Origin of the sequence: Paenibacillus sp. GCM10027626 (assembly GCF_042676285.1) — a bacterium.
GTDB lineage: Bacteria > Bacillota > Bacilli > Paenibacillales > Paenibacillaceae > Paenibacillus_Z.
This window is the reverse complement of sequence record NZ_JBHTHC010000035.1, coordinates 1-57,671: the sequence shown is the minus strand read 5'-3', so window position 1 is coordinate 57,671 and position 57,671 is coordinate 1. Positions and strand designations below refer to the sequence as shown.

At 50.3% G+C, this 57,671-nt stretch carries 47 protein-coding genes (1 of these 47 running past the window's edge); 8 read left to right on the top strand and 39 right to left on the bottom strand.

Annotated features, from left to right (window positions below):
- The 22 genes from ACFQ0N_RS36040 to ACFQ0N_RS35935 form a co-directional block, all read right to left on the bottom strand.
- A protein-coding gene (locus tag ACFQ0N_RS36040) for a hypothetical protein (RefSeq protein ID WP_379334961.1) crosses the window boundary here: on the bottom strand, positions 1-183 show its start. 1,710 nt of this gene lie to the left of the window's left edge; 183 of the gene's 1,893 nt are visible here — the first part of the coding sequence; it begins with the start codon at positions 181-183; its stop codon lies beyond the left edge, outside the window.
- Positions 184-216: 33 nt separating this feature from the next.
- Positions 217-357, bottom strand: a complete 141-nt coding sequence (locus tag ACFQ0N_RS36035; protein WP_379334960.1) for an S-layer homology domain-containing protein — start codon at positions 355-357, stop codon at positions 217-219.
- A gap of 287 nt (positions 358-644) precedes the next feature.
- The gene (locus ACFQ0N_RS36030; RefSeq protein ID WP_379334959.1) at positions 645-2,021 is read right to left on the bottom strand and encodes an ABC transporter substrate-binding protein; all 1,377 of its coding nucleotides are present in this window, start codon (positions 2,019-2,021) and stop codon (positions 645-647) included.
- A gap of 125 nt (positions 2,022-2,146) precedes the next feature.
- Positions 2,147-3,142 carry a carbohydrate ABC transporter permease gene (locus ACFQ0N_RS36025; RefSeq protein WP_379334958.1) on the bottom strand — a complete coding sequence of 332 codons (996 nt, stop codon included), beginning with the start codon at positions 3,140-3,142 and terminating at the stop codon, positions 2,147-2,149.
- Positions 3,139-4,143, bottom strand: a complete 1,005-nt coding sequence (locus tag ACFQ0N_RS36020) for a carbohydrate ABC transporter permease (RefSeq protein ID WP_379334957.1) — start codon at positions 4,141-4,143, stop codon at positions 3,139-3,141. Before ACFQ0N_RS36020 ends, ACFQ0N_RS36025 begins: the two co-directional genes overlap by 4 nt.
- Positions 4,140-6,431, bottom strand: a complete 2,292-nt coding sequence (locus ACFQ0N_RS36015; RefSeq protein WP_379334956.1) for a DUF5696 domain-containing protein — start codon at positions 6,429-6,431, stop codon at positions 4,140-4,142. The genes ACFQ0N_RS36020 and ACFQ0N_RS36015 overlap by 4 nt, the downstream gene beginning before the upstream one ends.
- Entirely contained in the window at positions 6,424-8,472 is a 2,049-nt protein-coding gene (locus ACFQ0N_RS36010; protein WP_379334955.1) for a YIP1 family protein, read from the bottom strand. The genes ACFQ0N_RS36015 and ACFQ0N_RS36010 overlap by 8 nt, the downstream gene beginning before the upstream one ends.
- Positions 8,473-8,487: 15 nt before the next feature.
- A complete protein-coding gene (locus ACFQ0N_RS36005; RefSeq protein WP_379334954.1) occupies positions 8,488-9,423 on the bottom strand; it encodes a carbohydrate ABC transporter permease in 936 nt (311 codons plus the stop codon).
- A 3-nt stretch (positions 9,424-9,426) separates the two neighbouring features.
- Positions 9,427-10,443, bottom strand: coding sequence for a carbohydrate ABC transporter permease (locus ACFQ0N_RS36000; protein WP_379334953.1), 1,017 nt, complete (start codon positions 10,441-10,443; stop codon positions 9,427-9,429).
- On the bottom strand, positions 10,443-13,424 hold the full coding sequence (locus ACFQ0N_RS35995; RefSeq protein WP_379334952.1) for an extracellular solute-binding protein: 2,982 nt from the start codon (positions 13,422-13,424) through the stop codon (positions 10,443-10,445). Before ACFQ0N_RS35995 ends, ACFQ0N_RS36000 begins: the two co-directional genes overlap by 1 nt.
- On the bottom strand, positions 13,421-14,557 hold the full coding sequence (locus tag ACFQ0N_RS35990; RefSeq protein WP_379334951.1) for an ABC transporter ATP-binding protein: 1,137 nt from the start codon (positions 14,555-14,557) through the stop codon (positions 13,421-13,423). Before ACFQ0N_RS35990 ends, ACFQ0N_RS35995 begins: the two co-directional genes overlap by 4 nt.
- A gap of 40 nt (positions 14,558-14,597) precedes the next feature.
- Positions 14,598-15,614 (bottom strand): N-acetylglucosamine kinase, encoded by a 1,017-nt coding sequence (locus ACFQ0N_RS35985; RefSeq protein ID WP_379334950.1) that lies wholly within the window; start codon positions 15,612-15,614, stop codon positions 14,598-14,600.
- A 15-nt stretch (positions 15,615-15,629) separates the two neighbouring features.
- On the bottom strand, positions 15,630-16,331 hold the full coding sequence (locus tag ACFQ0N_RS35980; protein ID WP_379334949.1) for a sugar isomerase domain-containing protein: 702 nt from the start codon (positions 16,329-16,331) through the stop codon (positions 15,630-15,632).
- Between the two features lie 49 nt (positions 16,332-16,380).
- A complete protein-coding gene (locus tag ACFQ0N_RS35975) occupies positions 16,381-17,112 on the bottom strand; it encodes a sugar isomerase domain-containing protein (protein WP_379334966.1) in 732 nt (243 codons plus the stop codon).
- 732 nt (positions 17,113-17,844) lie between these two features.
- On the bottom strand, positions 17,845-19,398 hold the full coding sequence (locus ACFQ0N_RS35970) for a response regulator transcription factor (RefSeq protein ID WP_379334965.1): 1,554 nt from the start codon (positions 19,396-19,398) through the stop codon (positions 17,845-17,847).
- Positions 19,382-21,130 carry a sensor histidine kinase gene (locus ACFQ0N_RS35965; protein ID WP_379334948.1) on the bottom strand — a complete coding sequence of 583 codons (1,749 nt, stop codon included), beginning with the start codon at positions 21,128-21,130 and terminating at the stop codon, positions 19,382-19,384. The genes ACFQ0N_RS35970 and ACFQ0N_RS35965 overlap by 17 nt, the downstream gene beginning before the upstream one ends.
- Positions 21,131-21,252: 122 nt before the next feature.
- Positions 21,253-22,479: a M24 family metallopeptidase gene (locus ACFQ0N_RS35960; RefSeq protein ID WP_379334947.1), complete on the bottom strand. Its 1,227-nt coding sequence runs from the start codon at positions 22,477-22,479 to the stop codon at positions 21,253-21,255.
- Between the two features lie 27 nt (positions 22,480-22,506).
- On the bottom strand, positions 22,507-23,187 hold the full coding sequence (locus tag ACFQ0N_RS35955; RefSeq protein ID WP_379334946.1) for a PIG-L deacetylase family protein: 681 nt from the start codon (positions 23,185-23,187) through the stop codon (positions 22,507-22,509).
- Positions 23,188-23,206: 19 nt separating this feature from the next.
- Positions 23,207-25,186, bottom strand: coding sequence for a hypothetical protein (locus ACFQ0N_RS35950; RefSeq protein ID WP_379334945.1), 1,980 nt, complete (start codon positions 25,184-25,186; stop codon positions 23,207-23,209).
- A gap of 14 nt (positions 25,187-25,200) precedes the next feature.
- Complete coding sequence (locus ACFQ0N_RS35945; protein ID WP_379334944.1) at positions 25,201-26,019, bottom strand: carbohydrate ABC transporter permease; 819 nt, start codon at positions 26,017-26,019, stop codon at positions 25,201-25,203.
- A 13-nt stretch (positions 26,020-26,032) separates the two neighbouring features.
- Positions 26,033-26,908: a carbohydrate ABC transporter permease gene (locus tag ACFQ0N_RS35940; RefSeq protein WP_379334943.1), complete on the bottom strand. Its 876-nt coding sequence runs from the start codon at positions 26,906-26,908 to the stop codon at positions 26,033-26,035.
- A gap of 74 nt (positions 26,909-26,982) precedes the next feature.
- Positions 26,983-28,308: an ABC transporter substrate-binding protein gene (locus ACFQ0N_RS35935; protein WP_379334942.1), complete on the bottom strand. Its 1,326-nt coding sequence runs from the start codon at positions 28,306-28,308 to the stop codon at positions 26,983-26,985.
- 293 nt (positions 28,309-28,601) lie between these two features.
- Between ACFQ0N_RS35935 and ACFQ0N_RS35930 the strand changes: the two genes are divergently transcribed.
- Positions 28,602-29,390, top strand: a complete 789-nt coding sequence (locus tag ACFQ0N_RS35930) for a DeoR/GlpR family DNA-binding transcription regulator (protein WP_379334941.1) — start codon at positions 28,602-28,604, stop codon at positions 29,388-29,390.
- A 306-nt stretch (positions 29,391-29,696) separates the two neighbouring features.
- On the opposite strand, the gene ACFQ0N_RS35925 is transcribed toward ACFQ0N_RS35930, so the two are convergent.
- The 4 genes from ACFQ0N_RS35925 to ACFQ0N_RS35910 form a co-directional block, all read right to left on the bottom strand.
- A complete protein-coding gene (locus ACFQ0N_RS35925; protein ID WP_379334940.1) occupies positions 29,697-30,491 on the bottom strand; it encodes a DUF817 domain-containing protein in 795 nt (264 codons plus the stop codon).
- A gap of 224 nt (positions 30,492-30,715) precedes the next feature.
- Entirely contained in the window at positions 30,716-32,413 is a 1,698-nt protein-coding gene (locus tag ACFQ0N_RS35920; protein WP_379334939.1) for an S-layer homology domain-containing protein, read from the bottom strand.
- Between the two features lie 105 nt (positions 32,414-32,518).
- A complete protein-coding gene (locus ACFQ0N_RS35915; protein WP_379334938.1) occupies positions 32,519-34,495 on the bottom strand; it encodes a fibronectin type III domain-containing protein in 1,977 nt (658 codons plus the stop codon).
- A gap of 139 nt (positions 34,496-34,634) precedes the next feature.
- Positions 34,635-35,717: a HupE/UreJ family protein gene (locus ACFQ0N_RS35910; protein ID WP_379334937.1), complete on the bottom strand. Its 1,083-nt coding sequence runs from the start codon at positions 35,715-35,717 to the stop codon at positions 34,635-34,637.
- A 144-nt stretch (positions 35,718-35,861) separates the two neighbouring features.
- Between ACFQ0N_RS35910 and ACFQ0N_RS35905 the strand changes: the two genes are divergently transcribed.
- The gene (locus ACFQ0N_RS35905) at positions 35,862-37,091 is read left to right on the top strand and encodes a YibE/F family protein (RefSeq protein WP_379334936.1); all 1,230 of its coding nucleotides are present in this window, start codon (positions 35,862-35,864) and stop codon (positions 37,089-37,091) included.
- Between the two features lie 66 nt (positions 37,092-37,157).
- Here the strand turns inward: ACFQ0N_RS35905 and ACFQ0N_RS35900 are convergent, their stop codons facing one another.
- Complete coding sequence (locus ACFQ0N_RS35900) at positions 37,158-38,306, bottom strand: HupE/UreJ family protein (RefSeq protein ID WP_379334935.1); 1,149 nt, start codon at positions 38,304-38,306, stop codon at positions 37,158-37,160.
- A gap of 361 nt (positions 38,307-38,667) precedes the next feature.
- Between ACFQ0N_RS35900 and ACFQ0N_RS35895 the strand changes: the two genes are divergently transcribed.
- The 3 genes from ACFQ0N_RS35895 to ACFQ0N_RS35885 all read left to right on the top strand — a co-directional run bounded on the left by ACFQ0N_RS35895 (position 38,668) and on the right by ACFQ0N_RS35885 (position 40,936).
- Entirely contained in the window at positions 38,668-38,817 is a 150-nt protein-coding gene (locus ACFQ0N_RS35895; protein ID WP_379334934.1) for a hypothetical protein, read from the top strand.
- Positions 38,818-38,969: 152 nt separating this feature from the next.
- Positions 38,970-40,085, top strand: a complete 1,116-nt coding sequence (locus tag ACFQ0N_RS35890) for an amidase domain-containing protein (protein WP_379334933.1) — start codon at positions 38,970-38,972, stop codon at positions 40,083-40,085.
- Positions 40,086-40,291: 206 nt separating this feature from the next.
- Positions 40,292-40,936 carry a L,D-transpeptidase family protein gene (locus ACFQ0N_RS35885; protein ID WP_379334932.1) on the top strand — a complete coding sequence of 215 codons (645 nt, stop codon included), beginning with the start codon at positions 40,292-40,294 and terminating at the stop codon, positions 40,934-40,936.
- A 118-nt stretch (positions 40,937-41,054) separates the two neighbouring features.
- Here ACFQ0N_RS35885 and ACFQ0N_RS35880 read toward each other — a convergent pair whose 3' ends face one another.
- The 8 genes from ACFQ0N_RS35880 to ACFQ0N_RS35845 form a co-directional block, all read right to left on the bottom strand.
- Positions 41,055-41,348: a hypothetical protein gene (locus ACFQ0N_RS35880; RefSeq protein WP_379334931.1), complete on the bottom strand. Its 294-nt coding sequence runs from the start codon at positions 41,346-41,348 to the stop codon at positions 41,055-41,057.
- Positions 41,349-41,449: 101 nt separating this feature from the next.
- Positions 41,450-42,247 (bottom strand): tetratricopeptide repeat protein, encoded by a 798-nt coding sequence (locus ACFQ0N_RS35875; protein WP_379334930.1) that lies wholly within the window; start codon positions 42,245-42,247, stop codon positions 41,450-41,452.
- Positions 42,228-42,440, bottom strand: coding sequence for a hypothetical protein (locus tag ACFQ0N_RS35870; RefSeq protein ID WP_379334929.1), 213 nt, complete (start codon positions 42,438-42,440; stop codon positions 42,228-42,230). The genes ACFQ0N_RS35875 and ACFQ0N_RS35870 overlap by 20 nt, the downstream gene beginning before the upstream one ends.
- Positions 42,441-42,575: 135 nt before the next feature.
- Complete coding sequence (locus ACFQ0N_RS35865) at positions 42,576-43,181, bottom strand: TetR/AcrR family transcriptional regulator (RefSeq protein WP_379334928.1); 606 nt, start codon at positions 43,179-43,181, stop codon at positions 42,576-42,578.
- A gap of 680 nt (positions 43,182-43,861) precedes the next feature.
- Entirely contained in the window at positions 43,862-45,268 is a 1,407-nt protein-coding gene (locus ACFQ0N_RS35860; RefSeq protein ID WP_379334927.1) for a vWA domain-containing protein, read from the bottom strand.
- Between the two features lie 765 nt (positions 45,269-46,033).
- A complete protein-coding gene (locus ACFQ0N_RS35855) occupies positions 46,034-48,316 on the bottom strand; it encodes a hypothetical protein (RefSeq protein ID WP_379334926.1) in 2,283 nt (760 codons plus the stop codon).
- Positions 48,306-48,632: a hypothetical protein gene (locus ACFQ0N_RS35850; RefSeq protein WP_379334925.1), complete on the bottom strand. Its 327-nt coding sequence runs from the start codon at positions 48,630-48,632 to the stop codon at positions 48,306-48,308. Before ACFQ0N_RS35850 ends, ACFQ0N_RS35855 begins: the two co-directional genes overlap by 11 nt.
- Positions 48,629-49,171 carry a sigma-70 family RNA polymerase sigma factor gene (locus ACFQ0N_RS35845; protein ID WP_379334924.1) on the bottom strand — a complete coding sequence of 181 codons (543 nt, stop codon included), beginning with the start codon at positions 49,169-49,171 and terminating at the stop codon, positions 48,629-48,631. Before ACFQ0N_RS35845 ends, ACFQ0N_RS35850 begins: the two co-directional genes overlap by 4 nt.
- A 158-nt stretch (positions 49,172-49,329) precedes the next feature.
- On the opposite strand from ACFQ0N_RS35845, the gene ACFQ0N_RS35840 reads away from it, so the two are divergent.
- Complete coding sequence (locus ACFQ0N_RS35840; RefSeq protein WP_379334923.1) at positions 49,330-49,638, top strand: hypothetical protein; 309 nt, start codon at positions 49,330-49,332, stop codon at positions 49,636-49,638.
- Between the two features lie 74 nt (positions 49,639-49,712).
- Positions 49,713-50,267, top strand: a complete 555-nt coding sequence (locus ACFQ0N_RS35835; RefSeq protein ID WP_379334922.1) for a copper amine oxidase — start codon at positions 49,713-49,715, stop codon at positions 50,265-50,267.
- Between the two features lie 115 nt (positions 50,268-50,382).
- Here the strand turns inward: ACFQ0N_RS35835 and ACFQ0N_RS35830 are convergent, their stop codons facing one another.
- The 3 genes from ACFQ0N_RS35830 to ACFQ0N_RS35820 form a co-directional block, all read right to left on the bottom strand.
- Complete coding sequence (locus ACFQ0N_RS35830; protein ID WP_379334921.1) at positions 50,383-51,483, bottom strand: GntR family transcriptional regulator; 1,101 nt, start codon at positions 51,481-51,483, stop codon at positions 50,383-50,385.
- Positions 51,484-51,586: 103 nt separating this feature from the next.
- On the bottom strand, positions 51,587-53,959 hold the full coding sequence (locus tag ACFQ0N_RS35825; protein WP_379334920.1) for a family 78 glycoside hydrolase catalytic domain: 2,373 nt from the start codon (positions 53,957-53,959) through the stop codon (positions 51,587-51,589).
- Positions 53,960-54,108: 149 nt separating this feature from the next.
- On the bottom strand, positions 54,109-55,530 hold the full coding sequence (locus ACFQ0N_RS35820; RefSeq protein ID WP_379334919.1) for an aldehyde dehydrogenase family protein: 1,422 nt from the start codon (positions 55,528-55,530) through the stop codon (positions 54,109-54,111).
- 179 nt (positions 55,531-55,709) lie between these two features.
- Between ACFQ0N_RS35820 and ACFQ0N_RS35815 the strand changes: the two genes are divergently transcribed.
- Positions 55,710-56,834, top strand: a complete 1,125-nt coding sequence (locus ACFQ0N_RS35815) for a kanamycin nucleotidyltransferase C-terminal domain-containing protein (RefSeq protein WP_379334918.1) — start codon at positions 55,710-55,712, stop codon at positions 56,832-56,834.
- A gap of 18 nt (positions 56,835-56,852) precedes the next feature.
- Here the strand turns inward: ACFQ0N_RS35815 and ACFQ0N_RS35810 are convergent, their stop codons facing one another.
- Positions 56,853-57,509 (bottom strand): TolB-like translocation protein, encoded by a 657-nt coding sequence (locus ACFQ0N_RS35810; RefSeq protein ID WP_379334917.1) that lies wholly within the window; start codon positions 57,507-57,509, stop codon positions 56,853-56,855.
- Positions 57,510-57,671 lie beyond the last annotated feature (162 nt).

Here is a 57,671-nt window from a genome sequence, read left to right as displayed (position 1 = left end):
TAATTGTACGAATTGATCGCGCGGATTTGCGAACGCTTTCATTCCCGTCCCATTCACAATCGTGCTTGCGGTGAGAGCGGCTCCTGCCATTCCCAGAGAAGCCAGCAGCTTCCTTCTGCTGATGATGCTTTTTTCTTTTTCTTCGTGCGCTTCTGTTGCTTCCGTTTTTTTTTCCTCCAACATGCCGCATTCCTCCTAATATGGGGGTCATAAAATTTAATTTGATAAATGCTGCGGAAGCAGCCTCTTGATCACGGCGGCTTCCGCTCGGGTTGCATGCTCGTTCGGGGCAAAACGCTTGCTTGTGACGCCGTTCATCAGTCTGGCTTGTACGATTTGTTCGGCAGAGACTTTCACCCTAGGGCTAATTGCGATAGACGCTTGTTTAATTCTAGCGTTGTTGTGCCGTCAACAAGTGTGATGTCTTGTTCACCTTCGCTATTTACGGCATCAATATTTAGATCGGCTGCTTGCTCAAGATCTGTCGTCTATAAACCTATTGGATGTCTCAGGAATATAAATATAATATTCGCTGAGAACATGCTGATGCTGTGGGTTAGCATTGAATAGCTTTGTCGTGTAAATTCCAGAGCCGAATGCGTGATAGCTTATGGTATCCCGCACACGACAACCGTTAACCACCATTACCAACCCAGCTCTTTGCGTGCTTTCAGGGTCTCCTTGTTCCAGTTGTCGACTGCGGGAATAATCGAGCTCAAGTCGCCGCCATTTTGCAGCATTCCAGTCGCTGCTATATCAACTTCCCCGTTATATTTGCCCCAAAGCGGAATGTTGGCGTTCGGAAGGCTGCAGCACATTTTGTTGGAAATTTTGACCGCTTCAATGTTTTTGCCCTTCCATAACGAAACCTCATCGATGTATTTATCCAGATCCGGGTGTTTGATGTACGTATTGGAACCATTATCCAGCATCCATTTCTGCGCTTCCAGTTCGAATTGGAAGCTGATCCATTTGAACGCTGCTTCCTTGTTTTTGGATGCGGCCAATATGCCGATCGGTCCGAGAATTTGCGTTGTCACCTGCTTCGCTTTGCCCATTGGCATCGGAAGAATGTCCCAATTGAATTTGGCTTCCTTCACGAGCCCTGGCAACGTCCAGTCCGCTCCGAGCGCAAACAGCGCTTTCCCCGTCAGGAAGGCACTGTTGCCGTCCCATCCGATTTTTTCCGCTTCCTCGGGTGTCGGCATGACATGCCATTTCGTCGTCAAATCTTGAACCCAGCGCAAATCATTAATTACTGCCGGGTTGTTCGCCACGCTTTGCGTCAAATCGCTGTTCATGTAGACGAGGTTGTCGGCATTGCCGTTCGCGACCGGTACCGACCACTTGAACTGACTCATGAATAAACTGTCGTTGGCGATCCCGTATTCGCCTGCAGCTGCGTCGGTTCCCTTTTTGGCCAGTTCCAAGAACTGATCGTATGTCCAGTCGTTCGATGGTAATTCGAGGCCTTTCTTCTGCATCATATCTTTGTTGACGAGAATCCACTCGGCAATTTTTGAAAACGGCATAGCGTACATTTTATCGCCGGTTTTGAAGGCGTCGATGAATCCGTCAGCCACATCCGCATTTTGGATTGTCTGGTCGGCCGCTACATAAGGGGACAAGTCCTCCAACAATCCGTCTTTGATCCAGACGCTCAAGTCCGCAATCCAGGTAAGGTCGGCAGAATCGCCCGCGGCCTGCAGCGCAGCTTGCTTCGCCATCATCTCGTTATCGCCGCCAACGACAAGTGGCTCGATCGTAATCCAGGGATATTTCTCGTGGAACAGGTCGAATTCTTCCTGATATTGCCCGACAAACCATGTAAGCAGCCGCAGCGTCACCGGCTTCTGATCCTCCGGTTTTACCGCTTTAGGTTGTTGCTTTTCCCCTTGTCCTTGTTCCACGTTACCTTTGTCTTTATCATTTGTCTCTTCCTTGGAACACGCCGATAACACAAGAACGGTGACCAGCAAGCATGCTACCAGCAGCGAAAACACTTGTTTCCTTCTTTTCATTTGATAAAACCCTCCTGTCCGTTAAATTTTTTTCTTTCCCTTATGCGAAAACAAAGTTGTAAAAAACGGCATCACCCCTTTCTCATTATCCACGCCGAGCCGTTTAAAACCGCTCGACCGACCGTTTATTCCACCAGGCCCGTCCGCTCGATCCCTTCCGTAAACCAGCGCTGCACAAAGGCGTATATGATGAGCGGCGGCATGATGATGAGAAACGCGCCGGCCATCTTTGGCCCTTCCGATACCGGGTCTTTACCGAATGCGGTGGTGAAGTTGATCCGGGAGTCGCCAATCAGTTCTTCGTTCAGCAAATTCAGCCTTAAGGACAAAGGGAAAAGTTCCTTGTTCAGAAACATCGACGGCTCGTAATACATGTTCCAGTACCATATAAAGGAAAATAGAAATACGACGACAATTGCCGGCTTTGCCAGCGGCAGCATGATGCGGAAGAACAGCCGGTATGCGGAAGCCCCGTCCATCTTGGCCGCTTCCTCCAGCGCTTTCGGCTGCGTCAGGAAAAATTGGCGGAAAATAATGACGAACAACGCTCCGCGGAGCCCTTGGGCAAACAGTGCCGGCACGATAAACACAAGCGGCGTATTGATCCATCCCAGCTTGCCGTAGATCGCAAACAGCGGAATCATCGTAATTTGCGGCGGCACAAGAAACGTCACAATGACGAGTATGAACGCCACATTCTTGCCGGGAAATTTCAATCTGGCAAGGGCATAGCCGGTAATGGCGCACGAGACGACCTGCAGCACCGAGCATGTCAACGAAATGCCAAGCGTAATGCCGAACGCCTTCGGATAATGGAGTCCCCTCCACGCGTCCATCAGGTTTTTCCAGTTCAGTTCGCGCGGTATCCACTGGACAGCCGGATCGATCAGGTCGCTGACCGATTTCACCATCGTCGTCATCATGTACAAGAGCGGCTGCACGTACAAATAGGCAATGAATGCCAATACCAAATAGATCACCAGACGAGCGAGCCAGCCATCGCTTACATATTGGCCGAGTATGCGGCGCTTGATATGCTGCATGCCCCGCGAATGCCACATACGGCCGGCTTCTCTTCTGAAATGTGCAATTGCGTTTTCCATTTTTACCGACGATTTCACTGCATCGCCCCCCTCTTAACCGCGGTTCGGTACGTCCATCCGAGCACAATCGCCAGCAGCACGAAGACGACGGCAAAATACATCCAGGCCAGCGCGCTGGCGTAACCGTAACCTGTCATCGGGTTGAACATGTTTGCTTTTACGAAGTCAAGCACCGGATTAAACGGAAACGTAAACAAGTCGACGATCGTAAACACCGCATTCAAGCCGATGAAAGGGACCATACCGGGCAGCGTAATTTTCCAGAAACTTTCCCACGGCGACGCGCCATCGATACGGATCGCTTCGTACACCGTCTTCGGAATCGTTTGGAAGCCGGCGATGAAAATTAATATTTGCACGCCGGAATACCACAGAATAATGATCGTACGGCTCAGAACGCTGAGCACCGGATCGGCAACTCTGCGACTGACGTATTCGCGCACAAGTCCTTCCAAGTTGTACTGTTCGATAAACGGCAGCTTGCCCGCCCCCTGAACGAATAACTCAGTAAGCACTTGTCCGGTGGCGAAGATGACCGGCAGGAAGAAGACCGCCCGTACAAATGTGCGCCCGGGAAACTTCTGATTCAGCATGAGCGACACGAGAAAGGAAAAAATGAGAATGAGCGGGATGATCAAAATCATTTCCTGCAAATAGCTGATCATCGTAATCGGGTATACATTGTCCTCGAACAGCGCCTTGCGGTAATTGTCCAGGCCGATCCACTCGTATTTGAACCCTTGCGGCGTAACCCTCACCTTGTTGAAACTGTTGAAAATGGACCAGCAAAGCGGTGCGGCGACAAATACCGCAAAACCGACCGCCCACGGCAGCATAAAAATGTAGCCCGTACGATATTCCCGCCAGCGGTTGCGGAAGGCGCCGGCACGGCGCTGACGCTCGGTAGGCGTAGAAAGTGCGCTTAAAGCCGCGTCTGCCCCGGCAGCGGGATATCCGCCGGCTTCCATATCGTCGGTTGCCCGCAGCTGCTCAGAATTGCTCTTGTTCTCTTGGCTCATGGCGTCTTCCCTCCCTTCTTCACGTCAAACCGATTCGCCTTATAATCGACGGTCACTTGCGTACCATCCTCGTACGTCGTAACGAATAGGTTGTCCGCCGCTTTTTCATGCCGCACTATCCGCTGATTGATGACGCCGGCCAACCGGTCGAACGCTTTGTATTCCTCTATGATCCGGTCTTTCCAAACCGCGAATTCGCCGCTGAACAGAAAATCGTAGTCCGTTCCGAGCAGCTTGCGGCTGCGCTCGTACGTCAGCATATAATAGGGCACGGCCCCGTATTCGATGGATTTCAACAACTGCTTGTCATATTCGTCGCGCAGATTGCCTTCGACACCCGCATACACCAGAGAGCCGTGCACAGCCATCGGATAAAACGGCACCGTCTCGTCGATCAGGACGTCATAGCTCGATTCAAGCGGGACGCGGGTCAGCAGATCGCTGCCGCGCAGCGCATAATCGTTGCCGCGGTCGGTTGCCGCCAAGCCGAGCCGCTGCTTCGTATAATCAAGCAGCCCTCCATACAGCTGCGCAGTCTGTTCGCGCGATACAGGCTTTGCCGCGTTGTAATCGCTGAATACGGTGCTGCCGATGCCGTCATAGAAGATGCCATCTGCACCAAGATCGGCCAATCGGTCTATCGTTTGCTTCGATGATCGAACCGCCGTCTCCGGCTTGAGCAAAAAGTTCTCTCCCTTACGGTCGCGGAACAAAACCGTGTCGATGCCGCGAATGCCATTAGACTTGATCGCGGCAGCGGCGTTATTGACGCTCATCCGAGTTACATAATCCTCGAACAGAAGCGGGATGCCGCGTTTGTGCAGCGAAGCCGCAAATTGCCCGGCTCCCTCTGCGCCGCCGAGTGACGGCGCCACCGGGAAGCGGCGGTCGGAATTGCGGAAGCCGCCGTCCTGCCAACCTCGGAACAGGACGCGCATGTCTGCGACTCCAGCGGTGGCGAGCTCCTCGACGATCCGTTCGCCCTGTTCGAACGTCGTTGCTGGAATATATCTGTCGCCGCCAGAACTTTCCTTCGTCGCCCCGCCGACAAGCGACAGCACAAGCGGCACGTGCTGCCGCTCAGGCAGCTTCTCGCCAATCTGACCTGTGGCCAGCAAATAGTCGCGATACGCCGCCGCCATGCCGCTGTAATCGGCCGTTTCTCCTTTAAGCAGCCGGTATTCGACACGGCAGTCTTCCTGCAAGCGCGCTTTCTGCACCGTAGGGACCGGCGGCGCCAGCTTGCCGACTTTCCGGTTATATTCTTCCCTGTAGACGAATAAAGCGCCTAACGAATGGTACGAGGATTGCAAGCCGCCCATAACCGCTTGAATGCGTGTGGCGAACTTGCCTTCCTTGACAATAGCCGCATAGGCCCGGTCTCCGCGCTTCAACCCGAACACCGGATAGGCGATCGGCTCGCGGGGCACCAGGCGTTCCTGCATATTGGCAGGATCTTCGTCGTAAATCGCAAAATCGTACTTATTGTTCGTCATGTTGCTTAATGCCGGTCGCGTACGGTTGTAATAGATGAGCCCGCCCGGTCCGTCCGGCACTAGCAAGTAGCCGTCCTCCTCCGCGCCCGACACCGTGCCGAAGTAAGGCAGGACGAGCAGAGACAAAATGACGTTGTCGCTCGTTTCCTTGATGCCGGCCGACGGAACCGATACTTCCAGGCCTGCTTCAGTCAGCTCGTATTGGAGTGAAAGCGTAAACCCGAGGTCGGGGTAGGCGTAGGTCGCCTGTATTCCGCGTTCCATCTTCATGTAGCCGATTTCCGGCTTTGGCTCAAGCGCATTTGTCAAACTGCGCTGCGTTTTGCCGGTAACGACATACTCCAGCACGAACGGCGACTGCAAGTTCGTCAGCTGCTGCCCTTTCGCCATTTCGTTCTCCAGCCTCGAAGCCGGCGGATTGCTGCGCCATACATAGCCGCTTTGCCGCTCCTTCACGGCAATTTGTCCCGTGCCCGGCTCAAGCAGCAGCATATAGTTCTCGTTCTCGGCCGCCACTGCGAAGCCGGATGCATCCACAGGACCCGGCTTCCATGACGGCGTATCCGGGTATACCGGCTGCGAAGCTCGCTTCTGCACCTGGATTCCCATCTCCGCCAGCGTCGGCAGCGGTGTGCGGGTGGCGGCGACCAGGACGATAATAACGAGTACCGCTGTGCAAGCCGCTGTGGATAGTAACCAGACCCATCCCCGCCGCGATCTGGGCCAGAGCCTCCGAACGCCGTTCTTGTGGGGCGGCCGCATCGGTTCATGCGGCATTTCCGCATTAGCCACTAAAGGTCACCTCCCGGTAAATCTGTTGGAAGAAGTCAAACAGGTTGTAGCCCAGCCCCGAAATGATGACAAGAAAAATCCAAATAACGACAATCGTAAACAGGGTAATGAGCACATTTTTGACCGTTTCCAGGAAGTCGAAATTGTGGATCACCTGGGTCATGATAAAAAATAATAACGCCAGCCAAATCCAGGTCAGATTCACGATGGAATCTACGATTATCCGCTCTTCGACGACGACGATCCGCGAAATGACGATGGCAGGAACTGTCAGCACGATATACGGAACAAGCGCGTAGGTACTGGCTTGCAGCACTTCGCGGAAGCGGCCTTCGCCGCCTTTCACGGCACTGACCAAATAGTTGGCGATAATCCAGGTAGCCCAAGGCGCAAACAGAATCGCAAGCGATAGCCCGATGTCCACTCGGCTCAAATCGTATGGATGGAATATAAAGCCCATGCCGTAAATCGAAACGAGCTTTAGCGCTGCGGCCAATACGACGATCAGAGCCAGCATCGTCCACGATATTTTCCGTTCCTTCAGCCGGTAAAACCCTTCATATGGATGGAATATCAAGTAAAGGCCGTCTGCCGCTTCTCTGCCGAATCTGGCTGCTGCCGGCGGCCAAGTTCGGCGGCTGGCGTAGGCCAATGCTCTGCGGGAAAGCCAAAATACCGCCCATCCGCCCACAATCAATCCGGCTGCAGCGATCAGGAAATATCGCTGAATCCAGTCGTACCGCACGCTCCAGAACGCTTCGGAATACCCTTGGGCATTATACGAGTCTTCGAAATAAGCCATCGCCGTCTCATATTTTTTTTCGTGCAGCGCAATTTTGCCAAGCCCTTGAAACGACAAGTTAATCATGCCGTTGTCCAAAATAACGTTGTCCCAATACGGTTTGCTCTCCTCATAACGGCCTTCGTAATACAATTTTGCCCCCATCAGGAACGCTTCGCCGAAAGCGGTTCTCTTGAACACTTGTATCGTATTCGCTGCGCCGTCCGCCACCCACAGCCTGTTGTCGCCGCCGACCGCAATGCTTGTCGGATAACTGATGACGCCCAGCTGACGCGAAGCAGGGTCCTTGTTTCCGAAATAAAAAAGCACGTCCCCGAACGGATTGTAGATCGAAACGGTTCCGAATTCGCGGTTGATGCCATACAGGAACTGGTTGGCGTCGACCGCCGCATCGGTCAGTTGGAATTCGTTAAACCATTTATTGTCGAACGCATCCCTGCCGCCGGCATTCAGCTTTTTCAATTGTCCGCTGTTTACGCCACTGCTCGCCGTCACAAGGAAACCGTCGCCGGTAAAGGTCACGTTCTCGATCGAACCGGGCCGTCTAGCGACTTCTTTGTCCAGCTGCTCTTTGTTCAGCAGCATCCGTTTCATCCGGTCAAGCCACGAAAGCTCGGTTTTATTCGCTCCGAAAAATCCGCTGAACTGGCCGTCGGGACGAAGCCGCAGCAGCCCTTGGTACGAATCCTTCACGACAATATACATCATGCCGCGGTTGTCCACGACGATTTTGCTCGGCACAAAAAAGTACTCCTTCGGCAGCAGCGGCGAATCCGGCTTGGCAAAAGCGCGTTCGAACCGGCCGTTTGCTGCGAATACCGCGATCCGGTTGTTATCCGAATCGGCTACGTACACACGGCCGTCCGCCGTCACGAACACGCCAAGCGGCTGTTTCAGCTTGCCGTCCCCGTCTTCGTCGCCGATCGACCGGACAAACTTCCCGCCGGCGTCCAGTTCAACGATCCGGTTGTTGCCCGAATCGGCAACATAAACGCTGCCGCTTGCCGCAACGAACAAATCGCTCGGCGCCGAAAGCGGGATGTCGAGGTCCTGCCAGCCGATGATGTGTTCTGGCACATACAGCGGCTGCGTCGTAATCATCCGACCGCTCTCCTGATCGGTAAACCAGGTTTTGTAAGGCAGCCTGGCGGAAGCGACGTTTGGCAGCAGCAGACCAAAAATACAGAGAAGTAACAGCGCTTTGGGGAGCAGGTTTTTGGTTCGATCATTCATCCTCATCTTCATTTCCCCCACTTATTTCACACCCGAATGCAGCATCGTCTGAATCATCTTCCGCTGAAACAGCAGAAACATGACCAGGTTCGGGATAAACAGCAGCAGCGCGCAAGCAGCCGCAACACTTTGCCCGGCGACGCTGTTCTGCAGGTTCGCCGTCAAGCTTGTGACATAAAAAGCAATCGTCTTCATCGTTTCTTTTTGCGTGTACAGCGTAGACCCTTCCCCGTCCATATACACTGCCTGGAACGTGATAATGGAAACCGTTGCGACCGCCGGCGCCGTGAGTGGCATAATGATCCGGGTAAATATATACATATCGCTCGCGCCATCCAGCTTCGCTGCCTCGACAAGCGCATCGGGAACCTGGTCGATAAATTGCTTCATCAGAAACACGGCGACCGGCGAAGCGATAAATGGCAGCACATGGGCAAAGTACGTGTTCGTCAAGCCGAGCCCGCTGACGATCAGATAGCGCGGAATCGACACCGTCTCCGGCGCAAACATGAGCGACAGCATGATCAGCGACATGATCAGCGACTTGAAGTGAAAGCGGTGCTTGGACAAGACGTAGCCGGCCATCGTGCTCGCCAGAATGACGCTAACGAGGGAAAGCGACACCACGATAACGCTGTTGAACAAATAACGCGTAAACGGAACGACGCCCGCTGCGGAGCGGAGAAACAACTGTTCGAAATTGCGCACGGTCGGTTCCTTTACCCAAATCGTAGGCGGGAACAAAAAGAGCTCGTTAAGCGGCTTAAAAGCATTGTTGAACAGGAACACGATCGGCAGCAGCATAAACAATCCTATCGCGGTGAGAAACAAGACCAGCGCCACCTGGAACATGGAATAACGCTTGCGCCATCTCCACAGCCTGGTGAGAGCATGTTCCCGGCGCCGATAAGACGGCGCCGCTGCCGGACCCATCGGTCCCGATGCTGCGTTTGCCATCGGTCATTCCCCCTCTTTTACGGCAAACAGTCTGTAACAAAAGCGCATAATGAAATATGAGATAAGCAGCAGCACGACGGATACGGCCGAAGCATATCCCCATTCGTAGCGTAAAAAGGCGTAATCGTCGATATGATTGGTAATAAGATGTCCCGAATAGGCCGGCGAAATCGGCAAACCGGTGAGCTGCGTTGATATACTTCCTGCCTTCAGCGTACCGACGATCGACATGACGGCGCTGAACAGCATTTGCGGTTTCATCGAAGGAACGGTGATATAGTACACTTCCTGCAGCCGGTTTTTGATGCCGTCAATCCGTCCTGCCTCATACAGCTCAGTATTCACCGTTTGCAATCCCCCGAGCATGGCCAGGAAGCCGACACCCATACTGGTCCATAAAGTGACAACAATCATGATCGTCATCAAATATTTCGGATCCTGCAGCCACACCTGCGGCGATTCGATGATCCCCCATCGGATCAATATATTGTTCAAATATCCGACCCGATCCCCGCTGAACGTGGCGATCCAGATGACGGACAAAGCTACCCCGCCCGCCATCGAAGGGGCATACAGCGCCAGCGTGAAATAATCGCGGATGCTCTTCGGCAGCTGGTGGATGAGCCAGGCGAATATAAACGACAGGATATATCCCCCGGGGCCGACAATTAGCGCAAACTTGAACGTATTCGGGATTGTGTTTTTCATGAACACGATATCCTGCGTCAATAAGGTGATGAAATTGCTCACCCCGATAAAACGCGGGAATTCGAAACCGTTAAAGGTGGTTACGCTCAGCAAAGCAGCCATCAGGACAGGAATCAGAATAAAGCATAGAAACGCCAGCAAGAAGGGTGCGAGAAACACATAGGACATCCGGTCGCGCCAGCACTCGCGCACAAACTGCCGCAATCTTCTCGCGAATCGGCCCGCCGGCGATTCGCCCGCCGCCGGCCCAGGGACTGCGCCGACCGCTTCCAGCCCCGTCTGCTTTCTGCGAAGCAGAGTTCTCTGTCGCATTATCGCTCCCTCCCTTCGTATGGCTGATCATGCTGTGGCACATGCAGATCGGCGCCCGGCTTCAAGCCGAACTCCTGCTGCTTGCGAATCATCTCCCGCTGCAGCGAGCTCGCCGATTTCTCCAGCGCTTCCTGCGACGCCATATGGCTGATCACCGCATTGTTCCAGGCGAAATCCATCTCGCGGCCAAGGAAGTAATAACCGGGTACATAAGGCATATTTTTCGCCCAGCGGGCCTGCTCGCTTACAACCGCCAATTCATCCGCAGGCCACGGCAGCAGCTTCATCGCCTCTACATTCGCTGTGTTCCAGCGGAATTCCAATCCCGCAAACGATTCAATGTCGTTTGCGTACCGGCCCTGCACTTCGGCAGAGGTCCACCACTCGATGAATGTCCAGGCCGCTTCCTTCTTCGCGCTGTTCCTCATGATCATCGCAGCCGACGTCGGCTGCGACGCCCAGCGGGCAACCTGGCCATCCCCTTGTCTGATTCCCGGCACCGGCGCCATCTTCCAGCGTCCGGCGATTTCCGGCGCCGCCACTTGCAATTGGACATACGTGCCAAAATCGGCGATGCCGATCGGAATATCCCCAAACCGGAAATGATTGAAGAAGGCAGGCACATCCTTCGGCAAATCATGCTTGTTGAACCAATCCGTCCATTGCTTGAACGCGTCGATAGACGGGTTGTCTCTTAAATTCGCCTCCATGCCGTCCGGCGAATAAAATTCCGTGCCGTGCTGGTAGAACGGCAGCACGAACTCTTTGGTCGGATAAAACATTGTCATCCCGTTTTCCTGCAGTGTAGGCAGCATCCGATACACCTCTTCCCACGTATCCGGCGGCGTCAAACCGAGCTGCTGCAAAACGTCGGTCCGGTAGAACAAGGCCACGAACGATTGTGTCTCCGGCAGCCCATACGTGCCGCCGTCGTATTGGTAGGAACGCAGGATACCCGGGTTGAATCTTCGCATCACTTCGTCAAAGCCTGGGAACCCGCTCAAGTCCTCCGACGCTCCCCGCATCGCGAAATCAACCGGCATTTCCATACCTACGCCAAGCGCGACGTCCGGCTGATCGCCCGCCGCATGTCCGAGCATGAGTACATTCGGGTTCGGCATCAAGTTCACGTTCACCTTAATGCCCGTTTGCGGCGTAAAATCTTGTTCAATAAATTTTTGCAGCAGATCAACGTAGTCTCTTCCCCGCTGCACCCATACCGTGATCGCATCGTCTTCGTTCAGGTCCTTCAGATCGTAAGACTGAAAGAACGTGCGCGTAAAGTTCACCGTACTGTAGCGGACGCGGTCCCACAAGCCGGGCTCTTTGAGCCCCGGGTCGGTACCCGGCATTCTGACTACGATGTAATCGAGCTGTACGGCCTGGCTCTCCATCGGCTTCATCCACGTGCCAAGGCTCGCCTGGATATCTGCGAACACCTTCACCCGATTCGGAATATCGTTCACATCTTCCAGCAACTCCTCAAGATTGCCCGCCGCTGCGCTGATCGCTGTCGTCGGATCGGTGACGTGGCCGTTCAGGCCGTCCACATAATCGCGAATCGTCCTGAGCTCACCGATTATCCGCTCCAGTTTGCGTTTGATGTCTGGATCATACGCTTCCAATTCCCAGGTGCGCCCCATATCGAGGTTCATGGAATCCCCCATGCCGTAATTGCCCGTAATCACGCGGATGTCCCGGTCGATCGCCGCCAGTTCCTTCAGCTTCTGCTGAAGCGCGACAATGGCCGGCTTCACCGGACTGGCGTCGGCGATCAGCCTCAGCTTGTGGACGCCCTCCGTCAAGTAAAAGCGGTACGGCTCCCCAGAACTGTCGGCCAACGGGCGGATCTCCATGCCGGTGTTCGCTTTCAGCTTATAATGAAGCATTTCGCGAAACGGCACTTTGCCGTCGATCATCACGGTACGGTACGCATTCGCTTTGCCATTGTAGCCTTGCAAATATTTCAGGTCGATGTTGTACATGCCGTCTGCCGGCACCTCGATCTCCCATTCGACCCACTCGCCCGCATTTTGCCAGCGCTCCCCGCCGAGCGCGTTGTAGACAAGCCGGCCTTCCGGGTCGGGCGACATATACGGCTCGGCTACGCTTTGCGTCTGAATGCCGATCGCCGATTTTTGCGCGTACCGCTCCGCCTCGAACTGGCCGAACCATTCTTGCCCGGCATCCCCTGCAGCCGCCTGATGATGTTTGATGTAGTCCGTATATGCCGGAATCGGCTCCGGCGCGGTGAATGTCAAGGCATGCAAGGCAAGCGGCTCCCGGCCTCCGGCCATCCGGATCGTGTGCGACCCTTTGGTCAGCGGCCACAGCAGCGGCTCGGACGATACCCCGTAGTCCGACAGCACTGCGGTCCGCCACCCGCCAAGCTCTTGCTGCACCGGACGGATTTCGTTGCCGAGCTGATTTTTATCATACGGCGCCTTGCTGTCCTTCCAGGCGCGGTCGAGCACAACGTGCTCCGCTTCCCGGAACGGGTATGCCCCGTCGATCTGTATGCCGCGCACGATCGGCGCAAAACTGCCTTTAAGCGGTTTATAATTCACGGCCAGCTCATACAATCCTTCCTGCGGCACGTCGATGCGCCACTCCAGCCAACCGTTCTCTTCCTTCCACTCGGCCACCTTAACGCCGAGTTCATTGTCCTTGCGAAAAGAGATGTCGGTATCCGCGGAAACTGCAGCGGGATTTGCCGCCTCGATCGCTATCCTACCGCCTGCCTCGGGACTTCGCTGCAACGCCTGAAACGCCTCGCTGCTCCGCCACTGGACGTACGACAACGGTTCTTTACCGGATGCTTCCGCGTCTGACGCTGATAAATTAATAGCGCTTTCATCGAGCGCCGGCAAAGCTGCCGGTTCACTCCATATCCCCCGTGCCGACCATAGTGCGATGACACACAATAAGAAGAAGCCCCAGACGATGCCGATCACGGTTCTTCGCTTGAATCGCCGCTTCATGGCCTCTCCTCCGCGTAACATAACGAAACACCGCTCTCCTGATCGAAAAAATGCACCTTATCCATACGCAGCGCCACCTGAAGCGTCTCGCCCGGCCGCACCGGCGTATGCGCGTCGGCCCGGGCAATCAGCGTTTCTTCGCCGGCTTTCCCGTACAAATATGTATCCGCCCCCATTTGTTCCTTCATCTCCACCTGCACGGCAAATTGCCAATCGGCATAAGCCTCGATTCCGACCGCATCCTGATCGCAGACGACATGCTCGGGACGAACGCCAAGCACCACATGGCGCAAGTTCGGTCCGGCCGATTTGAAATGATGGTAGTACGTCTCCGGTATTCGCAGCTTGAGCCGCCTCGTTTCGAAATAATAAACGCCCTCTTGCCGCACGATCGCGCCGCTTAGGAAATTCATTTGCGGCGACCCGATAAACCCGGCGACAAACAGGTTGTGCGGTTCGTCGTACAGCTGCTGCGGAGGCGCTACCTGCTGAATGCGGCCGTCTTTCATGACAACGATCCGCGTCCCCATCGTCATCGCTTCCGTCTGATCGTGGGTGACGTAAACGAATGTCGTTTGCAGTTGGCTGTGGATTTTAATAATTTCCGCCCGCGTCTGCGCCCGCAGTTTCGCATCCAGATTGGACAACGGCTCGTCCATCAGAAATGCTTGCGGCTCGCGCACAAGCGCCCTTCCCAGAGCGACCCGCTGCTTTTGCCCTCCGGACAGCTGATTTGGCTTCTTGCCAAGCAGATGCGAAATTTCCAGCATTTTCGCCGCACGATTTACTCGCAGCTCCACGTCGTGTTTGGCTACTTTGCGCAGCTGCAAACCGAGTGCCATATTGTCATAAACCGACAAGTTCGGGTACAGCGCATAATTTTGAAATACCATCGCAATATCCCGGTCTTTCGGCGATACGAAATTCGTAAATTTGCCGTCGATGTAGATGTCCCCTTTTGACACATCCTCTAGCCCGGCGAGCATTCGCAGCGTCGTCGATTTGCCGCAGCCGGAAGGCCCGACCAATACAAGAAATTCGCCGTCGACAACGTCAAGGTGAAAGTCATTCACCGAAGGGGTCGGTTCGCCTTTGTAAAACTTGTAAACATGATGAAATTTGACATTTCCCATAGTTCAGGAGCCCCCAGCATGAAATAGCCGTTTTTTCGACTTACGTTGATATGGCTTTCTTAACGACTTCGTTGTCCTGCCTTAAACGCGACAATAAAGTATTTTCCCACGGTTTGTTCATATGTTTCAGGGCGGCCAAATAAACGCCAAAAGCCGGCTCAAGCATTTGCGGGATAGTACGGAAACTTTTGGTCATCCTGATCTGCAGCGCTTCCTGAAACGCTTCGATCAGCATATCGCCGATCCGCCAGCAGCCGCCGGCATATCCGACGGGAATCGGATCGTCGCCCATCTCAATCCGGTTGCACACCGCTACGACTTGCTCGGCCAGCTTTTTCCCCGCTTGGTGTATGATCGCTTGGGAGACGGCGTCCCCTTGGTAGGCGCATCTTGCAACGACACGACTTAACTTGGCGATCAAATGCCGATAATTGTCAGGCAATGCCTGTAATACCTTGCCCATGATATTTTGGGTAGAAGAATTCAAAAAGACATCGGTCGCATCGAATTCGGATAAATTCCACTCCTTGCATATTTCTTCCGCGAGCATTGTTTGTTGTTCCCAGCCTCCCAGGTAGCGCAGCGCCGCCCGTAGTCCGCTCAGCCCGACGTCGAAACCGCTTCCATCGTCGCCTAGCAAATCCCCCAATCCTCCGACCCGCAAGCAACGGCCCTCACGGTTCCTTCCATAAACGAATGATCCTGTGCCGCTTAAAGCGACTACGCCCCAATCGCGGCACAATGCCCCGAACAGCGTCACCGTCGGATCGTCAATATACACAAATTCCTTTTCAAGCCCCACCCTTCCAAGCGCCGTCTGAAGAGCATCGAATTGGCCGAGCTGCGAGGAAAATATCAAGGACACTTGTGCGCCGGCAACGCCGCTGCCCTCCATCGCCATCTTGATCGCCTGTTGAAAAGAGGATGCAGCTTCCTCCAACTTCAAATGATGCGTAGGTCCTCCTAGACCCCACCCCAGCAGTTCTCCCTCGGCCGTCTGCAGCAGACATAATGTTTTGCTGCCGCCGCTTTCGATACTCATTATGATTCGCGACACATAGGATTCCCCCAGTTAATAACCAAGTTCTTTAAATCGCGCATCCGTAGCTTCAATTTGCTCCTTGCCGTTCGGCATGCTGACGCTCCGATAAACCGACGGCACAACGCCTCTGCGCAGCATATTTTCGATCAGTTGGGCGACAAAACACCAACCGACAACAGCCGAGGTAATGCCGGATGTCGGCAAAATTTTCTCCTCCATCCCTTCCACCCCAAGTGCCGCGTCTCCTTTTAGTGTCATGATGTCAAAAATATAGTCGCACGCTTCAAATAAACGTTTGCCGCTAGGATGCAAGGACGGCGTTTGCGATGTGTAATCCATCGCTGTCAACGCTACCGTGACAACACCTTGCTTGCGGGCTTGCATTGCCAGTTCCACGACGGATGACGCCCGGCCGGATACCGATCCGAGAAGCAGAACGTCTCCTTCCCGCAACGCGGACTGCGAAACCGTTTGTTCCGCCGCACTAATTTCACCTTGTTCCCCTTCTTCGACCGGCGTCGCCATTTGCAAGCTTTTCAGCAGCGCAAGCCCTCCGGAGCGATGGAACAATTCGAAATTCAGCAAATGGCCTCTGTCGTGTATATAGAGTGATCCTCCAGCCGCGATCGATTCGGCGGCAATCGAAGCAACCTTGTCGATAACCGGCAGTTGCCTTTGCTCGATAGCGAGCATCAAGTGGCGGTATTCCGCCAATATTTCGTTGGCTAACATGTTGTTGAGCACCCTTCTGTTTTAACCTGTACTAATGGACACAATTTTCTTATAAATAATGAATCTGATTCCGGTACAATTTGAGCAGGTTCTCGTTATGCGCATCGCCATGATCGACATTCGCGCTCATAAAAACCGGTGCCGCATGTCCGCCCCCGATCAACAGCTCGATTGCCCTAGCCATGATGGGATGCAGCATCGCAATGCTTGTAATCGTTGATGTGGCTGCGGTCTTGACAGGCAAACCTTCAATTTCCAGTACCGCGTCGCCTGGCGCTGCGCAGCAATCCAACACGATGTCGGCAAGCTCATGCAGCTTGCCGCCGCTCGGATGCCGGCTTTCTACTGTATTGGCATAGTCCATGCTTGTCACAGCCACGGTCTGAATGCCGCGATTTCTCGCGTATTGAGCCATTTCGATCGGCACAATGTTCCGGCCGGATATCGAACAGATAATCAGCACGTCCCCCGGGCGGATCGGCGATTCACCGAGCACTGCTTCGGCAATGCCGGAAACCCTTTCAAATTTCGTCGTGCGCGTTACAGGAGGAGTTTCGAGCGTAAGTCCGGGAGCGAATATCGGATTGATCAGCGCAAACCCTCCCGCCCGGTAGAACAACTCCTGGGCCATAATACTGGAATGGGAGCAGCCGAAAATAAAGACCGAGCCGTTCCGAGCGACCGTATCGGCAACCAGCTTCGCCGTTTGTTCCATGGCCTGCCGCTGTGAATCGAACATCCGGTTCAACTGCATGACAACCGTCTGCAAGTATTCGTCTATGACCCCACTTCATCACCTCTTCTCAATCAAACTGTCAATCAAAATTACGTTTCTTTCTATAATCGAAATAAATAACATTCTTTCGAAAATTATAACGAAAGAGTATATTACGGATATTATCAGATAATTACAATTTAGTAAATAGAACTTTCAATTTGCACAAAAAAAATTTAATGAATTCATTTTTTTGCTTTCGTTTTATTTGCATATGTATTTGTTTTTTCAGGCCTGTTGAATAACCAGAAATTGTAACCCAAACAACCCTAACAGGGGTATACTTTTGGATCAAGCGGTCCATTCGAACCATCCACTCGTTAGGTAACTTACAAAGAATGAATAGGCCGTACGCCCGGTCCATGACCAAGATGAAAAGCGCATGAGTCAAGCTCTCGCTCACCAGTCTATCGTGTCGGGAACCAACGGTATCTACGACTTGTAGCGGTTGCTCCGTCTCGAGCCACATGCAGTTTGACGCTTTCTCGTTAACCATGATAAGGAGCCCATGGCAAACGGGTTTTACCGTCAGTCAGCGTGATAGAGTCGATGAGAAGCAACTCTTTGGGAAAAACCAATTTGCGCCGGGTTTCTCGATTGCGCTTCCGGACGAGAAAATGAAAAAGCTCCTTAAAAACGGCGAACGGGACTTCGACCGCTTTAATTCTTAAGAAAAACGATTCATTTCTCGTCACTCCTCATATTGTTGGTGCTCTTCGGATTGCTTGACTCCAAGATTCAGCTTCGATTTGGATTATTTTTTTGCAAAAATTTACCTGGTGTCGATCCTGTAGCTTCTTTAAATTTCCTAATAAAGTAAGCTTCGTCATTGAATCCGACCTGCTCGCTTATTTGCCGGATCGATAAATCGCTTTGAGTCAGCAGCCTTCTGGCTGCTTCGATTCGAATATCATTAACGTACTTGCTGTACGTCGTGCCCGTCTGACGCTTGAACCATTCCGACAAGTACCCTTTGTTAAAATGAACGCGTTTGGCCATCACATCCAAACTGAGATCTTCTTGCAGATGGTGCCGAACATAATGCTCGATCTCCCGGATTTTTGCTTTTTCCCCGCGCAGCTCGCCGCTGGCTATAGCGGCAATTCTCTCCACACCGCAAAGCGCCCAGTCATACAAGCCGTCATAGGTCGTAAAGTCATCCAGCGAGACCGCAATAAGTTGGTCAAGCATAACATCATCTACACTTTCTCCGTTTTGCCCCAACAAGCTGAGCCATTCATTGAAACAAATCCGCAATGCCCAATCGCTTATTTGCGGCGCTTGTTGCAGCCATAATCGTTCGCACTTGAGCCGCAGTTCCTCTTTGTTACTGGCAGTCCGCAGCCACTTCCGGATTTCTTCGAGCAAATCTTGACCGGCCGCTTGGCCCGGCGCGCGATCGCGCGCTTGCCGGCCATGTCCGCTCCCCTCAAACCCGCGAATTTCACCGCGCCGCCGGAAGCGCCTCATCTTTGTTTCTTTACGCATCATTTCCGCTACTTGGGGCAGTTGCTCCACCGTACAGTTCTTGCCATTATAGACAATCGAGACAGACCACCCAAGTTCCTGTGCAATACGGGCGTGAAGCTCTAAGGCAAGCTGGTTTAGCCAGCTATGCCGGGCCGCCTCCCCCATATTCGCCGGGCATTCCAGCACAGCATACATGACTCCTTCATGAAGATCGGTCAGCTCCGGCTTGTATGCCGACAATTCGCAATCAGCCAGCTCGTACAAACGGCGCGACATTTCCGTTTCACTGTCACGCTCCATTCGGACAAGCTGCCACCCGTAGTCATCCACTTCTATTTGCAGCAATTGCAGCCGGTACATCAATTTAAAATCAAAACTTTCTGCAACCGTATCATTTTGGCCATGTAACCAATGACGCAGATACACTTGGCGGGCAAATCGTGACATCGCCTGTTCTTCGCGCTCGCTTTCCAGCCGCGCCATAATAGGAGCGATATATTGATCATTCATTTGGTGCTTAGGCAAGTAGTCGACGACGCCAAGCTTGAATGCTTCGCGCACATATTCAAAGTCAAGGTAAGAACTGAGAACGATCACCTTTGCATCGCGGTTCAGCTTCATAAGCTCTGTACAAAAAACGATGCCATCCATAACCGGCATGCGAATATCGGTCAATATAAGATCCGGATGGGCTCTTCGATAGCATTCCAGCCCTTTTAAACCGTTGTCGGCCTCGATAAAACGATCATAGCCATATTCCCGCCAATCGATATTTTCTTTTATTTCGGCACGAACAAACGGTTCATCATCGATGATCAGCACTGTTCTCAATGCTCTCCACCTCTTCTTCCTTCTTTAATAAAGGCAGTTGCAGAACGATTGTTGTACCGATTCCAGGCTGGCTGAATATTTGCACCCCTGCTTCATCTTGCGCATAATAATGGGCTACACGTTGTGTAACATTGTTGAGGCCGACTGATGACCTGTTGCCGGACCGGCCCGGTTTGTCAAAACCTACGCCGTCATCAATCACCCTGATCTCGATAGCCCGCTGTCTGACACGGTTGATGACGATCGTCACGCTTCCCGAATCGTCTTTCGGGTAAATACCATGAAATATCGCATTTTCTACTAGCGGCTGCAACAAAAATTTGGGCATATGAACATGAAGCAGCGAAGGATCGATCTGCATATACAGGCGGACTTTTCCTTCAGAGCGAAATTGGTGCAGCAGCACATAATGCTCGATTACGCCGAGTTCGCCGGCGATCGTTGTCACAAACCGCTTGGACTTCAGGGCATGCTGCAACAGCTCAATAAGCGATGTTGTCAATGTCTGTATCTCTTGCGTCTTGTTTTTGCGTGCCAAATAGATTGTGAGATTCAATGTGTTATACAAAAAGTGCGGGCTGATTTGTGCCTGAAGCGCGGCTAAGTCCGCTTCCTTGGCCCGCTTCTGCTCTAGACGGATGCCGGCTATTAATTGGCTGATCTGTATATTCATCGTATTGAAGCGCTGGCTGATTTCCTGAACCTCCAGCGGCCCTTTCAGCTCCATGCTGACATCGTTCGAGCCGTTGCCTAATTGTCTCATCGCGATGATCATTTTTCTCAGCGGATCAGTAACCTGCCGGCTTAAAATTGCCGTAATCGCCAGCGAGCACAAGTACGTGATCATTACGATCAAAATATAAGTATTCCGCAGTTGATTGGCTTCTTTCATCATGGAACTGTACGGGATGATGACATGTATCTGCCAATCCGTCGCAGCCGAATGCTTGCTCACAACCATGTACTTGTCGTTATCTACCTTGATGTCGCTCGTGCCGGACTTGTGCAATGCCCGCAAACGGGAAGGCGATAAAGAATCACCTTCCTGATAGATGGCCTCATCGGCTTCATTAAGCACATAAACCGTAGTCAAATACTGCTCCGGCTTTTCGATAAAGATATTGCGGAACATGCTTTCATCCACTTCATACATCAGTGTTCCGTAATATTGGGTAAACCGTTGCGGATGATTGATTTTGCTCAAAAACATCAGCTTGCCGTCCATCATCCGATAGGCGCTGCGAACACGCCGGCTGCTGGCGAAGGACTCCAGAGAGTTTGATCCCGACAGAGCCTGCCTGTTATTGAGCATTCCTTGGATCATGTAATCCGGGCTGGTATCATAAATTTGTCGCTTAGCTGTCAGCAGTCCCAGATCAACCAAGTATTCGTCCGTATATTTGTAACCGCTTAACACATTGTATATGTTCTGCCCAAGCTGCTGGCGGTCATAATCTGTCATCTGCCGCCCTGCCTGGTCAAGCAGCGGCCACAGCGTACCGTCGTTGACGATACTGATTGTGAGCTTCGTCAGGTTGTTGTATTGCTCCTCTATCGCCTCAACCGCACGATTTGCATAATATTGAACATATTGTTTTGTCTTGGTCTCCACATTACGAGAGAATGTAGAATAACTGATCATTAACACAATAACCAGCGGAGTAATCACCACAAGCGAGAACGATATAAACATTCGCATCATCAGACTGCGAGAAGATAACACCGCTCTGATTCTCCGGCTTCTGGGCTGCATTCTATCCTCACCTGCCAGTCATTCATCCCGGTCTTATCCGGCATGATCTAATACTCTAAATTCTATTGTATGGGAGAGATTTGTCAACGAGATTACCCGAGTTTCACTGCAGCAAAGTCAACGACGCCGGATTCGAGCCATTGGCGGCTTAATTGCCCGACAAGCGCCGACATGGGCTTATATCCTTCCTCCGTAATTACAAAGCATTCCTCAATCCGGTTAGAACCGTCCGGATGGCCGAACAGACTGATATCTGTGTTGACTGTCATCCCGGGTGCAAATATGCCTGCCGTATTTTCATTCGGATATGGAGATTCCGCTTCTGCAACGCCGCAACCGTGGAGGGGCGGGTATAAATCGTATCGGCTGACATTGCACGCTTTGAAGTATGCTTTGATTGCCCGGACCAGATCAGCCTGCGCTGCTCCGGCTTTCAGTTTCGACTTGGCAATTTCATTGGCGCCGACCAATAAATCGATGAAAGCCTTTTGCCCGGAGGACATCGCGCCAACTACGAAAGGAAAATTAATCGTCGCAATATAGCCCTCATATTGTACAGCCAGCGCAGCCATCACCATATCGCCGGGCGCAATGGCCTTGTTTGTCGCCCTGCCTATTATCGTATTGACTCTCTCCCCGCTGGATACAAGGCAGAACGGCACATTCTCCGCCCCTTCCCGATAAGCGGCCTCATGTGCCGCAGCGGATAAATGTATTTCCTTCGCTCCTGGACGGGCCGCCTCCATTAATGCCAGGTAAGCGGTGTCGGCAATGCGTGCCGCCTCCTGCAGACAAGCGATTTCCGCAGCAGATTTATGCAGCCGCTCGGCAATGAGCAAGGCATTGGCATCGATTATTTCACAGTTAGCCAGCTGCCTGGCAATCGCCTGGTAGACCGGATAAGCCATCGCATCGATGCCGACGATACCTGCCCGCCGCAGCGGACAACGCTGGCTGATTTCGGCAAACACCTTGCGGAAATCCGTATAGGCGGCATGAGGATATTCGATATCTTCCGGGACGGTAACGCAGGCAAAATCCGGCACGAGCCGAATATCGCTCCAGGCGCTCGCTTCCCTGCACAGCAATTCGCCTTCCGGAGCAGCCAGCAGAATCGGCTCTCCTATACGTGTTACAAGCAGCGCCCCTCTTTCAAACAACGGCCATACATTGCTCACATAACGGATGTTTTCGCGGCGGTATTCATCGCCATAGATAATGCAAAGATCCAGATTTTGCTCGGCCATTCGCCGCTGTAACCGGCCAACCCTTGACCGGAACTCTTCTGCCGGAATTGTCGGCGCAATCGTCGTTCTCATTTCTCTTTCGCTCCCCTCTCCACAAATTCAGCGTATCACTTCAGGCCGGTCAATATTGCGCAAAAAAGCTTCCCCATAGCGGATCCCCGCCTGGGCGCCCCGCATTAGCGCCTTGCCTTCAATTTGCTGAAGCGCACCCGACACGACCGTACATTGCGAAGCGTAGGCTTTCATCGCTTCCAGCTTGACACTTAACACATCCTCAATATCGACTACATGCGAGACATGTGGCAATAAATCAATCACCTCAAAATAGTAAAGCGCCTTTGCTTTCCAAGGCTCCCCCAGATCCAGCGAACAAGTCCAGCCTGCCTGCCAGAAGGCGTCGCTCGCTATGGAAGACACCGCTTTATGCGTGTTATATTCGCGCCAATAATGGGTAAAGACTAGGTCCGGTTTATACTTCCGAATCGCACGCAAACAAATTTTATAGGTTTCTTCATTCGCCAATATGGCATAGTCGCCGTAATGATAAGATTCAAACGATTGGATCCCCAACAGCTTCTGGACTTCATTCCGCTCTTGCTTTCTCATCTCCACAATGCGGTCTTTGTCGGCAAGATCGGTGTAGCCTTCATTCCCGTTTGCAAACATCACCACATTCACTTCAATCCCGGCATTCGTCATTTTTTTGATCGTACCGCCCAGCCCCAGCACTTCATCGTCCGGATGTGCGCAAATAATGAGCGCCCGCTTTGCATCTAGCATCGTATTCTCTCTCCTTTCATCACGCCAACTCCGTATTCAATATAACGATGCCGTTCCCCGGCACTTTTACCTTGAAGTCTTTTCCTTCCGGCACAATCGGCATTCCCGGAAAGTCCGTCGCAATCGAGATCCGCTTCATCTCCCGGGCCATTCTAATCGTAACCGTCTCATAATACCGCAAGCGGTTTTCAATAATCAGCCGCCAGCCGCCATCTTGCTGCTGCTGGGCAAGTACGCTGGCGCATCCGCTGCTGCCCATTATTTCAGGCGCATCAGAGTGCTGACTCACCGCAATTGCACATGCTCTTATAAACGTTTGTGCTACCGGTCTCGTATACAGCTCATAAATCCAGGGAAGGTGATCACTGCTCCTGCCTGGATCAGGCTGTTCTCCCTCTCCCCCTTCTTCTGTAACGGCAATGAGCTGCCACGCCCCCGAGGAATGGCGAACAGCGCAAAAGCCGCTGCCTGCCGCCGCCTCGGCAGCGCCTGTATGAAAGTTAAGCATTCGTTCTGTCACCTGACCGATCACAACAATCGGACCGCCTGTATAACCAAGCAACTGTTCCAGTTCACTATCCGTCCATAAATGAATATTGACTGCAACCAGCGTTCCCGCCATCTGCTCCAGCAGCCGCAGATGAACCGTACTGCTGATCGGTGCGCCCTCGGCGATCAAATGATGCAGCCATTTATGCGTAGAGCGTTCCCGTGTCGCAATGTAATGCTTCAATTCTGTATGAGGAAGGTCATCCTTCCATACCAATGCCGCCCCGGCCAGTTTGACCGGCTGACAGGCATAGCCAAGCTCCCATCGCCTTTCAATCCAATTCCAATCATGCTCGCTTATGCCATCCGTCAAACAGGCCATCATTCCTGCCGAGCAGCGGCTTAGCCCGCCGTCCTCCTCATGACGAAACAGATTGGAGAGCGCGAATATGTCACGTTCCAGCATGACTGGCGCATGGCGCAGAGCGTCCCATTCCTCTGTCGTATCCTGAATCGTATTCAGACAAATGAGCTTCATCTGTGGAACATAGGCGCCAATGAGCAGCAGCATCGCTTTAAACTCATCGCATGGCTCCATCTCAATGCCTCCGCCGCCGATCGACAATGATGCCGCCCCGGTCTCCACGATAAAGCCGTCGATCCCCGCTGCGGCAATCCGCTTGTAATCGACGCCGTACCGGTACAAAGCTTCGAACGGGTCCCGCGTCCAGGCTGAATTGAAGAAGACGGTTTTGCCGGCTGCATGCATACGGTCTGCAACTTTGCGCCAAAACGTTTCCCACCTGCCGGCATAAAAAGTAATCCATTCATAACGGCGCCGCTCCCAAATCCAGTCCGCTCTTGCCTCCTGCGGGCAGTCTGCCGGCAAGGGATGGCCTGCAGCAATGAACTGGCTGATCATATCTTCCGAGTAATCGGCTACAGCAAGACATAACCGCGGGCTTGTATATCCGTCTGCCCCGTGATAGCCGTCAAACCCGTAATCAAGAGCCACCCGCTCCAACCGTTCAACAAAGAAATCCTCATATAAGACGCCATCCGCCATTCGGCGCAATGGGTTTAAGAAGCCGAATGAGCGGCCGTCCGCTCCCGTCTCATGCAATTCCGGGCGGTCGGCGGACCAGTGGCCGCCCTCCAATTGGCCGTCCTTGTTATAATATTGATACAAGTTAAAAAAGCTGAAATACACCTTTGTTCCATGCCGCCGCATCTCGGCTACCAATGCACGAAGCTGGTAATTCGTCCATGCCTGTCTTGTCCGCTCACGGCTTTGCGGCCTCGCCAAGTAAGCGCAAAATTGCGGCGCCAGCGTGATTTCATGCTCCATTCCGTCATGCATATGGACAAAATCCGGAGAATACAGCAGGAGAGAAACGGCATCCGGAATATAACCCACTTTACGCAAATAATCTGCAACCCCACAGTCATCCGCTTCATTGTCGAAGCCGATCAGTTCCATCCAATGCCAACGTTCATAGGTACAGTCCATTTTTGCTCTTCCCTTCATCCTTTAATGCCGGACATTACGAATCCGTTAACCAAATAACGCTGAAAAAAGATAAAGATCAACACAGCCGGTATAACCATAATGGCCGCCCCAGCCATGACGAGATGCGGTGTTATATAGTCGTATTGGCCTACAAGACCGGCTACGCCTACGGGGATCGTCTTCAATTCATCCGAGTTGACCGCTACGAGCGGCCATAGCAGCGAATTATAAAATGAGATAAAAGCGAGCGTCCCTAAAGTCGCCAGTGCCGGCACCGATAGCGGCAAATAAATTTTGGCATACACACCGAAAAATCCGCAGCCGTCCATCCGCGCCGCTTCATAGAAATCGCGCGGCAAACTAAGGAAAAATTGACGCAGCATGAATACGCCATACCCGGAAAATAAAAACGGAATGATAAGCCCTGCATAAGTGTCAAGCATCCCAAGCTGATGTGTAATCAAAAATAACGGAATCAGGATAACCGTCCCCGGAATCATCATGCTCGATAAAAATAATGAGAACATCATTCCTTTTCCTCTAAAAGAAAGCACGGCAAAGGCAAAGGCAGCCGCAGAGGCGAACAATAGCTGCAACGCCGTAATCGACGTTGCCACAACGAGACTGTTGGCCAAATAACGCAGCAACGGCAGTTGTTTCAGCACCTCGGCATAATTGGACCATTGAATGCTGGCCGGCCACAACCGCGGCGGATATAAATAAAACTCATCCAGCCCTTTGAGTGATAATGACAGCATCCACAGGAAAGGGGCAAGAAATAAAATGACCAGCACAGTTGTAATGATGTATTTCGCAACAGTTCCGATCCGCAAAGCAAAAGTCTGATTAATTGTAATGCACCCACTTTTCTTGTAACTTCCATTGAAGAATGGTGACAACGGCAATCAGAGCAAACAGCACAGTCGAAATCGTCGCAGCCAGCCCCATATTAAATCCTTTAAAGGCCGCGTTCACAATAAAATAAACTAATGTTGTCGTAGAATACCCCGGCCCCCCGCCAGTCAGCAAGTACACGGCCTCGAACGATTGCAAATTGCCGATCACCGATGTAATCACGATAAAAAACATCGTTGGCGACAACAAGGGCAGCGTTATTTTGCGAAACATATATAACGGTCCTGCTCCATCCACTTTGGCTGCTTCATACAATGTTTCGTCAATCCCCTGCAGGCCCGCTAAAAAAATAAGCATATTGTAGCCGGCGGAATGCCAGATAGAAAACAACACAATGGAGAAAAGCGCAGTCGACGGATCGGAAAGCCAATCCACTTGCGGAATGCCTGCCAAACCTAGCAAATAGTTAAGCAATCCGGTCTCGCGCCCATATATATTGCTCCAAATGACAGACATCGCCACCATCGAAGTAATCGAGGGCAGAAAAAAAGAAGAACGGAAAAACCCTTTCCCTAACGGAATCCGGTTAACCAGTAATGCGAGCGCCAGACCGACCACAATCGTTAATGGAAGCGAAAGCGCTACGAATAATAGCGTCGTCTTAATACTAGCTATCGCCTCCTGATTGTCAGCGAACTCCAGCCAATTGGACATTCCGGCAAATTGGGGAGGCGAGGTCAAATCCCATTGAAAAAACGACAATCCCATGCCCATTACGGCCGGTAATAAAATAAAAAGCGCAAAGCTGGCAATCGAGGGCGACAAGAACAAATAAGCGGCAAGCTGTTCGCGTTTACGATTCCCCATTTAAGTTACCGCTCCTTTCGTGCAGCAGCGCACAAGGAGTATCATCCTTCCGCACTGCTGCATCTGCAGTTTATTTATTTTCTCTTACTCTCCAGCACCTTGTTCCCCTTCTCCTCAATAGCTTGTACTACGGCTTTCGGGTCCTTCGCGCTATACCACACTTGATCCATTTCCTTCCCCATTACATCCTGCAGCTCCAGCAAACCGTTGATGGCATTATAAGGAGTTGCCGTCGAAATAATGTCTGCGTACTGCTTCATCAGCGGAGACAACCCCTCCTGGGAAGACATGCGTCCCGGAACACCTGCATCGACTTTTGTAACAATTTCGTTCAAGCCTTCCGTACTGGTCAAATATTTCAGAAACTCATAGGACTGCTTCGGATACTTCGTCTGCTTGCTAATAACGAAAGCCCCGCCGAGCCCTGTGGTAAACTGCCCTGCAGGCCCTGCAGGCAGACGGGCCATTCCCCATTCGAACGGCACATCCTTGAACGACGGAATCGCCCAGCCGCCATCCGCCAACATGCCGCCCAGGCCATTAAGCCATAGCGGACGCGTAGATTTGCCCGGCTCCGGCTTTGGCGTGACACCCAGCTTCACATTGTCGAGGAAATATTGCAGCGCTTCGGCGCCCCCCTCGTTGTTCACGCCCACCTTGCCCTCCGGCGTAATCGTCGTCGCGCCAAATGAGCGGAAATAAGTGTCGCCAGTAAAATCCGCTCCCATCATGGAAAGCATGCCATAGATTTTGCCTTTATCGGATTGCAGCGCTGTAATCTTTTCTGCCGCTTGGCGCAAATCATCAAATGTCCAGTTATTTGTCGGATAATCGATCTTCGCCTGGTCGAACAGATCCTTGTTGTAAAACAACACCTGTGCGGATACGTCATACGGCAAGCCGTAGACATCCCCCTCATAGGTCATATAATCAATCATCATCGGATGAAAATCCGCCTTATTGAGTGTTTCATCTCCTTCCATGTACTGATTAAGCGGCAGCAATTGGCCATTCTCCAGCCACTGCGAGCCAAGCCCGGGCGTATAGACCCACACGTCCGGCATCGTATTCGAAGCGGTCATAACCTGCAGTTTCTTCCAATACTCTTCATAGGCCGTATTTTCCAGCTTTACTTCCACATTCGGATTAGCCGCATTCCACTCGTCGACCAATTTCTTGAACGGTTCCAAACGCGCCGGGTCCATCGCAGTCGCAAGGCGAATGGTCGCCTTTTCATCACCGGCTTTATTTTCTCCCCTGGTTGAACTTTGCCCTTCTTCATGCTGCCTTGCATTTTGACTGTTGCTGTCGGCAGATTTATTCGTAGCCGCACAACCTGTAAACCCAAGCGATGCCACCAGCAACATAGACGCCAACAGTACTCCGTTATATTTCTTCATTGAACCCCTCCATCTTATCGTTAAGCGCTTACAACTATATAATATAACTTTTCGCTTCCCCCATGTTGCACTCTGTTCAGATAAAATATAATTTATTTTAGATCCATTCTTTCCATCATTCCATTCTATAATATTGATGCGTATTTATTTGCTACCGCCTCGTATTCGTTCATTAGCCGAATTTTTATTAAGGACAGACGTGTTGTTTTTTAATTTACGTGTGCTACAATTATGAAAAAAATAATCTCTTTCGTTTTTCTTTCGTTTGCTAGATATAAGGTTGGAGGAAAACCATGAAAACATATCAAAGACGTGAGGCAATATTTCAGTATATTTCGGTCAAAAAAACTGTCAAAATAGCAGAACTCAAAGAAGTCTTTCAAGTATCCGAAGTGACGCTCCGCAGCGATCTTGAGTTTCTCGCCAAACAAGGAGGGATCGAGCGGTCGCATGGCGGCGCCGTTTTTGTCGACAACTCGTCACCCGAAGAAGGAATTTTACCGAATACGCCTCTGCTTGACGCCAAAATTGCGATTGCCAAACGGGCAGCCGAACTAATCGTCCCGGGCGATACGTTATTTCTGGACTCTAGCGCAACCTCTGTCGTATTGGCTTCGCAGCTGAGCCCGAACGCCAACATTACGGTCATTACGAATTGCCTGCCAATTATCAATTTGCTGAAACTGACTCCGGGCATACGCCTATATGCTATCCCCGGCTCGTACAATTCGTTCACGAACTCGTTTAACGGTCCTCTTGGAGAAACGTTCATCGGCAATTTAAAGACGTCCAAAGCATTTATTTCGCCCAAAGGGATCATTGTTGAAGGACTGCGGGATTTGACGGCAGACGAGGCGGCCATTCGCAAAGTGATGATCGAATCGACGAAAGAGGCAATCATCCTCGCGGACCACAGCAAATTTAACAATATTGAAGTGTTGTTTCAAATTTCCGATTTCAGCCGCATTTCCATCATTGTTACCGACAAAACGCCGGATAAACAGTTTCTTGACATCTTTAAAATAAAAAACATCAGCTTGATTGCGGCGGATGCCGAACAGTTGCAAGAGGTGAATCACTAGGGAAAGGCCTCTGCTCTTCCTGAAGAAACAGAAGCCTTTTTCGTGCGGTATACCGGTCTCCATCAAAATAAAATAATTCAACGAACAGATTGCCGGACTTCTATTTTTAAACGGCAATTTTGTTGTATACCATGCAGGTAAAAATTACCTCTTTGATAATGAGAGTGCCACCAAGATGAAGCAGCTATTTAAATCGTGGGCCATTGAAGAAAAATGATAAAGCTTACGCGCTAATACAGAAAATAAGCGAGCCGGCGACTATCAGCCATCTCGCTTACTACTTTTATAGCGTAATGCCGTAGCTCATCAAAGGTTGGGTTTACTCTCATATTCGCCGCGCCCTTCCTTGACATGCTTGAGCTGAGCCACAATGATAAAGCTGACGATCACAAGCAAAAACCATGAGCTCAGCTTTCCCCAGCCAACGATACTCCACGCTTCGCACTGACTTGGATATTGCCATGCCCCAAGAAAGGTGCCGATATTTTCTGCGACCCATATAAAAAATCCGATCAAGAAGAAGGACAAGACGAGAGGCATACGCCTGACAACGGATAATACAGTATACTCCACAGTAGTTCGGAAAAAGATGATAAAGAGCAAAGCGGTCAAAATCCAGCGTATATCATACCAGTAATGATGCGTCATGAAATTCAGATAGATGGCAGCTCCAAGCGGCACGGTCCAGATCGGCTTCGGCCAGCGTAAGAGACGAACATCCAGCCTGCGCCACGCCTGACACAAGTAGCTGGCCACGCTGGCATACATAAATCCGCTGTATAACGGCACGCCGAACAGCTTCGTCCAGCCTTCCATCGGGTACGTCCACGATCCTTGCTGAACTTTGTATACCTCCAGCGCAAATCCGATTAAATGAAATACGCAGATGACCTTTAGCTCATCTTTGGACTCCATTCCAGATCGATACATTACATACTGCGTCAGCAGACATACGATTAAAATAAAATCATACTGCGGGATATAAGGAATATGGACAAGCTTGGTTAGCGCAATGATAGAAAAAATGACTACAGGAAACAAGCAGGATAAGGCCTGCTGAACACCAAAATGAAACAAAGGCCTCCAAAAACGTATGAACATGCGACACTTCCTTCATTAACGGTATATATTTTTTCCATGATTAATGGTTTGACGAGCATTTTGCATAAAAAGTTGCTTGGAACCGCATTCCAAACAGCCTCATCCCCTCCTGCCACCGTCCGGTGATCGGAAAAGGCGCGCAAATGTTGCAGATCGGGGCGTGTACCCAAAAAAGACTTAATGCCCTAAACCTTTACGGTCTAGGGCATTAAACCTTTACCTCATTAATACAACAGCTTATACACTAATTGCAGCACCCTTGCCGATTCGGCGCGGGTCAGATGATCTTGCGGGCGCAGCTTGCCGCTGCTGCCCTGAATAATGCCGGACGCAATCAGCTTGGAGACGCTGTCCTTCGCATAACCCGACACACGGTCGCGGTCCGCAAAAGCCGCAAGCGAAGCTTTTTCGGTTAACTGCTCCCCGGATATCGCCAGAGCGCGGTCGAGCAGAACCATCATTTCCTGCCTTGTAATTTGGGCTTTCGGATTAAATTTGTTGTCTCCCGTACCGCCGGCGAGCCCGATCGCCTTGGCTGTACTGACCGCTTCAAAATAATAATCGGACGGCGAGACGTCCTGGAAGCCGCTTGCCGCTTGCTCCGTCTTGCCCAACACGCCGACGAGCATCTTAATGAAATCGGCTCTTGTTATATTCTTCTGAGGCGAGAACGTTTTTTCCGACGTGCCTGTAATAATGTTGCGCACAGCTAAGGCTTCAATTTCTTTTTTGGCCCAAGAGGTTTGAATATCCTCAAAAGTCTTTTGCAGGAAGGCCAGGGCAAATTGGCCCAAGTGCGGCGCCGTGAATGTTACCTTGCCATCCGCGCTATGATAGTTGCCGTTCGATACAATCTGCAGCTTATTGTTGCTGTCAATATAATAGACGACTAGAAGGTCAAGGTTTTTCGATTCGATTTGATTCGGTGAATACGGGATAGAAACGGTAACCGGCTTATCGGCATTTTTCCAAGCTATCTTTTTGCCGTCCAATGTGAAGTACATGTCGATCACCGGATGGGCACCAATGCGCGTCTTCACGCTTTCAAGCAGGCCGGCATTGTCGATTCTGGAAATATGAAGTTCAATATTTGCTGCACCGCCCAATTGCTGACTTGCAATCACATTGGCCGGAAGGGCCACATAAGCAATTGGCGTTTCAAGGATAACTTTACGCTTAACAGTCGTATTCAATAATGTTGCTGGAAAAGCAATTGTTAGGGAGTCTGCTTGCCCTGCACTTTTATTCAGATCAAAGGTGAGCACCTGTATACCGTGTTTATCTGTATGCGCATGGCTGATCGCATCGTTAATTGCGGCAGCATCGATCTCCAGCCGCTTCTCGCCGGTTGGCTTCGGTGGGGACGGATCGCTCGGATTTGGATTTGGGTTTGGATTCGGGTACGGATTCGGGTTGCCTCCATTTCCGGAATCCGTTGACGTGTCACGTTTCACCTGAACGGCTGTTTTTGGAAATATTTTTTCTGATACAGCATTTTTATCATTCGATATTGTAATAACACTGGCTTCATTCATCGTAATTTGCGCATCTGCATTGCCCGTATATTCAAAGGTCACTTTGCCGATCGTGACTTTTCCGTTGTATTTATTCGCATCGCTGAAAAATCCGAAGTAGTACACGCCGGCCTTTTCTGTGACGCCTGCTTTATTGGCCGTTTTATCGCTGTATTCCACCGATTTTATTTTGAGGCTGCCCTTCAGCTCCAGACCGAACTCCGCGCCGCTAAATGGCGCATTGTTGATGACGGTGATATCGAGCGAAAATGTATTGGCATTTTTATCGGCAGTGACCGATTGCTGCGAGAATTCCGCCTTTTCCAGCTTGTTGTTGTCCGCAAATACGGTTGTTTGCAAGGAAAGAAAGCTAATGATTATGATGGCTGCCATCCATTTTATTCTCATTTTAATTGGAACACCTCTTGGATTAAAATGCAGGAGAAGGCCCGCGGGCTCTGTTCCGCAAGCCTCCCCTGTTCCTTTCCTTGTCCTTGATCGCTTGGCTTACTGCTATTTTTGGGCCAAGACTTGGAGCAAGAGGGTTGTAATATCTGCCAGATCGACGACGCCGTCACCATTGAAATCGGCCTTTTTGGCCGCTTCCCAGTTGGCATCGCCTTGCTTGGACCGATAGAAGTCCAGCGCGATCGACAGATCGGCAACCGTTACCTTGCCATCGCCGTTCAGGTCATAAATATTTTTCTCTTTGCCTACTGTTACGGTAGCGGTGTCCGCTTCGATCGTCGAGATCGTCTCTTTATGCGTCACACTGACGGCCAAAGTGGATTGAAGCAGCTTCAATTCGGCTGTCGTCTCCCCATCCGCCTTGCCTCCGACAAGCTCAAAGGTAAGCTTGACTACATCTTTAAATTCCTCGGACATTACCGGCGCTGTCATTCCTGCCGCAATTCGCACCGTGTCCCCGCTTACCGTCACTTCATTGTCCCCGCCGTCATTTTCAATCACTTTGTGCTCAATTACGCCTTCGTTCTCTGAGACGAGCTCAGCCTGCTTGAATTTCAATTTTTTGCTGTCGAACTGGAAGGTCGCATCCAGTGCATTGACTTGGTTGGCATGGCCGATTGCATAGTAAAATTCGATATTGGACGGGTCGGTTTGTTTCTCCTTTTGAGCATGCACCTTCACCTTCTCCGGTTCTTTCACCATGCTGTAGCTATCGACTTTTTCCATCGTATCCGTACGATATGTATCGACGGAGACGCTGTTTGCCGTAACGTTGATCGTCGAGAAGGTCGGAACTTTAAGCTGGCTTCTTTCAGCCGAATAAACTTCCGGTGTCTGCTGCAAAGCATAGTATTTACTGCCGCTCGCCGAGTTGGCTGTAATATACATAGCGCCTGTCGGATTGACGACATTGCCTTTCATGTCCAGCAGCTGTTTATATTGCGGGAGGTCGTTATACATGACATAGGTTTTAACATAGGAGTGGTCGTGGCCCATGAAAATCATATCGATATCCAGCTCATCAAACGTTGGAACCAGTCCGGCTCGGAAATTTTTCAGCCCTGTTTCCACAGAGTGCGGTCCGGCACTGTAAATGGAATGGTGGAACGTGACAAATTTCCAGCGTTTCGGATTGTTTTTTTCCGTTTCCTTCATAAATTCCACATGCTCGGCTGCATTCATGTTGTTGGAATTCAACACCATAAGCAACGTGTCGCCATAGGTGTAGAAGTAGTCGCCGCCTGCTTTCGTAACTCCGTATTGCTTGGACTCGTTCGGCTGATTGAAATGATACTGATAGTTGATGTTATTGTCATGATTGCCGACGACTGAAGCGACCGGAAGATTTCTAAGCGCATCCGGGCTCAAAAAGAAATCGTATTCCGTTTCTTTGGTTGCCGTCTCTACTTGATCCCCGGCCGACATAATAAAGCTCGTATTGGGGAATGCCGTGAATGCTTTCGTCAGCGTATCGTTCCAGCCCGCAGTATCGGCTTCGGCATTTTTCGAAGCGCCGATTTGCGGATCGCCTACAAACAGCAGCGTATACTCATCCGAGCGCTGTGTGGAAAAATCATAAGCCTGACTCCATGTCGTGCCGTCGCCCACGCGATACACATACGCTGTAGAAGGCTGCAGACCTGTCGCTGTCACTTTGTTGGAAGCCCAGCCCGCCGCTGTCGTTGCCGCATCGGCATTTAAAGCTTCGCCAGTAAACGTCATCGCTGTATCGGCAGGAAAGTTTCCGCCGGACATCTCGGATTTTTTGGCAATTTGGACAATACTGCCTGCCGGGTCTGGAGTTGAATACCATGTAAAACGCAGTTCAGACTCATTGCTGCCAGGATTGAGCACAATAGCTTTAAACTGGTACGGCACGTCTTCCGCATGCACGACACTTACCGGAAGCAGATTGTTTCTGCCGGCGAATCCCCATGACAGCAAAGAAATGACCATTGCTAATGATAAAGCTGCCACTACAACTTTCGCCATGCGCTTCCTTGGACTTACGAGATGACTCATTGCTTTTACCACTCCTCCTCATAGTGTAGCCCACCCGCCCGTTTCAGACAGATGCAGCTAGACAAATCATAGAGTAGAATTGTTAGCCGGAAATCCAAATTCCGTGATTTAATTGTAAATTATTGCGAAAATGCCGGCCCTATGCAAGCATGCGCTGTACAAGCCCGATAAGCCCGCTCAGCACAACTGCCGCCGCCAGCGCCGGAGCGAACCATTTTATTTTGCGGCCGTAATAAAGCAGCGGAAAAAGAAGAAGCACGAGGAGCAGCAGCCCGGTTGCAATACCCGCTATATACGTTAGTAAGGAATAGAGCAGTCGCCCATCCTCCAGCCTTATCCCGGAGACCAAACCGGCGAAGCTTATACTATGAATAACGCCACAGGCGCAAAACCACCACAGACTGAGCTTGCACTTATCCTTGAACAAATAAAGCAGCCCAATAACTACGGCACTTAGCCAGGCAGCAGTACTGGCGAAATTTACAGACAGCGCCGCCAGATTCAGTCCCGTTAACAGAACGGCGGCCAAACAGGCAGCCACAACCGCTGCGGCGGCAATAGCCGCCTGCTTCACAGTTCTAACCCCGAGAAGAAGGCCTAGCAGCAACAATAGATGACTGTATTCGGCTACCCACTGCCGCACACCATGCCCAAAAAACTGTATAATCGCCTGCTGCTTGGTTAACGTGCCAGTTTGAAACTCCCGATTATCATTCAAAAATACGGTGCTGTTCGTCTTCCCATGCAGTGTGACCGTAACAAAATTGGCATGCCAGGCATCGTCGTCAAATACGAGATCATAACGCATAGCAAGCTGCTCCGGCACACTTCCGACCGGATATTCCAGCACAGCCTCCCCATAGGGCTGATCCTCCATCACCGTGTAATCCAGCTGTTTCAGCCGGCCCGCAAGCAGCAGGCCATCGGCATAAAGCTTGATTCTCGCCAACAATACCGCTTCCACTTCCGCTCTGAACTTGGTTATGAACCGATCGAGCCCTTCCGATGTGGAATAATCAAGATCAGGATCATTCGGAGTGGCGGACATCATCATATCGTACATATCAATGCGAAAATGAAAGCGAAGCACCCCTTCCTTCATCTGTATCTCCGTATAGGCTACACTGTCGCCATCATGCGCATAAGACACAGGCGCCGCTGCCGCGAGCACTCCGATCATGATGATAAGCCCTGCCATCCATTTTTTCAGCATCAGTAACATTCTCTGCCCCTTTCTCTTGTCCTTCCAAATCATTATCCTTGCTGTTTGTTAACGCAGATCGCTGTTTTTGTTTATTCTGTGTTGACAATACGCAGCTATGATGATGACAAATGGAGTTCAAATCAACGGATTTGGAGGAATGTTATGCTGTCATCCGGGAAAGTAAGGAAAACCCTGTTCGCCGCGATCATACTGGCTGTCGCCGTATCGATTTATTTGTTTAACCAAAGCCCTGAGATCAAATACAACGAGCAAGGCGGATCGGGGCATGTCAGCTATGAGAAAGCGAAAGTATTGAAGGTCGTTAGTGAAAACCTGGAGAAGGATGCTCCGTCAGGAATGACTTATGGCACTCAGGAGCTGGAGATTGAAATTTCATCCGGGGAACGGAAGGGCGAAATTCATACGATCAAAAACTACATGAGCTCCTATAATAACGTCTATGCACAGGAAGGCCAGTCGATCGTGGTCAATGTAAACGCCGCAGACGCCAAGTCTTATATGGTGTCCGTCTACAGCCCTTATAGAGCGCCGTATTTGCTGGCAATGGCGCTGCTCTTTTTCGGATTGCTATGGTGGATCGGCGGCATGAAAGGCTTGAAATCGGCGCTTGGCATCATTTTCACCTTCGCTTGCATCATTTTTCTGTTCATCCCGATGCTGTACCGCGGATATTCTCCGATATTCGCCTCCGTGCTGATCGTGGTGCTGACCACCTGTATCACCTTGCTGCTGCTGAACGGCTGGAGCACCAAGTCGGCGGCGGCAATATTCGGAACGCTGATCGGCATTACCATCGCCGGCTTGCTTGCCTATATTTTTGGCGAATGGGTGCAAATTTCCGGCTTCAATACGAATGAAGTCGAAGTGCTGCTCGTGGTGGCCGAGGAGACCGGCTTGCAGCTCAAGGGATTGCTGTTCGCAGGCATTCTGCTCGCTACGCTGGGCGCCGTTATCGATGTCGGCATCTCCATCGCTTCCTCCATACACGAAGTGTATATGACCAACCGCAGCCTTAGCAAAAAAGAGCTATTCATGTCCGGCATCAATGTCGGGCGCGATATGATGGGCACGATGGCGAACACGCTGCTGCTGGCCTTCACCGGCACCTCGCTGACTTCATTAATATTGCTCTATTCGATTGGCGTAACCTTCACGCAAGCTACAAACATGAATATGGTTACGATTGAAGTCGTACAAGGTATTACCGGCTGTATCGGTGTCGTCCTGACCGTCCCGATCGTCGCTTTTATCTCTTCACGAATCATCCCCAAATACGAGAAAAGCACGGACCAGCCGGACGGACAGGCGACATCGGCAGCGGCAGCATCGACAACATTGGCAGCAGCCTCCGCACAAGAAGTACAAGCATAATAGACAGGAAGATAAAAGAAGCAATCCACCCTGCCCGCGTCAAACAGGTGGATTGCTTCTTCATCACTAGCTGTCAAAAAAGACGCGCTGCACAAACCAGATTCCGCCGAACATAAAAGCGGCGGCAGAGCCGGTCATTAGCACCGGTTTCGCATATTTCCAGCGGTTCAGCCAGTAGAGCGGCGGAAGGATAAGCGCAACAATGATTAGCTGCACCGCTTCGATGCCCAGATTGAAGCTGATTAAATTCACGGCAAGATTTTGACGAGGAATCTCCATCTCTTTCAGGATATCGGCGAAGCCCATCCCGTGAATCAGCCCGAACAAAAAGGTGATCACCCAGCGGTAATTCATCTGTTTCCGGATCATATTGTCGATCGCGACGTAGCAGATGCTAAGCGCAATCGCAGGCTCGACAATCCAGCCGGGCACATCGATAATATCAAGTACAGTCAGCGTCAAAGTCAGACTATGGGCGATCGTAAAGGAGGTAATGAGCGCTGCATACTGTTTGAACGATTGCCTAGCAATCAACAGGGAAAACAAAAACAGCAAATGATCGTAACCGGACAAAATATGGTGCATGCCCAATTCAAAAAAGGACTTCCAGCCCCCAGCTGCCTGTGCGTTGGAAGAGCTGTCCTGCTCAAGCCCGGCATAATCGTCCGCCGTCAGCTCCATCGTCCACGTTCTATCCGCCCCATGCAATGCGGCCGAGCTTGTTTGCCCGCCATAATGGACTGACAGCAGATTCACATAGTTGGTGGCGGCATCGTTCAAATACAACTCATCAACTACCGCCAGCGATTGAGAGGCAGCTACCGGAGGGAATAGAGCTGTCAGCTCCACCTTCGGCCCCTTGCTGCCTGCAAGGTTCAGCTCGAACCGTTCCAATCTCAGCCACGAAACATCCGCATCGTCAACTTTCAGCCTCAGCTTGGCCTGAATAACCGACTCAAGCCGTTCCTTTATACGCTCAAACTGCGCTTGATCCAGAGTGTTCCCGGTATTAAGCGGCTCGCCGGCCAACTCAAGAGCGGACAAGCTATCAATTGCAAATGACAGCTCGGTTTGCTCCTTGGTCAAAGTTAACGTCGAATAGCTGGAGCTGTAAGCGTGAGCGTTTGCTGCAGAATTGAACGAAAACAACAGCAAGACACATAAGGCAGCCAAGCAAATGGCCTTTTTCAAACCTGATCTGTTGCGGTTTAACATTTTTCCCCTCCGGTATACAGGTTAAGTATAGTATTTGCTATTACCAGTATACGGGTGGAATGTAAACTGAAATAAAGGGATTTATTAGATCTGCGTCAATGAAGGACATGTAAATCGTCCCTACTTGCTCCACACATCCTTGGCATAGCGCGCTTCCTGATCGGTAGCATCATGTACTCCACAATATGCACGCCTCAGTTCGCCGAAAAGCCCCTTTGCGCTGCCAGGGCCGTTTCTGCGAGAGCACTCCCGACTTTTATGAATAGAACCAAAAATTGGGGATGGATTTTAAAGCATATCCCAGAAAATGAAGGGAAGGATAATTGTTGATTTCAGATTACATCAGCGAGGAGTATCGACGGTGAAAACCATTTGGATCATTCCTTTATTCGCTTTTTCCCGAATTGCTCAACCTCCCGGCAGGTACATGAACATGGGGGAAATTTACGGCTTGATCGATCTCGGCCTTAAGCCGTTTAAAAACAAGGAAATCCAAGGTAATCGGAAATGATGCCTGGGGTCAAGCGAAAATGGGCAGGAACAACCGTTTCCCGCCTTTACATCAAATATCTGCATGTGTTCCTAATAAGAAGTGCACCAAAGTTTACGTTTTTGGGGGAGATTCGGATGCGATGCAGAAATAACCTTTGGGGGGCTCATAGTGTGCTGCGCTTATTTCTGTTAGTCGGAATGTCACTCATCATTGGGTTGACGCCATTAAAAGGTTATGCGTTGCCTTTGAAAAAGGATAGCGATAAAGAGGAAATCACGCGTTTTTTATCCCAGTTGTATAAAGACCGCAACGATTTCCTTGTCAATCAGCGTCCTGAAACGATAGAGAAGTATTATATAAAGTCCGAAGGCGCAAGCCGTTATGCTTATCAAATGGAGCTGCGGCGGGCAAAATACCTGTATTCCTGGGCGGAAAAACGCGGACTTCGCTTTGTAGTGGCAGAACCGTTTATTCGTATCGTCCGCCTTAAGAAAGACGGCGATCTAGCGACAGTTACCTTGGTACAATCAGCGAAAGTGTCTTACGAATACAAAGCGTCGCACCTCCATCTCCCTCCCCAATCGTTTGGGGTTGGTACGCGACATGCCCTTACGATTAAAAAGGACAATAACGGCTGGGTCGTAAAAAAAGAATGGTATCTGGACCCCTTGGAGGAAAATCCGGATTTAATTTCCGATACCCCGGCTGGCTTTCCTCATCTTTCCTCGGTTGATTATACCCCTAAATCAAAAGGGCGTTATAACCGAGAGCGGGCGGTTGCCTACGCCAACAAATATGCGGGTCTGGCTTGGGGAGCCGGGAATAACAATCGATACAACAAGATCTATAGGGATTATACGCCGCTCGGCGGAGACTGCACGAATTTTACTTCCCAGGTTCTTGGGGATAAAAAGGAAGGCGGCGGCTTGCGGATGACGGGCGTATGGGGCTATTGGGGCGGCGGAAGCCATGCCTGGGTGCAAACGGAGGCTTTCGAACATTTCTTGTTTTACTCCGGGTATGGAAGATTAATTGCCAAAGGCACGTTTACGGAAATTACCCGATCTAGCGAAAAACATCCGGATGGAGCCATCGCAAAATTATTACCAGGCGATATTATCGGCTATTCGCTTGACGGAGATACGGACCATTTTTCCGTCGTCGTCGGGCATGATGTAAACGGCTATCCTTTGGTGAACTCCCATACTGCCGACCGCTACCGTGTGCCGTTTGACCTCGGTTGGGACAAAAATACGAAGTATCTCTTAATTCATATTAACGATTAGACGATAAGGACGTCTACCTTCATAACCTTGTTCATGACAAGGTTATTTGGGGTGAAACTATGAGGCTTCCCGTCTTGCTGAAACAAAGAGAGCTTTAAATTAGAAATGTAGGTGGGAATGAATAACAGCGGTGTCCGGATACATATTTACGAATCACTGAGGTGAAAATACTTCTACACACATACTAACCATAACAGGTGAATGCAATGAAATGGCTTATTTCGGTTATCTTAGGTGGAATGATCGCAATTAGCGCGAGCCCGACCTTTGCCCATGCTGACAAGGAAATTTACATTAACCTGTGGAAAAGGACACTTGAACTACAGGAAGACGGTAAAGTTATTAAAACTTACCGTATTGGAGTTGGTACAAGGGACACCCCGTCCCCTATGGGGGTTTTCAAAATTGTCGATAAAAGAAGAAATTGGTTTGACGGTTTTGGACCCAGGTGGATGGAGCTTAACGTTGGCTGGGGAACTTTCGGTATTCACGGCACCAATAAACCCTATTCCATTGGCGGTTTCGTAAGCGAAGGGTGTATTCGCATGTATGATAAACAAGTAGAGGAGCTTTACGACCTTGTAGATATTGGTACGAAGGTCACCATCGATGGCCCTTTAACGGGACATCCCGGTGTCACATACCGTATTTTAGTCAAAGGCTCTCGGGGTGCACTCGTGCAAATCGTCCAAAATCGCCTTCAAGCGGCCGGTTATTACAACGGAGAATGCAATGGGCAGTTTGATCGTTTAACGGAAATCGCGGTGACCCAATACCAAAAAGATCATGGCCTCAAGGTTACAGCCCAAATCCATTATGAAGATTTGATTCACTTGGGGATAGAAGAATAGCCCCTTACAGGACTGCTCCCTTGTAATCGTTCGGTTCCGGTGCCTATACCAAACAGCTCCACATGCCCGTTTCGGTACAGCGCGATAAGACCGCGCCGCGGATCGAAAGCAGCCGTCTTCACATTTTTGCTCCCAAACGACTTGCCCGCCGCCTGCTGCTCGCCAGTCGTAGCCGTACAGCGACCAGGAGGCCTGTCGCGAGATCGACGACAATGATTTGACGCGGATCCATGCAGTAGGCCAGCTTCGTGCCGTCCGGCGACAACGCGGTACACAGCTGAGCGGTGTGGCCCTCATATATCTTCACGGTGAGCGGGTAAGAAACATACGGCGCATCCACTTCCAGATCATAGATGACAAGTTGTTGGAAGGTATTGTAGCCAAACGTAAGAATAGCGTCTATGTTGGCCAAAAGTCGGATGCCTGGTTAAAGATTATTAACTGGACCTATGTTGATGTTTATGTAATCGGCTATCGCCACACAAAAAAGCCCCCTATCGATTTTGGGAGCTTTTAGCTTAATCCTAAATGCCGCATTACATCTGGTCTTTGCCTGAACAAAATAATATCTTGTCTAGCTTCTTCTTCTAACGCCAGTATATTTTCGTCATTTAATTTATATTCATTTCTTAATATTTCTTTATATTCACTAATTTTCGGATTATTATTTAATTTATAATACATTTTAAATAATGCTTCATCATCATCTTTGTATTGGTTAAAAAATGATGGAAGTTTAGTTTGAATGTCTAATTCTTTTATCCTCTTAATTTCTTCAATAGCTTCTTCGTAACGATTCAAATAAACTAATGCCCATCCTTTATATAAAACACAACCAAAATATATAGAAGTTAAAGCTTTTGCTTTTGCGCTAGAAGTATCGACAGGAATATAACTCATCATACGATTACAAACTTCTAATACTCCTTCGTAATTACTCATTTTCAGATATAACTGTATCAGTTTTTCTCCTACAGTTAAATACTCGGAGTCTAACTCATACGCTTTTTCATAGTATTCCTTAGCTTTTTCTAGTTTTTCCTCTTTCCTATAAATATCACCTAACAGCTCGTAGTTTTCTTTAAAATTGGCATCTAATGCAACCGCTTCTTCTACATAACGTTTGGCAGCATCAGTATTCATGCTTTCATAACTTTCATAATAGGTGAATGCCAATTGGTACCTGTAAGTTACATTCTCCGGATATTCATTGTTTATTTGGTGTAGAATCCCCAAGGCTTGAGCAAAATCACCGTTATTTCTATACTTTTTGGCTGCGGAAAGTTGTTTTTTAACTTCTTTTTCGTTCATCTTCTTTTAATATCCTGTGCCATGAATGGATTCCTCCTGCAATTGAGAAAGTATGGGAATTGCCCCTTTCATTATAGCGAACGGGCATACTGGTTGTCCAATCGAAAAAAGCCCCGCTAGGGGGCGCTTCGAGGAAATCAATCACGTCCACCGCCACCATGGGGACATTGTTTGAATTGATTTCCTTCCCCAAAATATAATCTCCCTGTTCTAACGGTGAAAATGAGCTGCCTTGCCTTCTCCTTGCTTTAGGGAGTACAGAGTTCGCCCCTCATCCAGCTCCAGTTAGGTCATAGAGTCAGGCGACGTATGGCTTGCTCCTTCTTGCTTATTTATCCGTATTGCGCATGCAAAGCTCCCGGAGATGGAGGATGACGATCCGCTCAACAGTCTCTGGTGTGTATAGCTCCGGGCGAAGCAATGCGAGGATCGTCAAGCCTTCGACGACCGCGGCCAGTCTAAACGTTTCGAGTTCTATGTCTATCGACGGGGGAAGAAGCTCCGCACTAGCCAGAAGGTCGAGGACAGTTTTAGTCAGGTGGTGAAGTCCGTCCGTGAGCTCGTCTTTTTTAACCCGCAACGTCGAACTTGTGAGGGAACGGATGGCGAATACCCACCAGACGCCGGTTGCAGTTCGTTTTTCCGAATCGATAGGGAGTAGCTCTAAAAGCACTTCCTTCGCGGCTTTCATCGGAATACGGCTTATATCTAGCCCCTCTGCCTTGTGAGTTCCCCTCGTCAAAAAATAATCCACGATAAACAGCAACAGCTCGTCCTGCGTTGAAAAATAATGCCGCAAGGCACCCGGCGATAACCCTGCCGAAGCGGCGACGGCGCGGATTGACGCATGCTCGATCCCTTTTGCTTCGATAATACTCCATGCCGATTCGGCGATCAGTTTCCTTTTTTGTTCATGGTCTACGATTTTCGGCAACGATAGCCCCCCTTGCATTATTTAACACACTGTATTAAAATAAAAAACACAGTGTGTTATTTAGATACTTATTCGGTTATAACGCATTGCGGTTATTCCGTCAATAATACGGGAACTTGTCATGATTGACGAGAGGGGGTTTTGGTGCAGGACCAATCCAACGGAGGATCTCGTTTGCATTCGACCTGTTATGTTTGTAAAAAAGCGTTTTATGTCCTCGAGGGGACTCAAGCTTACGGCCACGTGAAGCGAAACATGAAAGGAATGCATTGCTGCGAAGATTGCAAGTTTATGATCGAACTTGAAGCACGCCTACAGTTCGGGAGACGACTGTTGACCGGTAAAGATTAGGTTTCAAGACACCTTGGAAACTCTTTATTGCTTTAGAAAGAATCTTTCCCCGCCAGTTCCGCAAAATTAATATCAAAAATTTACGAAAGGGTTCTTGAGTTTATTTTGAGGATTCTCTTTTGTCCTTGTTGTAGTATACTGCTTCGTAGGGTAGATTCATTAACCATGGAATATATACCTCAACTGGCTTTAATCGTGTCATTAATAAAACGACGAATGGCCTGTGACCCGCGTCTACTGCTTTGCGTAATCCTAAATCTGAGGATTCGGTTGGAATGCTTCTTATCCATAGACGCGGGTCACATGAGTCATATTGCCTCAGCCGCTAATCATTTTTTCTTACCCTCCAGATCTTCTATATTCTTATCGCCTTCATTCTTGATATCTTCATAAACCTGGGTTCCGCTTTCAGTTACTTGGTCATACAAACGCCGGCCCGTATCACGGGCATAATCCCATGCGAAATTTTTACGTTTAGTAAATTGCATCCAGATATCGCCGTGAGGGATATCATTTCCGTACTTCGTTTCCAGAAATTTGAGAGCGGCCAGCAGATTATAATATTCTTTGTTCACCAGAATTTGCATATCCATTTCTGTATTATTGATAGCTCCCTGCTTCCTGATGACTTGTGTATTTGCCTCTCCTTGCCCATGTTCTTTCCATGTCTTCCACTCGGCTTGTAATTTTTCATACGCTTTATTGAGATACTCTTTTAGTGATTTTTCATTATCTACAGAGATGAATTCCCCACCGCCGGATGTAGCAACCTGTCGAAGCAATTTCTGTCCTTCATTATCCACATCAAAGCCAATAATATTAACAACGGTCTGCACTTTAGATTGGTTGAGTTCTTTAGCAATTTTTACTGGATCACCTCCACAGGTTTCAATCCCATCACTAACCACATATACGACCGAATCGGTTGTCTCAGGATTTATATCCTGTTTTACAGATTTCAGCGCATTGGCAATGGGTGTCCATCCAGCTGGTTTTACGTCTTGAAGCGCTGTTTTCATTTGATTTGTCTGGCTGCCTTGGCCATGAAATATTTCTTCTGTACTGTTGCATGACAGTTGTCTGTCTTTGTTGCTTCCTGATCCTTTATGTCCATATACCCGCAAAGATATTTCAGCATTTTCAGGTAATTTATCCGCGAAGGCCTGTATAGCTTCTTTGGCAGAGTCCATTTTCAGCTTGTCATCGATCTTCCCATTCATGCTGCCGCTGGCATCAAGCAGAATCGAAATGTGCAGCTTCCTGCTTGAGGGTAATGTAATGTCACCATTAGGCCGCTCATTATTCACTTTAACTTCCGTGTCAAATTTTTTGAAAGCATTCATATAAGAACGGTAATCCTCAGCCAGCAGGAGGAGCAGTTCTTCCCTATATTGATCGGCAGTCAAGTCATTCGGCAATTCATCCAAAGCTGCCTGAACCTTCTCCTCATCATAATTTGAACCGGCAAAGCGTCCTGGGGGTTTCATCAATGTTTCTTCGTCTGTTAAAGAATCCTCGGGGTTATTGGAATTGGAGTCCAAAGGGCTTTGATTTTCTGATTGGGGTTTGCCTTGATCTGAATCCGACGGGGTTTGAATTTTCGAGGCGTCCTTTTCCGGTTCATTACTTAGCGTAGAATCCGATGAATCCTGAAAATTGTTCTTATCGGATTCATGACTACAACCCGCCAGAAATACGATTAAAGAGACAAAAATGCAAATGGTTCTTAAAATCATTCATGTACCTCCAAATAATTTCTCGCTAAATTTAATGAATCCAATGACCTGTTTCATCAAACTCATTGGATCATCGTTGTTTCCTGGGCGATGTTCCTGCTATCGAACTTTTTACATCAATAACCCCCGCCTTTCGCATCCTAGATTTATGCAAATCTTTTCTTAATCCAAAAACCGATATTTGATTTACTCGGCTCACAGCTCCTTTCTAAATCATACCTTGCAAACCAGTCATTCGCACTTAAAGAATGGATAAAAAAACAAATATCGGACTTTTCTCCCATATTTAATCAAGGTTTTGATTGTACAATAAGTCGCTCGTCGACCTCCACGAGTTGCCGTCAGTTCTTTCCGCCCATGCAGCGTACGCTCACTAGTCCCAGAACGGATGGTACGATCAACACAGCCAGCGTGAACTAAAAGGGGTGTGATATTCCAGTTCATGAGCAGGATGCGCTTACTCCCTTCTCGTTAAGGTTTTTAATAACTTACCAAGCATCATACCCTAACGCTCGCTCGCTTGGTATTTATGATTGTAATAATTTTCACATGACAAATGTCATATTCCTGAGAATATCATGGCCAATATGAAAAACGGCTGGAGCCGGCCTTCAGCGGCACCATTCGATGCTACATAGTGTTAGCGGCGGCAAAATTTCAACTATACACTTGCAAAACAGCCTCTTCCCAATGACACCTTCGAAAATATATTCTGGCAAGACAAAAAGAGGGCGCCTCGCAATCGCAATTAGGCACCCTCCTCCTCTATCCAACTTCCAATAACGCCTTCGCCAGCGCCAGCAGCGCGGCATACTGCTTCTCTACAGCAACTTTCCCTGCCGCTGCTACCCATTGCTGCAGCTGCTCGCGGTCGCCGCGCACATACATGTCCAGCACCTGCTTCATCTCATTCCGATACCCGGTGCCTTCTCCCTCCACAGCCTGTGCCGCTGCCGCTTCCTTCTGAAGCCGAGCAAGCAGTTGCTGCCAGTCATGCTGCGTACCAACCGCATTCCGTTCCGGAAACTCGGCTGCAGCTGCAAGCGCCGGCTCCATCGATTCGTTCATCACAAGCAGCACAGCCAAATAATTGCCGACAAAGCGATGGCTGCCATCAAGACGCATCGCTGCCTCGAACGCCGCTGCCGCAGTATCAAGCTTGCCCTGCTTCATCAGCGCTGTCGCATAAATCTCCTGCTGATAAGGATTAAGCGGCTCCCCGCTAAGCTTCTTATACTCCTCTACCGCCTCCGCATATTTTAGCCAGTCGCTCTTTCCATAGTAATAATCCATCAACTTATCCAGCAGACCCGGTGTCGGTGCAAGCTCCATCAGCTTCAGCCGCAGCTCGAAGATCTCCCGTTCTGCCGCTTCATCAGCCTCATTGCGCTCCTTCACACTCAGCAGCCGAATCAGCATCCGCAAACTATGGGCATCGGCGTTATCCTTCTCGTAAGCCGCACGATAAGCAGCCAACGCTTCCTCATGCTTGCCGTCCAGCAGCAGCCGATCAGCCGCCGTCAATGTCCGGGCCTGCAAATAAAAGAAAGGCAAATTGCCAACCGTATCCTCATCGAGACGATAACCGCCGCTGCGCGTCAGCAGCTTTCCGTCCGCACTATAAGCTTCCACGCTCCATGAAAAGCGACTCTCCGGATTGGCAAAGCCAAGTAGCGACCGCGGATCCGCCGCCGTCCAGTCTATCCGCTCTGCTTTTCCGCTATATACTACCCCCGAGAAAGCATCAGACAACTCATTCAGCGAAACCGTCACCTTGTGATCATGAACATAACTGCGAATAACCGTCCCCATACTGCCCGAACTAACCGGCACCGTGCCTTCAAGCTGATAGTATTCGGCTCCTTCTACAGGCTCCCACTGGAATTCCACCTCAGGCCCTGTCACTTTCTGCCCGTTCACCGGATATTCCACTTCGCTGAGCGACGCCAGTACAATCGACGGCGACAATGACGCTCCTGCAGATACATCAAGCCATTCGTCGAGATCTATCGGCCATGTGTAGCCGTCGATTTGCTCAAATTGCAAGCCAACATAGAACTGATAGCTACCCGGCAAAACGCCGCGAAGCTCAAAGCGGCCATCCGCACCGCTAACCGTCTGATAAGGCTCACTTTCCATAACACTATGATGCAAATCATCCTTATAGCGCAAAAAAATACCGGCTCCCGCAATTGGCGTTCCGTCGCTGCGGCGAATCGTGCCCGTGATGCTTGCAGGCTTGCCTGATCCCTCGCTCCCCGCGGCAACAGCTTGCTGCAAGTGTTTCTGCAAAGCAACCAATTGCCCCTCGTTGACCGACCGCCAATTGCCTTCGGTCGTCTTGGCCGCTTGCAAGTACTGCTCAAGCTCTGCCAGCGCCTCTTGCAACCGTCCTTGTTCCAGCTTCATCATTACACTTGTATGCATAACCGCATTGGTGCGGCCATCGCCCGTTTGCAGCAACCCAGTCATAAGCTGCTCTGCCGCCTTTAAATCTCCCTGCCGGAACAGCCACTCCGCGCGCAGCAGCTCTAGCTCGTTTCGTTCTTGCGTGTATTTCCCCTTCTCCCTGGCACGCTCCAGCCGTCCCTCAACTTGCTCCAGCACAAGAACAGCATCGCCCGGCTGTCTATAATAGCCGTAATAATAGGCGAGTTGCCGTGCCGCGTGCACCAAATACCCGTCTATCGGCGCTTCTGCCGCATATTGCTCCAAATAAGGCAGCTTTTCCTTCCACGTCACTTTTTCACGTTCCCCACTCTTCACACCGCTTGCGTTAAACAATCTGCCCGGACCAATAATAATTTCCGCATCCCTTACAATCGAATCCACCCCGGGCATAATCAAAAATTCGCGGATCAACTCCCATTTCTGTGCCGGATTAGAGACTTCAGCCAGCCCGGCGAGCACCGCCTTTACTCCGCCCTCCCGCATTTTGCTCTCCGGATGCTTCTCCGCAAATAACGCTCCCGCAGACACGACAGCTGCGAATAACGCAAGAGAAAACAACGCCAAATGTTTCACTTTTACGGTCAGTTTATTTCTCATAAGTCCGCACCTTTTTCGCAAAAATATCGTCCCAGTACATATTCCCGCCAGCTTCGATTACAGTCCGCTGCTTCCTTAGCACTTCACTTTCCGGCCCATCCGAATAAAAGGCCATCGCCCAGAACAGCAGCAATGAGGCTGCAGCCACGATCGGAACAAGCGGTACAAGCGATAGCTCCAGCTCTTTATTCCACCAGGCCGCCAGCTTTTCCCGCCGTGATCGCGGGTGGGTGCGCCCAATTACCTGATCTCTCGCCGTAAAAGTCAGCTCCATTAGCTCGTTATCGAGCTGTTCCCGGCAGCTCCTCTGATTCATGCCATCCCCTCCTGCTCAATTATTGCCCGCAGCTGCTTCCGTCCTCTTGCCAGCCTCGCTTTCACCGTATTTTCTTTCGCCCCTGTCTGGAGCGCAATTTCCCGGACGCTGAATTCACCGTAGTAAAAGAGTGTGATCGCCTCCCGGTAGCGGTATTCCAGCCGCTGGACAGCATCGCTTAATCGCTCTCCCTGCCATTCCAGCAAAAACCGCTCCTCCGTCGCCGGCTCGAACTGATCTTCCCCCGCTCCCGACCAGGCCTCATCCATTCGGGCAAACGGCAGAAGCATGCGCCAGCTCCACGTACGCTGCCGCATCCGGCAGCGATTAATGGCAATGCGGGTAAGCCAGCTTTTTAGCTGATCGGGATCACGCAACTGCTCTATTTTTTGAAAGGCGGAAATAAACGTATCCTGCACGGCCTCTTCAGCCGCCTGACGATCCTTCAACAGCAGATACGAAGTACGCAGCAAATAGTCGCCGTACTGCTTCATAAGCAGACGCAATGCAGCTTCGTCGCCTTTTTTCAATTGTTGCACGACATCCAGCCCGCTCGCCCCCCTCTCTCTTCACCACTATGATGCGGCCTGTGCAAAAGAAGTTGCAACTTTTCGAGTAAAACTTTAGCTAATGACTGCAAATTCGGGTAAAATGAGAGAAACCCTCGCCGACACTCGTTACAAGGGAGATGTTTTGTATGACAAACTCCGTTAATCTGAACAAACGCGAACAAGCTTTTGTGAATAGATGGGCTACCATTAGGCAGCGCGGCAAAACAAAATATATGATCACTCGAACATTACTGTGGGGATTTATCCTTTTCGCGGTGTGGGCTGCTGTTTCTCTGCTGGAAATCTACTTCTCCGATTTTCAACGCGCTGCGTTCACCTGGCCTTCCTTCGGCATGCGCTGCCTGATTTGGTACTGCTGCTATCAGGTGATCGGCTTCAGCATCGCACGAGGCTTATGGCGGGGAGGAGAAAACAAATATCATTATTTAACTTGAATTTTCGCGAATTTCCACAACTTTTCTCCATATGGGCAGTATAACCATATAACTCAATAAAAGGGGATGAGAGTTTGAAAAAGCGTATTATACTTGCATCAGTCATTCTCAGCCTGTGCGGCGGCTCCTTGCTATACGCCATGACAGAGGATGTGAAGATATGGTTCAATAACCAGCCTTTAAGCGCCACAGGAATCATTAGTGACGGCAAAGTTTATGTTCCGATTAATGAGCTCTCTACCGAGCAAAAATCGATCGTTCAGTGGGATCCCAAGCAGAAAAAATTAACGATCGATAAGCCGAATGTCCATTTGACAGCCTTTGGTCCGAAGCCGTTCGGCCAAGTTTCGAAGGGACATAAAGATCCATTCAGCGTATTTGCCCAAATTGACAGTCTGAAAACGGATCTTTCCGAGATCAAAATTACCATTACGAATCCGAAAAATAAAGAGCAAGTGCTTGCTACCAAAAAAGTAGATGAGCAGAAGGAACATTTCTGGTTTGTGACAAATGAGCAAAAATATCTTTTCGACGAAACCGGCGACTACTATATTCGCTGCTACATGAAGCCAACCAATTCCAAAGATTGGTTTCTAGTTTCTGAACTGCAAATTCCGTCTACAAACTAAGGCCTGAGAAGAAACGGCTGACGCCGTCCTTGGTGCGAGGCAAGTTTCTTCCCCTAAAATTCAACAAAAGGAACAGACGCTGCCAGCCGCGGCATCTGTTCCTTTTGTTGTCCGCTCATTTATCTTCCAAATCAGATGTACTGTCGCGAACGATCAAGCTCGGCACAATCTCTTCCTTAACAAAACGGTTGGCGTCATTTTGCAAATCGAAAATCAGCATTTCGGCCGCCCGTCGGCCGAGCTGCTTCGTATTCTGATTAATCGTGGTCAAATTGGGATACGTATATTGGCCCATCACGACATCGTCATAGCCGACAATGCTCAGATCCTCCGGAATCCGCAGCCCCATCTCCCTCGCTGCCTTCATAACGCCAAATGCCTTATAGTCGCTCGTCGTAAACACAGCAGTAGGACGCTCCTTTTTGTCAATCAACCGCTGAAGCCCTTCATAGCCCATCTCATGACTTTCCGCAGGCCCATCCACCACACAAACCATCTCCGGATCGAACGGAATATTGTGCTGGGACAGAGCCAGCCGATAGCCTTGCAGCCGGAAGGAAAATTCCTGATTCAGCTCCATAATCGAACGGCCAGTCAAGATGATGCCGATCCGCTTATGCCCAAGTGAGAGCAAATGCTGCGTAGCCAAATAACCTCCGGTCAAATTATCTACAACAACATACGGAATATTCAGATGCGGGAAATAATAATGGATCGTCACCAGACGCCTGCCCTCCGACCGCCACTGTTCCAGCCGCGAAAGCTCCATATAGGCGCCAGGGATAAGAATGAGACCAGCGTTTGTATCGTCTGGAAGCTCTCCCATACTGGCCAAATCCCAAATCGAGAAGGCGACTCCATGTTCCTCGCAAACTTCCTGAATACCGGCAAGCGTCTCTGCATAAAAAGGATGATTGAACGACTGGCCCGCCATTTCCCGCACAACAAAATAAATCGTTCGCATCGCCCGCGGCACGCCGCCGGCAGCCCCTTCCTGAACGAAGCTCCCCTTGCCGCGCACACGATAAATGAGCCCTTCCTGGACCAGATCAGAGAGCGCGCGGCGCGAAGTAATTTCACTTGTATTATAGATCCGGGCCAGCTCGATCTGGGTCGGCAGCGGATCATGCGGCCGTAATACTCCTGTAGCAATTTGCTGCTTCAGCTCTTCCATGATCACTTGATACATGGGCAGCTTATCCGTTTTTTCAGCCATCCTGCGATCACTCCTTAATTCGTACATAAAGTATACTTTATGTACGAAAACAAGGCAATGGCGCGGCATATGATTTCCTTCATACACCGCGCCATTGCCAACATCAGAACGTCCCGGCAACCCGAACCTGACTGCCAAGCTCCTCTACTGTCAGTTCCTGCAGCCCTTCTGTCTTCCACTGCAGGTCTGCCGGCAGCACCACGGCAAAGCGGAACTTCCCTTGCGCTTCGCCTGCCTGTTCCCACTCCGCTTCAATATCGCCGGCGGCAGTCGGAACAACGCCCTTCGCCCACGTCAGCCCGCCTGCTGCCAGTGGCTTAAGCAATACTTGCGCGGATTTCGAATCACCCTCGCCGCCGGTTCCCAAATGACGAACATCAATCCCCAGCACATCGCTTAGCAGCAAATTCGTCGGCGATGCCCCCCAGCCATGAGACAGGCTGACCGGTACTTCATCGCGCAAATAAGTAGGCGTATGTCCCTGGTACGGGCTTGGAATGGTGCAGAACGGCAGGCCCGGGTCGAACGTTTCCCACCATGTCGTCGCACCGCGATCCAGCATCGCTCCCCAGTAACGGCGAATCTGCTCGATTGCCGCATCGGCAAAGCCATGCCGGAACAACGTTTCCAGCACAATATGATAGAAGAAGGCGCCGCGAATGCGCGGCAGCTTATCAGCCAAATAGATGTCTGCGATAAAGCGCTTCGCTTCCTCTTCCGTCATTACCCCGGTCCATGCAGCGGCAAAATTGGTCTGTGCAGTAATGCTGCGGGACAATCCCTCATCGGTCAAGCAATCCGCGAACAGCTCGCTGCCTTCTGCCCGCATGCGAGTACGGATTGTCAGGCGCAGCCGCACTGCCTTATCCTGCAGCTCTGCCGCCAGCTCTTTTTCTCCCAGCTCCAAAGCGAGCTCTGCCGTCAGCAGCAAAAACTTATAGTAGAAGCAAGAAATGACGGTTACCCGGTCTTTGCGCTCAATGTCTTGCGTCCAGTCGATAAAGCACCACCAGCCGTCACGGTCAGCCTTCTCAAACAATCCATGCGCATCCTCCTGTGCGGCAAACCACTCCGCCAGTTTGAGCACATGCGGCCAGACCTCCTGCAAAAATGCCCTATCGCCGCTATACTGCCAATATTCATGGACGCCAAAGAGCCAATGGGCGCAAAAATCCGGCAGCAAAAACGGATTAGCCTCCGGCCCGGTGCCGGCAATCGATCCGTCATCATGCTGAATGCGCGCGCTTTGCAGCAGGCTTTTGCGGACAATGGCGGCATCGCCGAAAGCTTGATAAACAACCTTGGCCATCACGACAGCATCAGCTACCCAGAGCGCCTGCTCCCGGTGCGGGCAATCCTCAAAATGGTCCTGGCTGTTCACTATTGTCGTATATTTTCCCGTTTCCCAAATCCGGTCAAGCTTCTCATCACTGCAATGGAAGCTGCCCTGCTGCGGGAACGGATAGTGGACAAAGCGAAGCTGTACTTTTTCGACGTAAATCGGCTGCGGCGTCGCTTGTACAGCGAGCTTCATATAGCGGAAGGCGCGGCGGGCAAAAGGAGCAAGCCGATTGCGGCCCTTTTTCAACATAAAGGTGTCCGTCAGCTCCATCTCCAGCGTCTCGCCATAAAACAGCTGCAGCACGCCGCCCTCCGGCGCCTCTACCTCGAGCTGCGGATAGCCGACAACCTCCCGGCCAAAATCGTACGTAACCTGCGGATACGAGCCCGGAACAGAAGCATCCGCTATCATCGCCCGCCCGCCATTATCCGAGCCGGCGATTAGCGCATCCGCGCCATCGATGCGGCCAAGATATGGCTCGCTGGCAATTACGGCAAGCGGCGACCGCATGCTCTCCTGCAATTGCGGAATATCCCGCGGCAGCAGCCGCGGCCATGGCGAATCTGCTTGCTCCGCTTTCGCCACCATTACAGCGTCCGGCCACATGGAATCGTCATATTGCACATCCTCCCAGCCGTCTTCCTCCGCCGCCAAATAAATTTCGCGAAAGCCGCGCCATTGGTGCTGACGGCTTGTGGCCGGCACCCAGCGAGGAGATTTGCGGCACTTCCAGCTGCTGTCGCTGATAATGGTCATCTCTGCTGCACCCTCCGCGCCTTCATAGCTTGCATCCAATTGCACCAGCAGGCCGCCTGGCCCCTGGAGCTGATGCGTCACGATCGGCTCCTTCCCAAAATTGTACGCCGTCACTGCAATCACATTATCCCCCGCCTGCAAAGCAGCGGTAACATCATATTCATCATAATACTTCCACTTATTATCGCTGGGAGCAGGCCCTCTCCCAATTTCCCTGCCATTAATCGTCATCGTATAGAACTGATTTGCCGTTACACGGACTACCGCCCGCTTCGCTTGACCGGGCAATTGAAATTTGCGGCGCGCTTCGGCAAACAGATTAACAGCCTCTTCCTGACCACTCGCCCAAATCCACTGCGCTTGCCACTTCCCTGACATTACACATCATCCTCCAGCAGCATTCTTTAGCTCTATAAATACGTATACTTAATAATAGTATGATATACTTTATTTGTCCATTACGATTTAAGACAACAAAAAAAGCTTTTATGCTCATCCCGATCAATGAACATAAAAGCTTCGCTAATTTACAGCTTGAAGGATACAAATTTTAGCTCTGACATTTCTTCAATCGAATATTTAATGCCTTCCTTGCCGAGGCCGCTATTTTTCACACCTCCATACGGCATATGATCAACGCGGAACGTCGGAATATCATTTATAATAACACCGCCGACCTCCAGCCGCTCCACCGCATCAAAGGCTTTGCTGATCGAAGTCGTATAGACGCCTGCCTGCAGCCCATAAGCCGAATCATTCACCGCTGAGATTGCCTCATCCCAATCGTGATAATGATCGACCACGACCACCGGCCCGAACGCTTCCTGACAGGAAATCGTTAAATTCCGTTCACGGCTGACGATCACGGTCGGTTCATAATAACCGCCCTCACGCCTGCCGCCACATGCAATCCGCGCTCCCGCATCCGCAGCCTCTGCTACCCATCGCTCAATTCGCTCCGCTTCCCGCGTATGGATAAGAGCGGAAATATCCGTCGTGTCCTCATGCGGATCGCCATATACAAGCCGTTTGGCCCGCTCTGTCAGCAGCTCGACAAATGATTCGAACAGCCTTTCCTGCACGAAAATCCGCTGAACTGATATACAGACCTGCCCCGCAAAACTAAATGCGCCTTCCGCGCAGCGGGCAGCCACAGCCTCCAGATCTTCTGCGCTATCGATAATAACAGCCGAATTCGAGCCTAGCTCTAGCGTCACCCGTTTCAAGCCGGCCTGCTCTTTAATTCGCCGTCCGACCTCGGCGCTGCCGGTAAAGGTGATCATTTTGACTCTAGCATCCTGGACAAGCACATCGCCGATCTCACTGCCGCTGCCTGTGACAACATTGAGCGCGCCTGCCGGCAGACCGGCTTCCGCAAAAAGCTGCGCCGTCATAAGCGCGCTCAGCGGAGTCTGCGAGGCTGGCTTAAGCACGACCGCATTGCCCGCGGCAAACGCCGGTCCGAGCTTATGGGCCACCAGATTGAACGGGAAATTAAAGGGTGTAATGGCTGCGATAACGCCCAGCGGCTCCCGTTTTGTATAGCCGAATCGTCCCGCCCCGGATTTGGCGGCATCGAGCGGAATCGTCTCCCCATGGATCCGCTTCGCCTCCTCAGCGGCGAATTTATACGTCTCTATGGTGCGGGCAATTTCTGCACGCGCCGCCTTTAACGGCTTGGCTGCTTCATTAGCCAGGATCGCCGCACACTGCTCGGCACGCTCTTGAAATAGCTGTGCAACCTTCTCCAAAATGGCGGAACGCTCATGCGATGTCAGCAGGCGCATAGCTTTGGCGCCTTGTTCGGCACTGGCCAGCGCTTTTTCAATATCGCCCCGGTCAGCCAGCGGTATGCGCGCAATCACTTGTCCATTATAAGGCGAACGCAGCTCATAATGCCGCTTGCTGTCTATCCACTGCCCGCCAATCAACATTTTTTTTGACAACATCTATACTCTCCCCTTTCTCTAAGCTCAGCAACAATTGGACCTCATTGTCCTTTTTTTGATCTATTGAAGGGATTAATAATTAAGGACTTAAAAAATTATAGTTGAACTTTCCCATCTATGTTTTTGAAACTTTGTTATTATAACATGGTGAAGCTTACATATTAAGGGGGGAGCGGCTGATGAACGTGTTTGAAGTTGCCGATATTCTCGTGAATCATGTTAAAAACGTTTATTCTGAAGATATTGCAATTATCGCTTACTATGGCTCATATGCGCAAGGAACTGCAACAAAGCGCTCTGACTTGGACTTCTTTTTCATTCCCGCCACGACAAAAGGTTACCAGGCAAGTATACAGTTTATTATTAATGACATCAGTTTTGACTTTTGGCCTATTAGTTGGGAACGTGCCGAGAGAATGGCCTCGTTTCAAGAAACACAAACTACAATTATCGCAGATTGTAAGCTCCTGTATGTGCGTTCAGATGAAGACAGCGAACGATTTATGAAACTGCGTGATACCATTTCCTCAATGCAGAACGCTGAACAAGCACAAACAATGATTGAGAAAGCTGAATCGGAGCTTCGTAATGTTTATGAGCATTTGTACAAGTTGAGCCATGCCAGCGAGTTTGAAAGTATTACATTTTACCGAACAGAAGCGTATGGAGTTTTAACGAAGGTGTTTCAAAGTCTTGCGCTATTAAATGGAACTTATTACACAAGGGGCTTTGGCAAAAATAGAGAGCAAATTTTACAGCTTCCGTTAAAACCGGATGGTTTGGAGTCACTAATGAAAACGATTATGCATACCGACGTGAACACTGACATGCTGCAAGCTTGTGAAAAACTTGTGGCGGATACGTTTGAACTAGTGTTAGCTCAAAAAGAAAAATACTTCAGTTCTCCTGCTTACGCCGATAGAATGAAAGGTTATTACGAGGAAATAAAGGGAGTTTTGGACAAAATCATTACAGCTTGCGAAATGAATGATTATGATACAGCATTTTTCTCTACTATTCATGCACAGGATGAAATCGCTCGCTTCTTGTTTTTTGCAGAAACGGGGCATTGGCCTAGCAGCTTGATGTTCAATTCAACTTATCAGGATATTTATAAGCGGTTGGGATTCCCGGAACTGGTTGCACTCCTGTACCCTCATGATCTCTCGCAATTACAACTCGCTGTTGTACGTTTAAGTTCTCTATTAGAGACACATCTCCAAACCAAAGGAGTCGAGATCAACCGTTTTGCAAACATCGAACAATTTGAAGCATTTCTTAAGGAAATAAGTGCGCAAGCGTGAACTTGCTTTGAGCTCCTTCTAGTCTTCATTAACATTTACTACGTAAGAAACTTGATCAGTTGTCGCCTTCTTTAGTGCTACCACAAGAAGGTTAACCTGATCTATCCAAGAATAGGTGTCAAAAATATATCCTTCTTCCGGCCAAATCGTTCGAACATCGGATGCGTTGTTATTTTTGATGACCAGGATATTGTTGTCAAATGATTCCGGATTCGGGAGGTTCAAGATTGCCAAGTTAGTTTGGGTGGGGTCGGCAACGATCATATCAGCACGCCCTACCCCGTCAGTTAGCACTTCCGACTTATTGCTCTCGAGATTTTCAATGGCAATCTGGCCTCTAGTGGGTAGAACGAGATAAGGATAGGAGACAATTGATGTCAGAGTAACAGCTTCCCTCAGGACTTTCGCTTCAAGGGTTTTAAGGTCTATTCCTACCAATTTGTCATCATCGTGAATAAACACCTGTCCATCGTTACCCCAGCCAACAAACTCATAGCCCCCTGTGTATACCGCTTTTTCCGTATAGTCCTTCAGATCTTTTACCCACATTTGACCACTTCCGTCTTTTAGACTTACGACGTTGCGGTTGGTGTAGAAGATCAAATAACGGCCGTCAGGACTTACCGCAGGACGTTCCGCCCAGATCAAGGGCACAATAGGTTTGATCTTCGTCATTCCTTCGCCCTTCTTCTCTAGTCTAATTTAAATTTGGAGAGCGTCGATTAATTCTCCCCAACTTGCCCTGTGCGATGAATCTCATGATTCGGATCCCTTCATTTTCTCCATGAAATGAAGGGTTTTCTTTCATTTCCTCACCAATCCTCTCGTTTTCGTGGT

Coding starts and splice junctions, on each gene's coding strand:
- ACFQ0N_RS36030 (WP_379334959.1), bottom strand. CDS start 2,021: ATGAAAAGAAGGAAACAAGTGTTTTCGCTGCTGGTAGCATGCTTGCTG.
- ACFQ0N_RS36020 (WP_379334957.1), bottom strand. CDS start 4,143: ATGAGCCAAGAGAACAAGAGCAATTCTGAGCAGCTGCGGGCAACCGAC.
- ACFQ0N_RS36010 (WP_379334955.1), bottom strand. CDS start 8,472: ATGAGGATGAATGATCGAACCAAAAACCTGCTCCCCAAAGCGCTGTTA.
- ACFQ0N_RS36005 (WP_379334954.1), bottom strand. CDS start 9,423: ATGGCAAACGCAGCATCGGGACCGATGGGTCCGGCAGCGGCGCCGTCT.
- ACFQ0N_RS36000 (WP_379334953.1), bottom strand. CDS start 10,443: ATGCGACAGAGAACTCTGCTTCGCAGAAAGCAGACGGGGCTGGAAGCG.
- ACFQ0N_RS35995 (WP_379334952.1), bottom strand. CDS start 13,424: ATGAAGCGGCGATTCAAGCGAAGAACCGTGATCGGCATCGTCTGGGGC.
- ACFQ0N_RS35990 (WP_379334951.1), bottom strand. CDS start 14,557: ATGGGAAATGTCAAATTTCATCATGTTTACAAGTTTTACAAAGGCGAA.
- ACFQ0N_RS35980 (WP_379334949.1), bottom strand. CDS start 16,331: ATGTTAGCCAACGAAATATTGGCGGAATACCGCCACTTGATGCTCGCT.
- ACFQ0N_RS35960 (WP_379334947.1), bottom strand. CDS start 22,479: ATGAGAACGACGATTGCGCCGACAATTCCGGCAGAAGAGTTCCGGTCA.
- ACFQ0N_RS35955 (WP_379334946.1), bottom strand. CDS start 23,187: ATGCTAGATGCAAAGCGGGCGCTCATTATTTGCGCACATCCGGACGAT.
- ACFQ0N_RS35950 (WP_379334945.1), bottom strand. CDS start 25,186: ATGGACTGTACCTATGAACGTTGGCATTGGATGGAACTGATCGGCTTC.
- ACFQ0N_RS35940 (WP_379334943.1), bottom strand. CDS start 26,908: ATGGGGAATCGTAAACGCGAACAGCTTGCCGCTTATTTGTTCTTGTCG.
- ACFQ0N_RS35935 (WP_379334942.1), bottom strand. CDS start 28,308: ATGAAGAAATATAACGGAGTACTGTTGGCGTCTATGTTGCTGGTGGCA.
- ACFQ0N_RS35930 (WP_379334941.1), top strand. CDS start 28,602: ATGAAAACATATCAAAGACGTGAGGCAATATTTCAGTATATTTCGGTC.
- ACFQ0N_RS35925 (WP_379334940.1), bottom strand. CDS start 30,491: ATGTTCATACGTTTTTGGAGGCCTTTGTTTCATTTTGGTGTTCAGCAG.
- ACFQ0N_RS35920 (WP_379334939.1), bottom strand. CDS start 32,413: ATGAGAATAAAATGGATGGCAGCCATCATAATCATTAGCTTTCTTTCC.
- ACFQ0N_RS35915 (WP_379334938.1), bottom strand. CDS start 34,495: ATGAGTCATCTCGTAAGTCCAAGGAAGCGCATGGCGAAAGTTGTAGTG.
- ACFQ0N_RS35910 (WP_379334937.1), bottom strand. CDS start 35,717: ATGTTACTGATGCTGAAAAAATGGATGGCAGGGCTTATCATCATGATC.
- ACFQ0N_RS35905 (WP_379334936.1), top strand. CDS start 35,862: ATGCTGTCATCCGGGAAAGTAAGGAAAACCCTGTTCGCCGCGATCATA.
- ACFQ0N_RS35900 (WP_379334935.1), bottom strand. CDS start 38,306: ATGTTAAACCGCAACAGATCAGGTTTGAAAAAGGCCATTTGCTTGGCT.
- ACFQ0N_RS35885 (WP_379334932.1), top strand. CDS start 40,292: ATGAAATGGCTTATTTCGGTTATCTTAGGTGGAATGATCGCAATTAGC.
- ACFQ0N_RS35875 (WP_379334930.1), bottom strand. CDS start 42,247: ATGAACGAAAAAGAAGTTAAAAAACAACTTTCCGCAGCCAAAAAGTAT.
- ACFQ0N_RS35860 (WP_379334927.1), bottom strand. CDS start 45,268: ATGATTTTAAGAACCATTTGCATTTTTGTCTCTTTAATCGTATTTCTG.
- ACFQ0N_RS35855 (WP_379334926.1), bottom strand. CDS start 48,316: ATGAGAAATAAACTGACCGTAAAAGTGAAACATTTGGCGTTGTTTTCT.
- ACFQ0N_RS35850 (WP_379334925.1), bottom strand. CDS start 48,632: ATGAATCAGAGGAGCTGCCGGGAACAGCTCGATAACGAGCTAATGGAG.
- ACFQ0N_RS35840 (WP_379334923.1), top strand. CDS start 49,330: ATGACAAACTCCGTTAATCTGAACAAACGCGAACAAGCTTTTGTGAAT.
- ACFQ0N_RS35830 (WP_379334921.1), bottom strand. CDS start 51,483: ATGGCTGAAAAAACGGATAAGCTGCCCATGTATCAAGTGATCATGGAA.
- ACFQ0N_RS35825 (WP_379334920.1), bottom strand. CDS start 53,959: ATGTCAGGGAAGTGGCAAGCGCAGTGGATTTGGGCGAGTGGTCAGGAA.
- ACFQ0N_RS35820 (WP_379334919.1), bottom strand. CDS start 55,530: ATGTTGTCAAAAAAAATGTTGATTGGCGGGCAGTGGATAGACAGCAAG.
- ACFQ0N_RS35815 (WP_379334918.1), top strand. CDS start 55,710: ATGAACGTGTTTGAAGTTGCCGATATTCTCGTGAATCATGTTAAAAAC.
- ACFQ0N_RS35810 (WP_379334917.1), bottom strand. CDS start 57,509: ATGACGAAGATCAAACCTATTGTGCCCTTGATCTGGGCGGAACGTCCT.